Source organism: Desulfurivibrio dismutans, from assembly GCF_029210385.1.
Classification (GTDB): Bacteria; Desulfobacterota; Desulfobulbia; order Desulfobulbales; family Desulfurivibrionaceae; genus Desulfurivibrio; species Desulfurivibrio dismutans.
In genome coordinates, this window is sequence record NZ_JARGDQ010000006.1 from 1 (window position 1) to 57,671 (window position 57,671).

44 protein-coding genes (1 of these 44 running past the window's edge) are annotated in these 57,671 nt (G+C 60.9%); 13 read left to right on the top strand and 31 right to left on the bottom strand.

What is annotated here, in order from left to right; genetic code table 11:
* Positions 1 to 274 precede the first annotated feature (274 nt).
* The 13 genes from P0N66_RS08095 to secD all read right to left on the bottom strand — a co-directional run bounded on the left by P0N66_RS08095 (position 275) and on the right by secD (position 16,044).
* A complete protein-coding gene (locus tag P0N66_RS08095) occupies positions 275 to 1,687 on the bottom strand; it encodes an efflux transporter outer membrane subunit (RefSeq protein WP_275804164.1) in 1,413 nt (470 codons plus the stop codon).
* A gap of 27 nt (positions 1,688 to 1,714) precedes the next feature.
* Positions 1,715 to 4,879 (bottom strand): efflux RND transporter permease subunit, encoded by a 3,165-nt coding sequence (locus P0N66_RS08100; protein WP_275804165.1) that lies wholly within the window; start codon positions 4,877 to 4,879, stop codon positions 1,715 to 1,717.
* 2 nt (positions 4,880 to 4,881) lie between these two features.
* Positions 4,882 to 6,141: an efflux RND transporter periplasmic adaptor subunit gene (locus P0N66_RS08105; protein ID WP_275804166.1), complete on the bottom strand. Its 1,260-nt coding sequence runs from the start codon at positions 6,139 to 6,141 to the stop codon at positions 4,882 to 4,884.
* An 83-nt stretch (positions 6,142 to 6,224) separates the two neighbouring features.
* The gene (locus P0N66_RS08110) at positions 6,225 to 6,803 is read right to left on the bottom strand and encodes a TetR/AcrR family transcriptional regulator (protein ID WP_275804167.1); all 579 of its coding nucleotides are present in this window, start codon (positions 6,801 to 6,803) and stop codon (positions 6,225 to 6,227) included.
* Between the two features lie 96 nt (positions 6,804 to 6,899).
* Positions 6,900 to 7,415, bottom strand: a complete 516-nt coding sequence (locus P0N66_RS08115) for a nitroreductase family protein (protein ID WP_275804168.1) — start codon at positions 7,413 to 7,415, stop codon at positions 6,900 to 6,902.
* 2 nt (positions 7,416 to 7,417) lie between these two features.
* On the bottom strand, positions 7,418 to 7,618 hold the full coding sequence (locus tag P0N66_RS08120) for a hypothetical protein (RefSeq protein WP_275804169.1): 201 nt from the start codon (positions 7,616 to 7,618) through the stop codon (positions 7,418 to 7,420).
* Positions 7,615 to 9,048 carry a mechanosensitive ion channel family protein gene (locus P0N66_RS08125; RefSeq protein ID WP_275804170.1) on the bottom strand — a complete coding sequence of 478 codons (1,434 nt, stop codon included), beginning with the start codon at positions 9,046 to 9,048 and terminating at the stop codon, positions 7,615 to 7,617. Before P0N66_RS08125 ends, P0N66_RS08120 begins: the two co-directional genes overlap by 4 nt.
* A gap of 53 nt (positions 9,049 to 9,101) precedes the next feature.
* Complete coding sequence (locus tag P0N66_RS08130) at positions 9,102 to 10,739, bottom strand: cation:proton antiporter family protein (protein WP_275804171.1); 1,638 nt, start codon at positions 10,737 to 10,739, stop codon at positions 9,102 to 9,104.
* Between the two features lie 42 nt (positions 10,740 to 10,781).
* On the bottom strand, positions 10,782 to 11,087 hold the full coding sequence (locus tag P0N66_RS08135; protein WP_275804172.1) for an FtsB family cell division protein: 306 nt from the start codon (positions 11,085 to 11,087) through the stop codon (positions 10,782 to 10,784).
* A 25-nt stretch (positions 11,088 to 11,112) separates the two neighbouring features.
* Complete coding sequence (gene tatC / locus P0N66_RS08140; protein ID WP_275804173.1) at positions 11,113 to 11,814, bottom strand: twin-arginine translocase subunit TatC; 702 nt, start codon at positions 11,812 to 11,814, stop codon at positions 11,113 to 11,115.
* Between the two features lie 3 nt (positions 11,815 to 11,817).
* Positions 11,818 to 12,645 carry a phosphoribosylformylglycinamidine synthase subunit PurQ gene (locus tag P0N66_RS08145; protein WP_275804174.1) on the bottom strand — a complete coding sequence of 276 codons (828 nt, stop codon included), beginning with the start codon at positions 12,643 to 12,645 and terminating at the stop codon, positions 11,818 to 11,820.
* Between the two features lie 21 nt (positions 12,646 to 12,666).
* Positions 12,667 to 13,428: a YkgJ family cysteine cluster protein gene (locus P0N66_RS08150; protein ID WP_275804175.1), complete on the bottom strand. Its 762-nt coding sequence runs from the start codon at positions 13,426 to 13,428 to the stop codon at positions 12,667 to 12,669.
* A 3-nt stretch (positions 13,429 to 13,431) separates the two neighbouring features.
* Complete coding sequence (secD, locus tag P0N66_RS08155; protein WP_275804176.1) at positions 13,432 to 16,044, bottom strand: protein translocase subunit SecD; 2,613 nt, start codon at positions 16,042 to 16,044, stop codon at positions 13,432 to 13,434.
* A gap of 418 nt (positions 16,045 to 16,462) precedes the next feature.
* Between secD and rsfS the strand changes: the two genes are divergently transcribed.
* The 7 genes from rsfS to P0N66_RS08190 all read left to right on the top strand — a co-directional run bounded on the left by rsfS (position 16,463) and on the right by P0N66_RS08190 (position 25,858).
* Complete coding sequence (rsfS, locus tag P0N66_RS08160) at positions 16,463 to 16,891, top strand: ribosome silencing factor (RefSeq protein ID WP_275804177.1); 429 nt, start codon at positions 16,463 to 16,465, stop codon at positions 16,889 to 16,891.
* 3 nt (positions 16,892 to 16,894) lie between these two features.
* Positions 16,895 to 18,601: a 2,3-bisphosphoglycerate-independent phosphoglycerate mutase gene (locus tag P0N66_RS08165; protein WP_275804178.1), complete on the top strand. Its 1,707-nt coding sequence runs from the start codon at positions 16,895 to 16,897 to the stop codon at positions 18,599 to 18,601.
* Positions 18,602 to 18,832: 231 nt separating this feature from the next.
* The gene (thrC, locus tag P0N66_RS08170) at positions 18,833 to 20,224 is read left to right on the top strand and encodes a threonine synthase (RefSeq protein ID WP_275804180.1); all 1,392 of its coding nucleotides are present in this window, start codon (positions 18,833 to 18,835) and stop codon (positions 20,222 to 20,224) included.
* Between the two features lie 148 nt (positions 20,225 to 20,372).
* Positions 20,373 to 21,227, top strand: coding sequence for a purine-nucleoside phosphorylase (locus P0N66_RS08175; protein ID WP_275804181.1), 855 nt, complete (start codon positions 20,373 to 20,375; stop codon positions 21,225 to 21,227).
* 142 nt (positions 21,228 to 21,369) lie between these two features.
* The gene (locus P0N66_RS08180) at positions 21,370 to 22,695 is read left to right on the top strand and encodes an amidohydrolase family protein (RefSeq protein ID WP_275804182.1); all 1,326 of its coding nucleotides are present in this window, start codon (positions 21,370 to 21,372) and stop codon (positions 22,693 to 22,695) included.
* Positions 22,696 to 22,705: 10 nt separating this feature from the next.
* Positions 22,706 to 24,163, top strand: coding sequence for a sensor histidine kinase (locus tag P0N66_RS08185; protein WP_275804183.1), 1,458 nt, complete (start codon positions 22,706 to 22,708; stop codon positions 24,161 to 24,163).
* Positions 24,164 to 24,181: 18 nt separating this feature from the next.
* Positions 24,182 to 25,858 carry a LytS/YhcK type 5TM receptor domain-containing protein gene (locus tag P0N66_RS08190; RefSeq protein WP_275804184.1) on the top strand — a complete coding sequence of 559 codons (1,677 nt, stop codon included), beginning with the start codon at positions 24,182 to 24,184 and terminating at the stop codon, positions 25,856 to 25,858.
* Between the two features lie 10 nt (positions 25,859 to 25,868).
* Here the strand turns inward: P0N66_RS08190 and P0N66_RS08195 are convergent, their stop codons facing one another.
* The 8 genes from P0N66_RS08195 to P0N66_RS08230 all read right to left on the bottom strand — a co-directional run bounded on the left by P0N66_RS08195 (position 25,869) and on the right by P0N66_RS08230 (position 35,531).
* Positions 25,869 to 26,267, bottom strand: a complete 399-nt coding sequence (locus tag P0N66_RS08195; RefSeq protein WP_275804186.1) for a response regulator — start codon at positions 26,265 to 26,267, stop codon at positions 25,869 to 25,871.
* On the bottom strand, positions 26,260 to 26,802 hold the full coding sequence (locus P0N66_RS08200) for a chemotaxis protein CheX (protein ID WP_275804510.1): 543 nt from the start codon (positions 26,800 to 26,802) through the stop codon (positions 26,260 to 26,262). The genes P0N66_RS08195 and P0N66_RS08200 overlap by 8 nt, the downstream gene beginning before the upstream one ends.
* Positions 26,792 to 29,128, bottom strand: coding sequence for an ATP-binding protein (locus tag P0N66_RS08205; protein WP_275804188.1), 2,337 nt, complete (start codon positions 29,126 to 29,128; stop codon positions 26,792 to 26,794). The genes P0N66_RS08200 and P0N66_RS08205 overlap by 11 nt, the downstream gene beginning before the upstream one ends.
* Positions 29,125 to 30,105: an NADH-quinone oxidoreductase subunit B family protein gene (locus P0N66_RS08210; protein WP_275804191.1), complete on the bottom strand. Its 981-nt coding sequence runs from the start codon at positions 30,103 to 30,105 to the stop codon at positions 29,125 to 29,127. Before P0N66_RS08210 ends, P0N66_RS08205 begins: the two co-directional genes overlap by 4 nt.
* Positions 30,106 to 30,114: 9 nt before the next feature.
* The gene (locus P0N66_RS08215) at positions 30,115 to 31,656 is read right to left on the bottom strand and encodes a nickel-dependent hydrogenase large subunit (RefSeq protein ID WP_489667345.1); all 1,542 of its coding nucleotides are present in this window, start codon (positions 31,654 to 31,656) and stop codon (positions 30,115 to 30,117) included.
* Positions 31,657 to 31,839: 183 nt separating this feature from the next.
* Positions 31,840 to 33,276 (bottom strand): dihydrolipoyl dehydrogenase family protein, encoded by a 1,437-nt coding sequence (locus tag P0N66_RS08220; protein ID WP_275804196.1) that lies wholly within the window; start codon positions 33,274 to 33,276, stop codon positions 31,840 to 31,842.
* A gap of 33 nt (positions 33,277 to 33,309) precedes the next feature.
* Positions 33,310 to 34,008 carry a TVP38/TMEM64 family protein gene (locus P0N66_RS08225; RefSeq protein ID WP_275804199.1) on the bottom strand — a complete coding sequence of 233 codons (699 nt, stop codon included), beginning with the start codon at positions 34,006 to 34,008 and terminating at the stop codon, positions 33,310 to 33,312.
* On the bottom strand, positions 34,005 to 35,531 hold the full coding sequence (locus tag P0N66_RS08230) for an HD-GYP domain-containing protein (RefSeq protein ID WP_275804201.1): 1,527 nt from the start codon (positions 35,529 to 35,531) through the stop codon (positions 34,005 to 34,007). The genes P0N66_RS08225 and P0N66_RS08230 overlap by 4 nt, the downstream gene beginning before the upstream one ends.
* A 239-nt stretch (positions 35,532 to 35,770) precedes the next feature.
* Here P0N66_RS08230 and P0N66_RS08235 point away from each other — a divergent pair, with 239 nt between their 5' ends.
* Positions 35,771 to 36,238 (top strand): c-type cytochrome, encoded by a 468-nt coding sequence (locus tag P0N66_RS08235; RefSeq protein WP_275804203.1) that lies wholly within the window; start codon positions 35,771 to 35,773, stop codon positions 36,236 to 36,238.
* A 120-nt stretch (positions 36,239 to 36,358) separates the two neighbouring features.
* Positions 36,359 to 39,715 (top strand): DUF5714 domain-containing protein, encoded by a 3,357-nt coding sequence (locus tag P0N66_RS08240; protein ID WP_275804205.1) that lies wholly within the window; start codon positions 36,359 to 36,361, stop codon positions 39,713 to 39,715.
* Positions 39,716 to 39,895: 180 nt separating this feature from the next.
* Here the strand turns inward: P0N66_RS08240 and P0N66_RS08245 are convergent, their stop codons facing one another.
* Genes P0N66_RS08245 through P0N66_RS08255 form a run of 3 tightly spaced genes read right to left on the bottom strand, consistent with a single transcriptional unit; the run spans position 39,896 to position 42,460 of the window.
* A complete protein-coding gene (locus tag P0N66_RS08245; RefSeq protein WP_275804208.1) occupies positions 39,896 to 40,777 on the bottom strand; it encodes a metal ABC transporter permease in 882 nt (293 codons plus the stop codon).
* Complete coding sequence (locus tag P0N66_RS08250) at positions 40,722 to 41,525, bottom strand: metal ABC transporter ATP-binding protein (protein ID WP_275804212.1); 804 nt, start codon at positions 41,523 to 41,525, stop codon at positions 40,722 to 40,724. Before P0N66_RS08250 ends, P0N66_RS08245 begins: the two co-directional genes overlap by 56 nt.
* Positions 41,522 to 42,460: a metal ABC transporter solute-binding protein, Zn/Mn family gene (locus tag P0N66_RS08255; protein ID WP_275804214.1), complete on the bottom strand. Its 939-nt coding sequence runs from the start codon at positions 42,458 to 42,460 to the stop codon at positions 41,522 to 41,524. Before P0N66_RS08255 ends, P0N66_RS08250 begins: the two co-directional genes overlap by 4 nt.
* 246 nt (positions 42,461 to 42,706) lie before the next feature.
* On the opposite strand from P0N66_RS08255, the gene tatA reads away from it, so the two are divergent.
* On the top strand, positions 42,707 to 42,934 hold the full coding sequence (gene tatA / locus P0N66_RS08260; RefSeq protein ID WP_275804216.1) for a twin-arginine translocase TatA/TatE family subunit: 228 nt from the start codon (positions 42,707 to 42,709) through the stop codon (positions 42,932 to 42,934).
* A 100-nt stretch (positions 42,935 to 43,034) separates the two neighbouring features.
* Here the strand turns inward: tatA and P0N66_RS08265 are convergent, their stop codons facing one another.
* Together P0N66_RS08265 and P0N66_RS08270 are read right to left on the bottom strand one after the other, a co-directional pair.
* Positions 43,035 to 44,318: a class II fructose-bisphosphate aldolase gene (locus P0N66_RS08265; protein WP_275804219.1), complete on the bottom strand. Its 1,284-nt coding sequence runs from the start codon at positions 44,316 to 44,318 to the stop codon at positions 43,035 to 43,037.
* Between the two features lie 249 nt (positions 44,319 to 44,567).
* Positions 44,568 to 44,768, bottom strand: coding sequence for a cold-shock protein (locus tag P0N66_RS08270; RefSeq protein ID WP_275804222.1), 201 nt, complete (start codon positions 44,766 to 44,768; stop codon positions 44,568 to 44,570).
* A 420-nt stretch (positions 44,769 to 45,188) separates the two neighbouring features.
* Here P0N66_RS08270 and P0N66_RS08275 point away from each other — a divergent pair, with 420 nt between their 5' ends.
* The gene (locus tag P0N66_RS08275; protein WP_275804225.1) at positions 45,189 to 46,112 is read left to right on the top strand and encodes a manganese-dependent inorganic pyrophosphatase; all 924 of its coding nucleotides are present in this window, start codon (positions 45,189 to 45,191) and stop codon (positions 46,110 to 46,112) included.
* A gap of 341 nt (positions 46,113 to 46,453) precedes the next feature.
* Here P0N66_RS08275 and P0N66_RS08280 read toward each other — a convergent pair whose 3' ends face one another.
* From P0N66_RS08280 to P0N66_RS08300, 4 genes are read right to left on the bottom strand one after another with little or no spacing between them, the layout of a single operon-like run.
* Entirely contained in the window at positions 46,454 to 48,166 is a 1,713-nt protein-coding gene (locus tag P0N66_RS08280) for a UshA-like (seleno)protein (protein ID WP_338140551.1), read from the bottom strand.
* Positions 48,163 to 49,608, bottom strand: a complete 1,446-nt coding sequence (locus tag P0N66_RS08290; protein WP_275804229.1) for a replication-associated recombination protein A — start codon at positions 49,606 to 49,608, stop codon at positions 48,163 to 48,165. The genes P0N66_RS08280 and P0N66_RS08290 overlap by 4 nt, the downstream gene beginning before the upstream one ends.
* Positions 49,608 to 51,974 (bottom strand): protein kinase family protein, encoded by a 2,367-nt coding sequence (locus tag P0N66_RS08295; RefSeq protein WP_275804231.1) that lies wholly within the window; start codon positions 51,972 to 51,974, stop codon positions 49,608 to 49,610. Before P0N66_RS08295 ends, P0N66_RS08290 begins: the two co-directional genes overlap by 1 nt.
* 10 nt (positions 51,975 to 51,984) lie before the next feature.
* Entirely contained in the window at positions 51,985 to 53,421 is a 1,437-nt protein-coding gene (locus P0N66_RS08300) for a M48 family metalloprotease (RefSeq protein WP_275804233.1), read from the bottom strand.
* 141 nt (positions 53,422 to 53,562) lie between these two features.
* On the opposite strand from P0N66_RS08300, the gene recN reads away from it, so the two are divergent.
* Together recN and P0N66_RS08310 are read left to right on the top strand one after the other, a co-directional pair.
* Complete coding sequence (gene recN / locus P0N66_RS08305; protein ID WP_275804235.1) at positions 53,563 to 55,296, top strand: DNA repair protein RecN; 1,734 nt, start codon at positions 53,563 to 53,565, stop codon at positions 55,294 to 55,296.
* Entirely contained in the window at positions 55,293 to 56,372 is a 1,080-nt protein-coding gene (locus P0N66_RS08310) for a thiamine biosynthesis protein (protein ID WP_275804237.1), read from the top strand. The genes recN and P0N66_RS08310 overlap by 4 nt, the downstream gene beginning before the upstream one ends.
* A gap of 3 nt (positions 56,373 to 56,375) precedes the next feature.
* Here the strand turns inward: P0N66_RS08310 and P0N66_RS08315 are convergent, their stop codons facing one another.
* Positions 56,376 to 57,671, bottom strand: the 3' portion of a protein-coding gene (locus P0N66_RS08315) for a two-component system sensor histidine kinase NtrB (RefSeq protein ID WP_275804240.1). It continues 249 nt past the right edge of the window; 1,296 of the gene's 1,545 nt are visible here — the last part of the coding sequence; its start codon lies off the right edge, out of view; it ends in the stop codon at positions 56,376 to 56,378.

Sequence of the window (57,671 nt, forward strand, 5' to 3'; positions counted from 1 at the left end):
GGGGGGGTGCTTGAGGGCAAGCAGCATGGAACCTGGACGGGGGGCGCGAGGCCCGGTAGCGACGGGTTTGCCGGCGGGTCGGGCGCATGGACGCGCATGAGGCCGCCGGCACCTCGGAGGCCGCCCAGGATGCCGACCTCCGATAATTAGTCGCTAGCGGGCTTCGCGGCACCCACCCCGGTGCCAAAACCAATAACCTTGACGATGCCAGGCTACCAGGGCAGTAGGTCCTGGTAGCCTGCTGTTGTTGCGGCAGGGTCCGCCATGTCCCGGCTCAGGTTGTGTGGTCCCAGCCGCCGCCCAGGGCTTTGATCAGCGCGATGTTGGCCTGCAGTAACTGATTCCTGGTCTGCAGTACCGCCCGTTCATGCCCCAGGGCGGATCTTTCGCTTTCGATGACTTCCAGGTAGCTGACCAATCCGGCCCGATAGCGATGATGGGCCAATTCGACGGTCTCCCGGGCGTGTTTCAGGGCTCTTTGCTGGCTATGCTGCTGTTCGGTGAGCAGGGAAAGGGCTACCAGGGCGTCTTCCACTTCCTGCATGGCCTGCAGCAGGCTCTGCTGGTAATTGGCCAGGGCCTCTTCATGGGCTGCTTGGGCCTGGGCCAATTGCGCCCGGTTACGGCCGCCGTCAAAGATGGGCAGATTGATTTGCGGTCCGAAATTCCAGAAACGGTTGCCGCTGGTCAACAGGTTGGAAAGTTCGTTGCTGGCAAAACCCGCCGCCCCGGTCAGGCGAATGGCCGGAAAGAAGGCGGCCTGGGCGGCGCCGATCCGGGCGTTGGCGGCCATCAGTTTGCGTTCCGCCGCCGCTACATCGGGGCGCCGTTGCAGCAGTTCCGCCGGCAGCCCCGGTTTAACCGCCGGGATCTGGATCTCAGTCGGGGCAACCAGTGCTTGTTTGAAGCTGGAAGCCGGCTCACCCAGCAGCAGGGCCAGGGCATTCTCCACTTCGCTGCGCCGGTGCCGCAGCATGATCACTTCGGCCTCGGCGGCGGCCACTTCCGTTTCCGCCCGGCTTAAGTCTAGTTTGTCGCTTAAACCATGCTGGTAGCGGTTGGCCACCAGGCGCCGGTTTTCTCGCCGCAACTCGGCGGTCTTTTCCAGCAGGGCCGTTTCTCGGTCCAGGGTCAGCAGAGAAAAGTAGGTTCTGGCCACTTCGCTGTGAAGGGTTAAAAGAAAACTTTCCACTTCCGAGGCGCTGGCCTCCACCTCGGCCTCGGCGGCTTCGTTGAGCCGGCGCAATCTGCCGCGAATATCCAGTTCGTAACCAAGATCCAGGGGCAGGTTGAAGGTGGTAGTGGTTTGCCCTTCACCCAAAGGAGAAAGATCATCGGCGGTACGGCCCCGTTGCGCCGCCGGTTGTAAGTCCAGCCTGGGCAGCAGATCGGCCCGGCTGAGGCCGGCCGCGGCCCGGACTTGGTCCAGCCGTGCCACGGCCCCTTGCAGTTGGCGGTTATTGACCGCCGCTTTATCCTGCAGCTCATTGAGTACCGGGTCTTGGTAAATTTGCCACCACTGGCCCTTGGGCAGATCATCGGTGGGCATGGCCTGCTGCCAGATTTCTTCGTATCCTTCGGCGTAGCGGTACTCAACGGGCGGGTTGGTTTCGGGACGTTGATACTCCGGCCCCATGGTACAGCCGCTCAGCAGGACAACAATCAGGATTGGGCAGAACCTGCGCATCTATTCTCTCCATTTACTGAAAAGTGTTTAAGATTCGTGACTGGTCGACCTACCATTTGCCGTAGATCCCAATGTTATCGCTTTGTGTCGCCGGCTGGCCAGATTTTCCAGCAGGGCGTAGAACATCGGCACGAAAATCAGGGCTAAAGTACTGGCCGCCAGCATCCCGCCCAGCACCACTGTGCCGATTTCCTGGCGGCTGGCAGCACCAGCGCCGGAGGCGAAGACCAGGGGCAGGGTGCCGATGATAAAGGTCATGGCGGTCATGACGATGGCCCGGAAACGTTGGCGGGCAGCGGCCATGGCCGCTTCCGCCGGGCTCATCCCCTGGCGACGGTTCTGGGCCGCGAACTCGACAATCAGGATGGCGTTTTTGGCCGCCAGACCAATTAATACCAGCAAACCCACCTGAAAGTAAATATCATTGGGCAGTCCCCGCAGCAGAGCGGCCCCCGTCGCCCCGAAAACCGCCACCGGCACGGCGGAGGCCACCGCCAGCGGCAGGGTCCAGCGCTCGTACTGGGCGGCCAGGATCAGGAAGACCATCAGCATCCCCAGGCCGAAGGCCAGGCCGCCGGCCCCGGCGGCCACTTCCAGCTGGTAGGCCTCACCGATCCAGCCCAGCAGGGTATCGCTGCCGGATTCGCTTCGCCCCAGTTCGGCCACCACCGCCTCCAGGGCCTCTTTGGCCTGGCCGGAAGTGTAGCCCGGCGCCGGGTCGGCCATCAGCTTGGCGGCGGGATAAAGGTTGAAGCGGTTGATGATATCCGCCCCGCTGGTCCGCTCAAGTTTCAGCAGAGAACTCAGCGGCACCATCTCGCCGCCCTGGGAGCGGACGAAAACATGGCGCAGATCCTCGGGCTGGCTGCGAAATTCACCCTCGGCCTGCAGATTGACCTGCCACAGGCGCCCCAGGTAGCTGAAGTCGTTGACGTAATAAGAGCCGAAGGTGCTCTGCATGGCCTCGAAGATGGTGTTGACCGCAACCCCCAGCTCGCGGGCCTTTTCCCGATCCACCTCGGCCCGGTAGCGGGGGATACCGGCATCCAGGGTGGTGCGTACCTGGCCCAGCTCCGGGCGCTGGGTGGCCTGTTGCACCACTTGCCGGGCCAGGGCCTCGATCTCGGCCGGTGAGGTTGCCCCTCGCACCTGCAGGTAACCCTCCACCCCGCCGGTGAGCGACATGCCCATGATGGGCGGCGGGATAAAGGCGAAGATATTGGCCTCTTGGATGCCAAAACCCATGCCCATGGCCCGCTGGGCCACCGCCGCGGCGTGCTGCTCCGGAGCCCGCCGCTGCGACCAGTCGGTGAGGTTGGCAAAGCCGATCAGGGCGCTGGTGCGCAGGGAAGAGGCCAGCATATCGAAGCCGGCAAAGGCGGTGAACTCGGCGATCTCATCCTGGGCCTCCAGCATTTGGGAAAGGGTGTCGCGAACCTGGCTGGTGCGGGCCAGGGAGGAGGAAGGCGGCAGGTTGCCCACCACCAGGGCCACCCCCTGGTCTTCCTGGGGAAGCAGGCCGGTGGGCAGTCGCTCCAGCAGAGCCGCGGTCATTCCCAGCAGCCCGGCAAAAAGCAGCAGCCCCAGCATCCAGCGACGGACCAGGAAACCGGCACAGGCCACGAAAAAGTCGGTGGCGTACTCAAAAAGCCGGTTGAAGGGCTTGAAGGGGGCCATGACCGTGGTTTTTTGTCGGTCCAGTAGCTTGGCGCACATGGCCGGGGTCAGGGTCAGGGCTACTATCCCGGAGACCACCACCGACACCGCGATAGTAACGGCAAACTGGCGGTACAGCTCACCGCTCAAGCCGCCCAGAAAGGAGACCGGAGCAAACACCGCCACCAGCACCAGGGTGGAGGCCACCACCGCGCCGGCCACCTGGTCCATGGTGGCAAAGGCCGCTTCCTTGGCCTTCATCCCCTGTTCCTTCATCAGCCGTTCCACGTTTTCCATCACGATGATGGCGTTGTCCACCACAATACCGATGGAAAGCACCAGCCCGAAGAGGGTCAGCAGGTTGATGGAAAAACCGAAAAGCTGCATGCCGGCAAAGGTGCCGATCAGCGAGACGGGAATGGCCGCCACCGGAATCAGGGTGGCCCGGAAACGCTGCAAAAAAACAAAGGTGACCAAAATCACCAGCACCGCAGCGACCAAAATGGTCTTGATCACCTCCTGGATGGAAATCTGGACGAATTCGGTGGTGTCATAGGGCACCCGGTAGGCGATGTCGGCGGGAAAACGCTGTTCAATCTCGGCCAGGGTGTCATGCACCCGCTCGGCGGTGGCCAGGGCGTTGGCCCCGGGTTGCAGGTAAACCCCGATGGGCACCGTCGGTTGGCCGTTGTAGGTGGCCGAAAAGTCGTAACGCTGGGAGCCCAGTTCCACCCGGGCCACATCCCCCAGGCGCAGAATGGCGCCATCATCGCCGCTGCGCAGAATAACCTGTTCAAACTCCGCCGGGGTATTGAGTTGCCCCCGAGTGGTGACGGTATAGGTAAAGGCCTGGTCTTGGGGGGCCGGTTCGGCACCGATCTGGCCGGCGGCGAACTGGGCGTTCTGTTCCCGCAGGGCGGCGGCGATGTCGCCGGGGGTGAGTTGGTATTGGGCCAGCCGGTCCGGTTGCAGCCAGATGCGCATGGCGTAATCCTGACTGACAAACAGCGAGGCCGCACCAACCCCCGGCAGCCGGGCCAGTTCATCCACCACGTTGAGCAGGGCGTAGTTGCTCAAACTTAAAGTGTCGTGGCTGCCGTCCGGGGAAGTCAGCACCGCCACCAGCATCAGGTTGGTGGAACGGGCCTCCACCCGCACCCCCAGGTCCCGCACCCTTTGCGGCAGCCGGGGCAGGGCCGCCTGGACCCGGTTATTGACGTTGATCGCCGCCTGGTCCGGGTCGGTGCCCATGGCAAAGGAGACGGTGATCATCAGGGTGCCGGCGTCGGTGCTGGTGGATTCCTGGTAGAGCATGTTCTCCACCCCGTTGATCTCCTGCTCCAACGGGGCCGCCACGGACTCGGCCAGGGCCTCGGCATCGGCGCCGGGGTAGGCGGCCTGGACCACCACCTGGGGCGGTATCACGTCCGGGTACTGCTCCACCGGCAGGGTGTAGAGGGCCACCGCCCCGGCCAGCATGATGATGATGGAAATGACCGAGGCGAAAATGGGGCGTTCAATGAAAAAACGAAACATGCCTATTCCTCCGCCGGTGCCGTCTGCTCCGCCGGCTCGGAGGTTTGCAGCTGCACCGGCATGCCGTCTCGCAGGGCCGCCAGGCCGTTGATCACCAGCCGATCGCCCGCCGCCAGGCCGCTGATAATCACCTGCCGGTCTTCGATTATCGGCCCCAGTTCCACTTTCCGAGCCCGGGCGATATCGTCGCCATCCACCACAAAAACCTCAGCACCGTTACGGCTGCCGCCCACTGCCACCGCCGGAATCAGGAAAACCTCGGTGAGTTCGGCCAGGGCCAGCCTGATGCGCACAAACTGGCCGGGCACCAGTTGCTGGTCCGGGTTGGCGAAGATGGCCCGCCCGGTCACCGTGCCGGTGCGCGGGTCGATGGTGCCGGCGGTGAAATCGATCTTGCCGGCTTCATCATAACGGCGGCCGTCGGGCAGCAGCAGGGTGGCTTCCGGGTCCGCTGCCGGTTCCTGGTGATTGCCAACCAGTTGGCGGCCCAGTCGCCGGGCGGCGGCATCCTCTTCCGGCAGGGAAAAACGAACGTGCACCGGATCCAGGCTGGTGATGGTGGTAAGCAGGGTGCCCGGTTCAACCAGGCTGCCTTCGGTAAAGACTTCCAGCTCGGTAATCCCGGCAATGGGAGCGGTTACTTCGGTGTAGCGGCGGTTGCGGGCGGCATCGGCCAGCATGGCCTCGGCCAGCTCCAGGCGGGCCCGGGTCAGCTCCAGGTTGGCCAAGGCCTGGTCGCGCTCCCGTGCGCTAATTGCGGTATCCCGGAAAAGGGCCTCGGTGCGGCGCCACTCCCTTTGGGCCTGATTCAGGTTGGCCGTCGCCGCGGCCTGTTCCGCCTTGGCCTGGCGCCAGGCGATTTCAAAGGGTTCGGGGTCAATGAGAAAAAGCGGCTCATCTTTGGCCACCGTCGCTCCTTCCCGATAGAGTCGCTCTTCCAGGATGCCGCCCACCCGGGCCCGCACTTCCACCCGGCGGGAGCCGTGCACCCGGGCCGGGTATTCATTTTCGATCAGCACATCCTGAGGGCTGACGGTGGTAACGGTGACCGTGGGCGGCGGCATGCCGCCGCCAGCCGGGCCGTTTTGTTCATTTTCGGCGCAGGCGGTCAGAAAGATTAACGGCAGGATAAGCAGGCCAAGCAGTAACAGCCCCGGTTGACTTAACCCGGCACAGGTAAGCTTGGCAGAAGGCCAAAAGGGGCGGCGCTGTTGAGAATCCAACGGTGCTTTGGCCGGGTTGGCGGTGATCTTGGTGCGCATGAAAGTCTCCTTGCCGCAACCTGCGGCACCACGTGAACGCTTACTCTTGGTCGAACACTGTGATCAGTTACGGTTGGCCCGCTTCAAGTTTGCCGCACGGCGTCCCAAGCGGCCCGGGCGGTTTGGTCGATGATTTCCCGGTTGATGTCCAGGCGGCGGATGCTGTTTTCCTTGGCCAGGGCCACCAGCGGCCCCCAGGCCAGGGCCTCCAGCACCTTCATCGGCACCGCCTTGCACAGCCCCTGTGCCTGAGCTTCCCGCAGGACCTGGTAGATGATGCCTTGATCGTCGGGCAGGCGCGAGGAGGCGGCGGTGGCGTAGGGCGAATAGTAATAAAGCTCCATGAAACGAAATTCCGTCGGGTTACGGATAAACATCCGCAACAGTTCCCCAACCAGTTGCTGAAAACGCCGGGGCAGCGGGGCGGCGGCATCATAGCCGGCCAGCAGTTGTTGGTGGTAACGCTCTTGCAGGTCGTGGAAAAGCTCGTGGATCAGCGTTTCCTTGTCCTGGAAGTAACGATATATGGTGCCGACCCCGATCCCCGCCTCGCTGGCGATGGCGGAGGTGGGGGAACCATGCAGCCCCCGCTCGGCAAAAAGCCCCAGGGCGGCTTGCAGAATCAACTCCCGTTTGCCGGTTTTTGCTACGTCTGGTGTCATCGTTGGCTGGTCTCGTAAAAAGCGGCGGAGTGAACGTTCACTCCGCCGCAGGATAGGCCAATTGGTAAGCTTTGACAAGTCAAATTAACCATCAAATCAATAGAGTTCGCTAATGGCCTCGGCGGGGGAAACCCGGGGTGGAGCGGTGGGTACTTTGGCGGGATACCCCATCGGGGCCATGGCCACCGGGATCAGGTTGGGAGGCAGATCCAGCAGGCGGCTGATCTCGTCTTCGTGGAAGGCCCCCACCCAGACGCTGCCCAGCCCCTCGTCATGGGCCAGTAGCATCATCCCCATGAGGCTGGCGGCCACGTCCTGGACGGCATAAAGGTTGATCCCGCGGGCACCGTAGCGGGATTCAATGGCCCGGTCGGCGCAGGCCACGATTACCAGCGGGGCGGCGGCGACAAACCGCTGATTCAGGGCGGCGGCGGCCAACTCATTTTTTAGCTGCTCGTTATAGACAAAAAAGAATTTCCGGGCCTGCAGATTTCCGGCACTGGGCGCCCAGATCAGCGCTTGCTGCAACCTGTCCACCAGCTCGGCGGGCACCGGCTCGGGGCGGAATTTACGGATGCTGCGGCGATTTTTGATGGTCTCCAAAATACTCATGGTCACGACCTCCGTAGTTTTTTGCTTTTCCCGGCTCTTTGCCGCTGCTTTTTTTCCTCCAGCGCCGCCAGGCGTTTTTCTAGTTCCTCGCTGAGCTTGACCTTGCCTTCCAGGGCGCAGCCCCGGCGGCCGGGGATGCAGTCGTCGTGGAGCTTGCGACACTGATCCAGGTTGAGATCGTAGTTGCGGCAGGAAAAGGTCATGCGGCGGTCTCCCCGGTTTTGGAGCGGTTCTGGTGGACGGGGCTGGAACCGTGGTCGGTATCTACACCGGCACCTACACCGGCACCGGTACCGGCGGTGGCGGTGTATACCGGGTCGGCGGGAACCAAATCCGGCCGCAGGGCGCCGCTGGCGGCAGGCAGGCTTTTCAGATGCAGGTCGCGCTGCGGGTAGGGGATGGTGATCCCGGCCTCTTTGAAGGCTCGCCAGATGGCGATGTTGATCTCCGAGCGGACGTTGCCGCTGCCGGCCTCCGGGTCACCGATCCAGACCCGTAGCTCCAGGGCAATGCCGCTGTCGGCAAAAGCCAGCAGACGCACCGCCGGGACCGGGTCGGCAAGCACCCGCTCCGAGGCCGTCGCCGCCTGCACCATCAGGGCCATGGCCTCTTCGGGGTCGTCGTCGTAGCTGATCTGCACCGGGATCTTAAGGCGTACGTTGCGATCCCCATAGCTCCAGTTGATCACCTGGGTGGTGATCAGGGTCTCGTTGGGAATCAGGGTGTCGACCCCGTCCCGGTTGCGGACCACAATGTAGCGGGCCCGCATCTCCTCCACCCAACCGTACTTGTCGTCCACGGTGATTACATCGCCGGGCTTGACCGAATTGTCCATGATCAGGATAAAGCCGCTGATGAAGTTGGAGGCAATCCGCTGCAGGCCGAAGCCCAGGCCCACCCCCAAAGCGCCGCCGAAGACGGCAAAGGCGGTAAGGTCGATCCCCACCAGGTTCAGGGCCACCAGCAGGCCGATGGTAATCAGCAGGAATTTGGCAAATTTGGCCAGCCCCACCTGCATGGTGACGCTGAAATACTTGAAGGCATGCAACCGGCGTTCGATCAGGGCCGAAAGCCAGATGGCCACCACAATGGCCAGGCCTAGGAGCATGGTTATCTCAATGGCTGCCAGCAGGGAAATCCGGGTTTGCCCCACCCGCAGGGCCAAAGTGTCCAACCCGGCCCGCACCGCCGGTAGCCAGCCCACCAGGTGCAGCCCCACCACCAGCCAGATACCGGTGGCCAGAATATTTTCTCCGGCTTTCAGGGCCGGACTCGGAGCGAAACTCTTGCGCAGCATGTAAAGCAGGATGCGGATAATGGCCAAAGACAGCAGCAGGGGCATGGCCAGGTCCAGCAGCCCGTGGGGCAAATCGCGCGCCGCCATGACCTCCCGCCCCACCAGGACGAAAAAGAGCAGGCTCAGCGGCCAGACAATCCGCATGGCGCTGCGCAGGGTCAGGTGGCGCCAGCCCGTGCCGTCATCGGCGGTGTAAAGCTCCAGCCAGCGTTTAAGCCCGTGATGAACCGCCCAGGAGGCCAGCAGGGCCGGAATAATTATCGCCAGTTGCCACCAGTTGTCACTTTGCCGCCCCCAGGAGGCAATATTTTCGGCCAGAAAGTAAATGGCGTCCACGCTGATGTTCCTCCCTTGGTGGTCCGCTTAACAGCCCGTTTTTCAACGGGCTGTTAAGGCTCGTTGGTCCATTTTTGTCGGGGCAGGACACAGAGCATTTCCCCCAACAGGGGTTCCACCTCGGCGGCAAAACCGGCCCCGGCCTCTTCGTACAGGTTAAAGGCCACCTGCGCGCCGGCCTCTTCCAATTCCTTGGCGTCATCGGGGAACATGGCCAGGGCGGCGATGAAGCCGTTGAAGCCTGCTTCCTGCAGTTGTTTTAAGGCATAAAGGTTGGCATGGTGCTCGGGCATGGCCAGCAGCACCATCTTCAAATTGTCGTGCCGGGTGCGGTTCCAGAAACCGGGATCGGTGGCATCGCCGTGCACCACCCGCCGTCCCTTGCTCTGGTGTTCCTGCACCTTGTTGGCGTTGCTTTCCACTCCCACCACTATTTCGCCAAAATCATCGCGGATAAAATCATAGGCCCCGCTGCCGACCCGGCCCATCCCGAAGATGGCCACCACCGGCGCACTGAGGTCGATGGGCTCTTCCTCGGGATGACGGATTTCAGTCTCGTAGCGCTGCAGATAATGGTGGCTGATTTTATACAGCCAGTGGGACGCCTGGTTCAGGGGAGCGGCGACCATAAAGGAAATGGACAGGGCAATGGCGATGATCAGCATCCAGGAAGGATCCATCCAACCGTTGCTGACGCCCACGGCCCCGACGATCAAACCGAATTCGCTGTAGTTGGCCAAGCTCAGGGAGGCCAGCAGGGAGGAACGGGCCCGCAGCCGCAGCCGGGTGAGCAGCAGGAAAAAGAGCGCCACCTTGAGCGGCACCAGCAGCACCAGAAAGACGGCCAGGCCGATATCTTCCCAGCCGGGCAGGCCGCCCAGGCCGATCTGAACAAAAAAGCCCACCAGGAAAAGCTCTTTGAGGCTGAACAACCGGTCGGCAATTTCCGAGGCCCGCTTGTTGTTGGCCAGCAGCATCCCCAGGGCCAGAGCACCGAGGTCGGGTTTAAGCCCCACCAGGTCAAAGGAGGCCACCCCGATGGCCAGAGCCGCAAATAGTCCGAACATCGGCAGTAACTCGCCGTGGCCGCAGCGATTGAGGATATAATAGATGGCCGGTCGTACCAGCACCAGTCCCGCCAGCAATGGAATGGCCCACGGGGAGGGCAGTTTGCCGGTGGAGGCGGTGAGAAAGAGGACGGCAAAGACGTCCTGCATGATCAAAATACCCACTGCCGTGCGGCCGTGCAGGGAAAGGCTCTCTCCCTTTTCTTCCAGGATCTTGACGGCAAAGACGGTGGAGGAAAAACAGAGGGCGAAGCCCACCAGCAGGGCTTCGGTCAGTTCCAGGCCGGCAAAGGCCTGAATGCCCATAGCGCCGAACAGGGTGAAGGCCAGGCCGAAAACCATCACGGTGATCAGGGCATGCCCCGTGGCGCCGATCCAGACCTCCGGTCGGGCCAGGTTTTTAAGCTTAAGTTTGAGCCCGATGGTAAAAAGCAGCAGGGTGACGCCCAGGTCGGCGACGATTTCAATGGTGGGGTCGGGCTGGATCCCGAACCCATAAAATAAAAACCCGGCCAAAAGAAAACCCACCAGGGGCGGCAGCCCCACCTGGCGAGCAATAAAGCCCAGCAGAAAAGCCAGGGAGAGGGTAACCGGATAGGCCGTGATGACGGAGTATGGTTCCATGGGGCAGCTATGTCCTGAAATAGGAAAAAAAGGTGAAAAAAATCAGCGGCGATTGAAATCAAAGAGGATTTCGTTTTCCTTGAGCATGTCGTAGTGGCGCCGGGCCACTTCTTCGATGTATTGCGGGTCGTGCTGCAGGCGTTCGATCTCTTCCTGCAACTGCCGGTTTTCGGTTTCCAGCACCCGGTTTTCCTGCTGCAGGGCCGCCCGTTCCCGGGAAACCTGGCCGTACTGCCAGAGTCCGTAGGGGCTGAACAGCAACCACAGGGCCAGGGCCGCCAACACCAGCAGCACCAGTGGCCGGGAGGTTTTTTTTACGGGTTGTCTGTACTGATATGATCGAACCATGGTGATCTTAATATACCTTTGGCGCTTACTCTAATTTCATCATTCTGATGATGATTATTCCCGATTCGTAAAGCAGGTACATTGGCACCGCCATGAAGGAGAGGTTGACCACGTCCGGGGTGGGGGTGATCAGGGCGGCGACGATGGTCATGATCAGCACCGCGTATCCCCGGCCGCTTTCAAACTTGCGGCGCGGGCAGAGCCCGGTCTTGGCCCCGAAGATCATGAAGATCGGCAGCATGGCGATAAAGCCGAAGGCCAGCACGAAGACGGTGATAAAGGTGACGAACTTGCCCACCGCGATCACCGCCTGCAGCTGTTCGGACTGGTAACCCAAGAGAAAATTGACCCCTAAAGGCAGGGTGACAAAAAAACAGAACATGGTGCCGCCGTAAAAGAGCAGACAGCAAAAGATGACAAACCAGGCCCGGGTGGTGCGGGTCAGGCCGAAAGGCTCGGCCATGGCCTTCCAGAACCAGTAGACGAAAAAGGGCACCAGGGAAAACAGGGCCAGGGCCAGACCCAGCCGCACATGGGCCAGGAAGGGGTCGGTGACGGTGAAGTAGGCCAGTTCCTGGCTTAGGTGGTTCTGCAGAAAAATCAGCGCTCGGGGCGAGACCACGGTGAAAGCGGCGGTGGCCGCCACCAGGGTCAGGCCCAGGTAAAGGGAAGGCCCGCGCAGACTCCGGATGATCCGGGCCAGGGGATGACCTTGCCGGCGGGCCATAAATTAGAGCAGGTTGTCGCGGATAAAGTTGACGCCGTTTTTCAGCAGCAGCACGCCCTGGCCCTCTTCCGGCAACTCTTCCCTGGTCCAGCGGGGATGGTTGGTGCGGTGGAGGTAGGCCTCCGGATGGGGCATCAGGCCGAACAGCCGGCCGCTGGGGTCGCAGATGCCGGCAATGCCGCCGGGGGAGCCGTTGGGGTTGGCGGGGTAGGCCATGGTGGGCTCACCGGTTTCGCCATCGGCGTAACGCAGCACCACCTGTTTGTTTTCCTGCAGCAGACTGCAGACCCCCTCGCCGGCGCAGACGAACTTGCCCTCGCCGTGGCGGACCGGAAAGTAGAGTTTGTCCAATCCTTGGGTAAAGACGCAGGGGGTGTCCGGTTCGACCCTCAGGCGCACCCAGCGGTCTTCAAAGCGGCTGGAGTCGTTATGGGTGAGGCTGACCAGGCGATGGTCGTAGCGTCGTTCAAAACCCGGCAGCAGGCCCAGCTTGACCATCAGCTGAAAGCCGTTGCAGACCCCGAGGATCAGTTTGCCATCATTGATGAAGCGATAGAGCTGGTCCCGCAGCGGTTCTCCACCGGGTTTGACGGTGGCGTAGCGCCAGCGGTGGGCCCCGGCTTGGCCGGCGCCGAGGTCGTCGCCGTCGAGAAAGCCGCCGGCCAGGTTGAGCAGGTGGTAGTCATCCAGGCGGTACTCGCCGTGCAGCAGCTCGCTCATGTGGACGATATCCACTTGGTCGGCGCCGCCCAGCCGGCAGGCATGGGCCATTTCCATCTCGCAGTTGGTCCCGTAACCGGTAATCACCAAGGCCTTGACCTGTTTGCTCATTTCCGTGCCTCGTAAATTTTACTATTTATCCAGCCGACCGTCACTTTTGTGGCCGGGCCAGGTGGTAGGCAGCCACTTGATGGCGGCCAGCAGGAGTTGGTAATCGTCCAGCTCGGCCACGTTGTGGCGGTCAATCCCGGTTTGAGCCGGCGGGCTGATCTCGCCGCCGGCCACCCGCTGCCGGAAGTATTCCGGCTGATACAAGGTGTGCAGGTATTCCTGCTGCTGTTCCGGGGTGGGTTGCCACCCCTGCAGAATAATGGGATGGCGCAGCAGCGGCAGCATGGCCTCGCTGAATGTGTTGTAGGGTTCCAGCTCCTGGTCGGCCATCCATTTTTCCGGGGTGATCTCCCGAGGCTCGGCAAACCCCTGACAATGCTCTTCCCGCACCAGGACAAAAAGCTCCTGCAGGTGACTGCGGCAGGGGGTCATGCGCAGGCCGCGGCCGACGGGGTAGGCCCGACAGGCGGCGGGGCGGTCTTCATAAACCGCGCAGCCGTCAGCGCCGACAAAGGGGCAACGCTGGCGTTCATCTTCCAGCATGGACAGATAAACCAGGGGAAAGGCCTCGTCCGGCTGTCCCTCAATGGCCGCGTAGCGCTCCAAAAAGGTGGCGGAGTCCAGCCCCAGGCGGTGGCGCAGCCGCAGGGCGTCATAGGGGGTCAGGACCAGTTCCAGGGCCCGGCAGCATTCGGTGAAGCAGGGTACTTCCGGCCCGCAGTCGAAGGAAAATTTTTCGGTGGCCTGAATGGGCTGCACTTTCTCCGGTGGCTTGACACTCATAAATTACACCTGTTCGATTACCACTTTCTCCTCTTCGCTCTTGGCCATGTCCTCCTGACTGCCCGGCAGCATCATCAGCAGCGGACTGGCGACAAAGATCGAGGAAAAGGTGCCGACCACGATGCCAATCAGCAGCACCAGGGAGAAGTCGTGCAGCACTACGCCGCCATAAATCAGCAGCGAGATCAGCACCAGGGCGGTGGTCAGCGAGGTGATCACGGTACGGCTGATGATCTCGTTGACGCTGCGGTTGATCAGCTTCTTCAGATCATCCCCCGGCCGCTTCTTGATATTCTCCCGGATGCGGTCGAAGACCACCACCGAGTCGTTGAGGGAATAACCGGCGATGGTCAGCAGGGCGGTGACAATCAGCAGGGTAATTTCAATATTGAGCAGCCAGCAGATGCCCAGCACCACGATGACGTCGTGGAGGGTGGCGCCGGCCGCCGCCAGCCCGAAGCGCATCTGGAACCTCAGCGCCAGGTAGATCAATACCCCCAGCAGGGCGATGAGGATGGCCTGCAATGCCTTGTTGCGCAGGGTTTCGCTGATGGCCGAGCCGATTTCCGACTGGCTTTCCAGCCAAAACCCCTTGTCGCCCAATTGTTCGTTAAGGGCGGCGGTGATGGTGTTGGTAATCTGTCCCACCACTTCACGGTCCTCCTTGATGCGAACGATCAGCCGGTTTTCCCCCTCTACGTGCTGGGGCTGGGCGCCTTCCAGGCCGGCGGCGTTCAGCGCCTGGCGCACCTCGCCCAATTCGAAGGGCTGCTGGGCCTGGTACTGGGCCATGGTGCCGCCGGAAAAATCAACCCCCAGGTTGGCCGTGCCCCGGTAAATCCCGACAAAGGCCACCACGCCGACCAGCAGCATGATGCCGGAAATCCCGAAGGCGTAACGGCGCAGCCGCATGAAATCAATGCCGGGATTGGTCAGCAGGGTCAGGAAACGGATTTCTTTGAGTTTGCGCTTGCTGTGCAGCACATCGTAAACGATCTTGGTGCCGAACAGGGTGGTGATCAGGTTGAAGGTAACGCCCAGGGAGAGAGTGACGGCAAAACCCTGGATGGGACCGGTGCCGAAGAGAAACAGGGCCAGGGCGGTGATCAGGGTGGTCACCTGGGAGTCGATGATGGTGGAAAAGGCCTTGTTGTAGCCGCCTTCCACCCCGGACTTGACGGTCTTGCCCAGGGCGAACTCTTCCCGCATCCGTTCAAAGATCAGCACGTTGGCATCCACCGCCATGCCGATGGCCAGGATGATGCCGGCAATACCGGGCAGGGTCAGGGTGGCCTGGAGCATGGCCAGGCCGGTGAAGATAAAGAGCACGTTCAACAGCAGGGCGGCGTTGGCGATCACCCCGGACAACCGATAATAAATCACCATGAAGACGGCCACCATCAAGGCGCCGAAGAGACCGGCGATGATACCGCGCTGGATGGAGTCCTGCCCCAAAGAGGCGCCGACCGTGAGGTTCTGAATGATATCCACCGGGGCGGGCAGGGCACCCACCCGCAGCACGATGGCCAGGTCGGAGGCCTCGCCGTGGCTGAAGCCGCCGCTGATCTGGGCGCTGCCGCCTAAAATCCGTTCCCGGATCACCGGGGCCGAGCGCACCACCTCATCCAGCACAATGGCCAACTGCCGGCCCACGTTGCGTTCGGTGATCTGGCCAAAGAGTCGGCCGCCACGGGCGGTAAGGTCCAGGCTGACGTAAGGTTCGTTGAAGGTGCCGCCCACCCGCACCCGGGCGTCGCGGACCATTTCCCCGGTCATTAAAGAGGTGGTGTAGAGCAGGATCGGCTCCAGCCGTTCCTGGCCGGTATCGCGGTCCACCCGGCGGTGGAAATAAATCTCCCGCTCCTCCGGCAACTGGCCGCGCAGGGCCTGATTGAGCTGCTGCCGGTCGCCGCCCCGTTCCCATTGCCCGGCCTCGATGGCCTGGTTGATCAAGCGATCCAGATCCACGACGCCGGAATCATCCACCAGCTTGAACTCAAGCTGGGCGGTTTGGCCGATGAGGTCGATGGCCCGATCCGGGTCGCGCACCCCGGGCAACTGGACCACGATTTCATCGACCCCCTGGCGGACGATTACCGGCTCGGCCACCCCGAACTGATCGATGCGGTTACGGATAATCTCCAGCGACTGGCGCACCGCGTTTTTTTCAATGAAGTCGAGCTGTTCATCATCCAGGGAAAGAAAAACCCGGGGAAAGGTACCTTCCTCACTTTCCACCCGGATCTTGAGGTTGGGGAAATCATTGGCCACCGTCCGTTCCACGGTGTTGAGAGCCTCGACGTTGGGCAGGGTGAAGACGGCGGTGTGGGCGTCGTCGTGACGGGCTCGCACCAGGGTGATGCGCTCATCCCGCATGGTGGCCCGCAACTCTTCGGCGGCCAGGTCCAGGGAGTTGGCAATGGCCTGGTCGATATCCACCTTAAGCACCAGGTGCATGCCGCCCTGCAGGTCCAGTCCCAGACGCAGTCCTTCCGGGGCCAGGTTCTTTTTCCACCAGCCGGGCACCGACACCGACAACGAGGGCAGAACAGTGATCACGGAAAAGACGATCATGAAAAAGAGCAGGCCGATTTTCCATTTTAACGAGCTGGGCATGGATACTCCTGAATGTGGCGCCGCAAAAGCGGCGGTTGGAATTTTAATGGTATCGCAAAAAACCGCCAAACGTGCTGGTCGGTAATGCGAAAACAAGTAGTTACAAAACGTACCCCGTCAGTGTCATCGCTACCTTTGTGGCGCCGACAATAGTACCGATAAAAACGAGAGATTATACCCGAAACCGGGGGGAAATCAAAGGGCACTTTTGGCAGCCGGTAGAAATTTTTCAAACAAAGTCATTGGTTTTGGCGCCGAGTTTAGCGGTCCCCATCCTGGTGCGGCTTTGGCGTGACTTTTCCGCACCAGGTTTTCCAGGTTGCATGAAGGTTCGTGACGATATATTATACGTAGCTTTTTGTATGTGGTTTTTTTGTGTTGATGACCTAATTAACTGGCGTTATAACCGAGTGGAATTATGCGAATAAAAACAGTAAGCAGTGAACTGCAGGACCGTTCGGGCCTGGAACTGGCCCGAATCGCTGCCGCAGCAGCTTTGGATATGAAGGCAGAAAACCTGGTTATTTTGGATGTCCGGGGGCTGTCGTCGGTGACCGATTATTTTGTGCTGATGAACGGTCGCTCCACCCGCCACGTGCAGAGCCTGGCGCGGGCAGTGGAGGAGTCCCTGGCCAGTAAACGCCTGAAAAGCGGCGACACCGAGGGCCTGGCCGAGGGACTGTGGGTGCTGCTGGATTTCAACGATCTGGTGGTGCATATCTTTTACCGGGATCTGCGGGAGTTTTATGATCTTGATGGTTTGTGGCACGATGCCGAACGGATAATCCCCGAGGAAGAAGCTCCCGCCAAGAATTCGGCTGAAAAAACCAACCCCGGCAAAGGCTGAACCATGAGCAGGCAGATCCGGCCGGTGATGCTGGCTATTTTAGACGGCTGGGGCGAGGCGCCAGCGGGGCCGGGCAACGCCGTGCATTTGGCGCACACCCCCAACATGGACCAATGGCGGCGGGAATACTCCTTTACTACCCTGACCGCCCACAACGGGGCGGTGGGGTTGCCCGCGAGCCAGATGGGCAACTCCGAGGTGGGCCATCTCAATATCGGCGCCGGTCGCGTAGTCTACCAGGATTTCACCCGCATCGGGCTGGCGGTGCAAAACGGCGAGTTTTTCGCCAACCCAACCTTGAACGGGGTTATCGACCAGGTGCTGGCCGCCGATGGTACCCTGCACCTCATGGGGCTGGTCTCCGACGGCGGGGTGCACAGCCATTTGGACCACCTGGTGGCCCTGCTTGAACTGGCCGCCCGCCGCGGCCTGGCCAAAGTTCTGGTGCACGCCTTCATGGACGGCCGGGACACCCCGCCGGATGGCGGCCAAGGCTACATGCAAACCCTGCTGGCCGCCATGCAGCGGCTCGGGGTAGGGCGAGTGGCCACGGTCTGCGGCCGCTACTACGCCATGGACCGGGACAAACGCTGGGACCGGGTGCACCTGGCCTGGCAGGCGGTGGTGGACGGCCAAGGGCAATTTACCGCCGCCGACCCCCTGGCGGCGGTGACCGAGGCCTATGAACGTGGCGAAACCGACGAGTTTATTAAACCAACGGTAATCCGGCCCACGGAAAACCAGGAGGCGGTCGGCAAAAGCGGGGCCGCCAGCCACGGTACGCCAGCGGCGGATACCGCTGCCGCTGATGCCCCGTTGCTCAACGACGGCGACGGCGTGATCTTCTTCAACTTCCGCGCCGACCGGGCCCGCCAGTTGACCGCCGCCCTGACCATGGACGATTTCGACGGCTTCCCCCGCCCCCGCCGGCCCAAGCTGAGCGGCTTTGCCACCATGACCCGGTACGAAAAAGAGTTCAGCCTGCCGATGGCCTTCCCGCCCCAGGAACTGCACCGCATCTTGGGCGAAGAGGTCAGCCGCCACGGCCTGCGCCAACTCCGGATTGCCGAAACGGAAAAGTACGCCCACGTCACCTACTTCTTCAACGGCGGCCGGGAAGAACCCTTTGCCAACGAGGACCGGGCCCTGATTCCCTCCAACCGCGAGGTGGCCACCTACGACCTCAAACCGGAGATGAGCGCCCCGCAGGTCACCGAAGAACTGCTGCGCCGCCTGCACAGCGAAGAGAAAAAAGGCGATGACGCCACTTCCCCCGCCGCCGCTGTTGCCGCCCAGCCTGTTGCCGCCGACCTGCCTTATTCCCTGGTAATCCTCAACTTCGCCAACGGCGACATGGTGGGCCACAGCGGCGTGCTGCCGGCGGCCATCAAGGCCTGTGAAACGGTGGACCACTGCATCGGTCGAGTGGTGGATGCCTTTACCGGGGCCGGCGGCATCGTCCTGATCACCGCCGACCACGGCAGCGCCGAGGAGATGCTGGATAAAAACGGCGGCCCGATGACCGCCCACAGTTGCAACCCGGTACCGCTAATCCTGATCGACCGAGAGGCCGCCCCCGGCACCTACCGGCTGCGCCAGGATGGCTCCCTGCCCAACCTGGCCCCCACCATCCTGCAGTTGATGGGCCTGCCGGTACCAAATGAAATGGACAGCGAAAGTTTGCTTGAGAAGTTGGAGAAGAGAGATTGAGTTTGGCCAAAAGTTAACCGGGAAGGCCGAGTTGTGGCCAAAGAGAGTCAACCGGTGGTTCGGTCCTCTGTTTTCGCGGGTTTGGCCGCTGCCGGAGGACAGGACGTCCGGGAGGCGGCGGCCCCCTCGGAGGCGGGCAGGATGCCCGCCGAGAATGAGCGAAAACAGAGGGCCGAACCACCGCTAACGGGCATCAAGAGAAACCCCCAATAACGCCAACAAGGAACAAAAATGCGCTATATTTCAACCAGGGGCGGCATCACTCCCATCCCCTTCAGCGAAGCGGTAATGATGGGCCTGGCCAACGACGGCGGCCTGCTGCTGCCGGAAAAATTACCGCCGGCCACCAGCGACGAAATCGCCGCCTGGCGGCAGCTCGACTACCCGGACCTGGCGGTGGCGGTACTCAGCCGCTTCATCGACGACATCCCCCATGTTGACCTGGAACGACTGGTGAAAAAATCCTACGCCGGTTTTCAGCACCCCGAAGTCACGCCGATAGTAAAGCATGGCGAGTGCCACATCCTGGAACTCTTTCACGGCCCCACTCTGGCCTTCAAGGACGTGGCCCTGCAGTTGCTGGGCAACATCTTTGAATATCTGCTGGCCAAATCCGGCGGCCGCATGAACATCATCGGGGCCACCTCGGGGGATACCGGCAGCGCCGCCATTTACGGAGTGCGGGGCAAGGAGCGGATCAACATCTTCATCCTCCATCCCCAAGGGCGGGTCAGCCCCATCCAGGAACGGCAGATGACCACGGTGCTGGATGACAACGTGTACAACATCGCCGTCCAGGGCACCTTCGACGACGGCCAGGCCATCGTCAAAAAGCTCTTCGGCGACCTGACGTTCAAGGAAAAACACCAGCTTGGGGCCATCAACTCCATCAATTGGGCCCGTATCGTGGCCCAGGTGGTCTATTACGTTTACGCCGCCCTGAAGCTCACCGGCGAGGGTCGGCCCGGTCAGGTGGACTTTGCCGTGCCCACCGGCAACTTCGGTGATATTTTTGCCGGTTTTGTCGCCCGACGATTGATTCCCGAACAGATCGGCCAACTGATTCTGGCCACCAACGAAAACAACCTGCTCACCCGTTTCGTGCAGGCCGGCGATTATTCGGTGAGCAGCGTGCGGCCCACCTCCAGCCCCTCCATGGATATCCAGGTGGCCAGCAACTTCGAGCGTTATCTCTACTACCTCAACGATCAGGACGCCCGGCGAACCAGCCGGGATATGGAACAGTTCGCCGCCACCGGTAGCCTGCAGTTTGACCCCGCCCGGCTGGCGCGCATCCAGCAGGATTTTGTCTCCCGGAGCGCCGACGAGCCAGCCACCAAGGCCACCATCCGTGACTTTCACCAGGCCCATGACTACCTGCTGGACCCCCACACCGCCGTGGGCGTTTATGCCGGCCTGGCCTGCCGGCGGGCCGACATCCCACTGGTCTGCCTGGCCACCGCCCACCCCGCCAAGTTTGGCGAGGCGGTGGAAGCGGCCATCGGTCGGCCGCCGGAGTTGCCGCCGGCCCTGGCGGCCCTGGAAAACCTGGAAAGCCGCTGCCGGGTACTGCCGGCCGAAGAGTTGGTGATCAAGGATTTTGTGGCGCAGCATGCGCTGTAATTGATGACTTCGCAAGAAGTCATCAACGTGCTCATGGATGGACTTTTTGCGACTTCAGCCGTAATTGGGAGTTTATTGGTTCTGGGTAGGGCTTGCAAGTTGTTCCCGGAAATTCCTGCCTCAGTAAAGCAGCCAGGAGGTTTTGATTTTGTCGCTTGCCAGTCAAACCACAAACGCGCCGGAAGATTTTGTACAACGGGTGGAGGTCGCGCGGGATTTTTTGGCCGCCCGTTTAGCCGCTACCCCGGAGGTGGTGCTGATCCTGGGCACCGGCCTGGGCGGGGTGGCGGATTTGGTGGAAGAGCCTCGGATTTTGCCCTATGCCGAAATTCCCCACTTCCCCCGTGCCACCGTCCCCAGTCATGCCGGCAACCTGGTCTGCGGTCGGCTGGGGGGCAAACAGGTGGCGGTGCTGCAAGGCCGCTTTCACTATTATGAGGGCTACAGCACCCGGGAGTTGACCATGCCGCTGCGGGTATTCTCCCGCCTGGGCACCCGGACCCTGATCACCACCGGCTGTGCCGGCGGCCTCAACCCGCAGTACGCCCCCGGCACCCTGATGCTGCTTAGCGATCATCTCAATCTGATCCCCGACAACCCCCTGCGGGGGCCCAATAACCAGGACTGGGGAGAACGCTTTCCCGATCTCTCCCGGGCCTACGACCCGGAGTTGCGTCGCCTGGCCCGGGAATGCGCCGGCAGCCTGGGTATCGACCGGCTGCAGGAAGGGGTTTACGTGGCCATTGGCGGCCCCAGCCTGGAAACCCCGGCGGAGACCCGTTACCTGCGCCACTGCGGGGCCGACGCGGTGGGCATGTCGATGGCCCCGGAGGTCATCGTGGCCCGCCACGCCGGCCTGCGGGTGCTGGGGCTGGCGGTGGTGGCCAACGTCAACGACCCCGACAACCAGCAGCCCATTTTGCTGGATGAAATCATCCGGGAAACCGAGGCCTGCGCCCGGCGGGTCCATGATCTGGTACTGGAACTGTTGCGGCGACTGTAGGGGGAAGCATGGCTGCAAACAAATTGAGCGCGGCCGGCGATGATGGGCGGTGAAAAACCCCAGGGGTCGTTGATGTCTGGCCGAGGTCCGCAAGGTTGTGGACGAGTGGCCGGCAAAAGAGAAAAAATAAGCGGATACGCCCATGAGTGACGCACCTGTTGATTTACTGTTGACCGCCGGTAGGGTACTGACCCTGGATGACCGGAACCGTGAGTTCACCGACGGCGCGGTGGCGGTGCGGGGCAGCGAGATCGTCGCCGTCGGTCCTGCCGCCGACCTGGCCGCCCGTTGGCCCCGGGCCCCCCGGCTCGACACCCCCCACGGCCTGCTGCTGCCGGGGCTGATCAACTGCCACACCCATGTGGCCATGAGCTGTTTCCGGGGCCTGGCCGATGACCTGCCCCTGATGACCTGGCTCACCGAACACATCTTCCCCGCCGAGGCCAAACTCACCGCCGAGATGGTCTACCACTCCAGCCTGCTGACCATGGCCGAGATGATCCGCTCCGGCACCACCAGCTTCTGCGATATGTACCTTTTCACCGCCCAGGTGGCGGCGGCCGCCGCCGACAGCGGGATGCGGGCCTGGGTGGGGGAAGTGCTTTACGACTTCCCCTCGCCCTGCTACGGTGAACTCGCAAGTGGTTTTCGTTATCTTGAACGGTTGTTTGCCGATTACGCCGGGCATGAGCTGGTCACCATCACCGTCGATCCCCACGCCGTCTACACCTGCTCGCCCGATCTGTTGCAGCGGTTGCACGGAGTGGCCCAACGCCACGGCACCTTATATCATGTGCATCTGGCGGAAACCCGGGACGAGGTCAAAGGGTGCCTGGATAAATACGGTAAACGCCCGGTGGCCCATCTCGACGCCCTGGGGGTGCTGGACGAACGCACCGTGGCGGCCCACGGGGTCTGGCTGGAGCCCGATGAAATCGAGCTGCTGGCCCGGCGCGGCGTTAAAGTGGTTCATTGCCCGGAAAGCAACATGAAGCTGGCCTCCGGCATCTCGCCGGTGCCGGAGCTGCTGGCCGCCGGGGTTACCGTGGGGCTGGGCACCGACGGGGCGGCCAGCAACAACGATATCGACCTGTTCAGCGAAATGGACATGGCGGCCAAGTTGCACAAGGTCAATAAAATGGACCCCACCGTCCTGCCCGCCGTCGAGGTGCTTGCCATGGCCACCCGTCAAGGAGCGCAGGCGCTGGGGGCCGGGGCGACCATCGGCAGCCTGGAGCCGGGGAAAAAGGCCGACTGCATTGTCCTTGATCTGCGGCATCCCCATCTTACTCCCTTGTACCATGCCGCTTCACAACTGGTTTACGCCGCCCGCGGCGCTGATGTAATCCACTCCCTGATCAACGGCCGGCTGTTGATGCAGGATCGCCGTCTGCTGACCATCGATGAAGCGGCGCTGGGTCGACAAATGCGGGATATCCAGGCCCGCCTGGCCGAAAAAGCGGCCTGAGGAAAATGCCATGAATCTGACCCTGATGCACCGGCTGCTGCTGGTGGCCGCCCTGATTGGCTGGACCCTGACCGTGGGCGGTTTTTTCTTTTGGGACTTGCGCCTGGCCCGGGAGCACATGGAAGAGCTGGCCATCAAAGAGGCCCGCAGCAATTTTAATAAGGACCTTTCCTTTCGCCTGTGGGCCAGCCGTCATGGCGGAGTATATGTGCCGGTTGACGAACGCACTCAACCCAGCCCCGGGCTGGAGCACCTGCCGGAAAGGGATATCTTAACCCCCTCCGGCCGACAGTTAACTTTGATGAATCCGGCCTATATGCTGCACCAAATGATGGCCGAATACGGTGATTATTACGGGGTGCATGGGCGGATAGTTGGTTTCCGGCCGATCAACCCGATTAACGCCCCGGACTACTGGGAGAGATCGGCGTTGTCCCGCTTTCAGCAGGGCGCTGAAGAAGTGCTGGAGTTTTTTCCCGACGGAGATCTCCGTTTGCGCTTAATGCGACCGATCGAGGCCAGGGAAAGTTGTCTGAAGTGCCACACTGTACAAGGATACCAGGTCGGCGATGTTCTTGGTGGGATCGGTGTCAGTGTCTCGCTGCAACCATATCTGGAAACCCTGGTGAACACCCGCAAAAGCCGGACCACCTTTTTTGGTGTGATCTGGATCCTGGGGATGACGGTCATCTTGTTGCTGAACACGCAGATTCTGCGGCGGCTGCGAGCCCAAGATGAACACGAAAAGGAACTCAGGGCCCAGCGGCGAGCTCTGCGCCGGGCCAATACCGACCTGACCCGGCTGGCCGAGGTCTCCGCTCATCACCTGCAGGAGCCATCCCGGCGGTTACTCACCTTCAGTCAGTTGTTGCGCGATCGACTCAACGGCGCGCAGACGGACCCGGAAGTCGCCCGGGCCCTGGAGTTTGTCGAGCATAATGCCACCTATCTGCGCAATCTGGTGCGGGATATCAAGCAGTTTCTGGATGCCGACCAACCTCGCGCCACCATGACCGAAGTGCCGATGGAGCAGGTTGTCGAGCAGGTGTGGCAAAATTTGTCGCCCCTGGTCAGGGAAAGCCGGGCGGAAATCAATGTGCTGCCGTTGCCGCCGGCCTTTTTCGATCTGCCGCGCCTGCAGGATGTTATTTTTGTTTTGCTGGAAAACGCCATGCTGTACGGAGTATCGGAAAAACCGCCCAAGATCGAGATCAGCGGTGAAGCACTGGGGACCATGAACCGCTATCGGGTCAGTGATAATGGGCCGGGAGTACCGTCAAGCTATCGCCTGCGGGTCTTTGAGATTTTTGAACGGCTCAACGGCGGCAGCCGCGGTACCGGCATCGGTCTGCCCATTGCCCGCCGCATCGTGGAAAGCGCTGGCGGCGAAATTGCTCTGGAAACTTCCGAGAGCGGTGGCTTGTGCGTGGTGTTCACCCTACCTGCTCAGCCGCCGGCTGGATCTTAAATTGCTGGAGATGGCGTTTTGAGCCTGTTGTTGACGGAACTGATTTTTAACTTGGCCCTGCTGGTGGCCTTAAGCGTGTTCTCCGGTTTTCTTGATCAGCGCTGGCCGCGGGAGCATCGTTTGGGACCGGTGCTGCAGGGGCTGCTCTTTGGCTGCGCGGCCATCATCGGCATGCTTAACCCCTTGGTGCTGGAGCCGGGACTGATCTTTGACGGCCGTTCGGTGATGGTCAGTTTGGGCGCTCTGTTTTACGGCCCCTGGGCGGCCGTCCTGGCCGCCGCCATGACCATCGGCGCCCGGGTGGCCATGGGCGGGGTCGGAGTGGCCATGGGGGTGCTGTCGGTCCTCATCGCTGCCGGAGTCGGCCTGCTGGCTCACTACTACCTGCGTCCCCGGCGGACGGTGCTTACCGGCAAGGATCTTTACCTCTTTGGCCTGGTGGTGCACCTTGGCGTACTGGTCGGGATTTTGCTGTTACCCTGGGAGAGCGCGCTTAAAGTCATAGGCGAGATTGCTCTGCCCATCCTCCTTTTCTACCCCCTGGCCACCCTGCTGGCCGGCAAGATCCTGGCCAACCAGGAGGCCCTGCGGCTCAGCGAAAAAAATTACCGGCAGCTGTTCGACAGCCATGCCGCCGTCAAACTGCTGATTGATCCCGATGATGGTCGGATTATCGATGCCAACCTGGCGGCGGCGCATTATTACGGCTGGTCGCAGCCGGAACTCAAGCTAATGCGGATCTCCCAACTCAATATCCTGTCCGACGAGCAAATCAGGTCGGAGATGACAAAGGCCCGCCGCCAGCAACGTTACCACTTCGAGTTCAAACACCGTCTGGCCGATGGGACGGTGCGGGATGTGGCGGTGTTAAGCAGTCCCACCCTGGTTGATGGCCGGGCCTTGCTGCATTCCATCATTTTCGACATTACCGAGCAAAAAAAGGCCGAAGAGGAGCAGGAACGGCTCACCGACCAGCTTTTTCAGGCCCGCAAAATGGAGGCGGTGGGCCGCCTGGCTGGCGGCGTTGCCCATGAGTTCAATAACCTGATGACGGCGATTTTGGCCAACGTACACCTGGCAAAAAACAAGCAGGGGAAGGACAGTCAAGCCGCCGAGGAGTTGGCGGGAATCAAGGCCGCCGGTGAACGGGCCGCCGAGTTGACCCGGCAACTGCTGGCCTTTGCCCGCAAGCAGAACATCAAGCTCGAGGAGCTTGACCTTAACGGGGCAGTGGATGCTTTTTTACCCCTGTTGCTCCGGTTGATCGACCATGGTGTGGAGTTGCGCTGGCAACCGGGCAGCGATCTTCCCCAGGTCCGGCTCGACCCGGACCAGCTTGATCAGTTGCTGGTCACCCTGGTGCGCAACGCCAAAGAAGCGGTGGGCACCAAAGGGGTGATTACCATCGCCACCGCCACCGCCGAACTGGACCAGGCCTTTTGCGATGAGCACCCCGGCGCCCGGCCCGGCCGCTATATCGCCCTGACCGTCAGGGATGACGGTTGCGGCATGGACCAAGAAACCCTGGGTAAGGTGTTCGAGCCCTTTTTTACCACCAAGGAATTCGGCCAGGGGTCCGGCCTTGGCCTGGCCACGGCTTATGGCATTATCAAGCAGAACGAAGGTTTTATTGATGTGGTCAGCGCCCCCGGCCGAGGTACCACGGTGACGGTATACTTACCGGTGGCGGGGTGAGAACATCCTGTTACTCCTTTTTGTAGCGTGAAATCACCTGATTGATGCTCTCTTTGAGTTTTTCTATTTTGAACGGTTTAAGTACATAGCCTTTGGCGCCGGCTTCGATGGCTTCAACGACCATCTGCTCCTGGCCGTGGGAAGTTACCATGATGATCAGGACGTCGGGGTCCATGGCCAAGATGCGGCTGGTGGCGGCAATGCCGTCCATTTCCGGCATGGTGATATCCATGGTTACCAAATCAGGCCGGGGCAACCCTTTCTCTTTCAGGTACTTGAAGGTCTCCACCGCTTCCATCCCGCTTTTGCAGGTTTTGCTCACCTCGTGGCCAAGTTGCTCCAGCATGGCGCCCAGTTTTTTTATGGTCAAGGCCGAGTCGTCGACAACCATGATCTCGAGCTTATTCATTGATTCCCTCCGCATAGTCCAAGTTCATGGTGAAAAATTCTTTAGGGCCTACAAAATGAATACTCATCATGCCGGCGCCGGTTGTAACTTCGATGGTTCGGAAAGTCGCACCTTTATGACGGGTTATGGACTTTGCTTCATTGATCACCACCGGGGGAGTGATCGAAATGGTTTTCCCATTTACTTCATGGCCGGCAATGGCGTTGCCTGCAACGATGTTAATCATTTCCGCCACCGCTTCCCCCCGCATCTCATCTCTTTCGTCGTCGGCAATTTCCAGCCCTTCGGCGCTGGCGGTTAGAATCTGTTCGGCCAACCCGTGATCGAAGCTGAAAGCCACCAGCAATCGAATTTCTGCGTCCAGAGCCAAGATTGAGGTCAGCTCCCGTAACTGCATCCGCACCACATCGTCACCAGCTTGATGTGCCTTGCTTACCGGGATTGCCAGCTCCTCTTTCATGTACTCGATGGTCCGTTTGCCGATGGCCTGCATCAGGCGGCGCACCCGGCCGCTGTCCAGCTTGTCATTGCTCATCACTTTCCTCCGGTGTGATGTTGGTCGGTTTTTTCTCCAGATAAGGCAACCGGAAGCGGAAAGTGGTGCCCTGCCCGGGAGTTGATTCCACCTCTATTCGACCACCAAGCTTTTCCGTTTCCGCCTTCACCGCCGCCAGCCCTACACCACGGCCGGATAACTCGTTGGCCTGGTCCTTGGTGGAGAATTCGTCGTCGAAGATCAGCAGGTAGAGTTCTTCAGGCCGGGCGGCGGCGGCCTGGTCAGCGCTCAGTCGACCGAGGTCCACCGCTTTGAGACGAATGGCCTCGGCGTCCAGGCCGCGGCCGTCATCGGCGATTTCCAGGATAATGCCGTCGTCGCCTTCTCGAACCAGGCAGGTGAGATGTCCTGTCTCGTCCTTGTCCTGTTCCCAGCGCTCTTCCGGCGTTTCAATGCCGTGGTCCACTGCGTTGCGGAAAAGGTGGACCAGAGACTTGCTGAAAGATGCGTAAACTTCAGGTGCCACCTGCAGACCATGGTCATCAATCTCGATAGGGGCCAGCTCTTTTTCCAAGCGTTCGGCAAGCCTCTGGGCCGCTTTGGTATAGCCGGCCAGCAGGTTACGAAATGGAAGATAGCGCAGCCGTTTAAGCCGCAGCAGCATGGTTCTGGTTTCATCGCTGTTCAGGTTCGGACCATGGCCGTGCAGCAGACGTTCGGCCAGTTTTTCCAGCATCTCCACTTCCTCGGAGGCCAATGAGAGCTGGCCGCGGCGGGCGAAAAATGCCTCTCCCAAGGTTTCACGCAGGATAACCAGATCCTGCTCCAGGGCCGCAGTGGCCTGTTGCATTTTGTTTTGCAACTCTTCGGGGGCGGGCTGTTGCTCGGCGGTTTCTTTATATTGCCGCAGTTCTGATTCGAACTGGTGCAGGCTTTGAGGCAGGTGAATAAATTCCAGTTGGCCGAAAAGTCCTTTGAAAGTGTGGACCTGGCGATAGATCTCGCTTAAGGCCGATTCCCGGTCGGTTGCCGCATTGTGCAGGAGCCTGGGTAGTTCTTGTTGTTCGAAGTGATGGTAGTCGTCAAGAACCTCGAAAAGCTCCGCCGATTCTGTAGCGGCACTGACAATCAGCCGTAGCCGGGTCTGTTCCTCGGCGATCTGGGACTCCAGTCGCAATTTTTCGGTGATATCGGTGATGATCAGCATCATTAGCCCCTCACCGATGACCCGGTAGGCGATTTCCAGGTTACGGCCGTTCAACTGGAACGTGGCGGGCAGCAAGGAGAGCAGGGTGTCGCGCTTGAACTCATCAGGGGTTTCTAGAATCCGCCGGATATTGCTGCTGAAGCGGGTCGCTTCCGCCTCGTTATCGGGATAAAAAAGCTCGGTGATGGTTTTGCCGGTCAGGTCGGAGCCCATCAGGGTCTCACATTCTCGGCTGTATTCGGGGTCCACCCGCAGGTCGGGGCTGAAAGAGAGAAATCCCTGGCCAGAGTTGTTCAGCAGTCCGCCCAGGCGGTCGCTCTTCTCCGTCAGTTGTTGCCGAGTGATAAGGATCTGACGGTACATGGTGGCCACCAGGAAGGTCACCGCCAGCACCACGGCAGCGTTGATCAGCAGAAAGTAGATGAGCCTGCGGGTGTTTTCGTGGGCCTGGATCAGAAATGCATTTTTATCCATACTGACCCCCAATACTCCGGCCAACTCGCCGATTCGCCAGTTGGTGTGGCAGACCAGACACTGGCTGTCCACCGGGATTTGTTCATAAAAGTGAGCGGTGCGGTTGCCCAATGATTCAGCTCTGCCCTGGTCGTCGAAATGCAGACCTTCATCGAGCAGAAAATGGCAGTCAGCGCAAGGCGTTCCAGCCACCTGGGCCCGGTGTTGTCGGCCACGTGGCGAGTCAATGCGATCCACCAGATTCCAATCATCCCGCAGGAACATTCCTCTGGTTTGCCGGTAGAGCTCCTCGTTGGGGTTGATGAAATTGCCCTGGTCATCGTGGATAAAGGGGATGCCAACGGTAACCGTACCGGAGCGGTAGTTCATCAGGCCGTCGCGGTCGTAAAGGGTGGTGTCGACAACACCTTCCAGTTGGGCGATGTTGTCCATAACCAGGGCAAAGGATTTACGCTGACCTTTCTCGATGGAATCCCTGGTTTGGGTAATGTAGTTGGTAAGTACCCCGTAACCCTGGTCCCGGATCATCGCCTCGGAGGTCTGAAGTTGGTAATGATGGAAAAGCACCACCGCCGGCAGGGAGATAAGCAGCAGGCAGAAAAAAACGGTGCCCAGGAAACGGCAGCGCACTCGTTCCGGGTTGCTGATTCTGAACCATTGCCGCCATGCCTGTCCAGGATTCACTCACCGTCTCCCTGGGCCTTTCGGTTAAAAGTAATAGTTTCTCCCTGTAGCAGGCCTTCTCGCACCCGAGGATCATCGTAAAGATGGTATATTACCGGCCGCGGAAAAAGCTCGCTGGCGCAGCCAATACAAGGATGGCCGGCTCGGAGACAGTAGTTGCTGTTGCCATTGTAACCGGTACTGGGGCAGTCATTGTAGGTGACCGGTCCCTGGCAACCTAACTCAAGCAGACAGCCGTCTTCCCAGATGTGGCGGGCAAAGTTCTGTTCTTGGAAAAATGCGTAACGAGGACAGCGTTGGTGGATGGTGTAACTGAAAAAACGGCTGGGGCGCCGGCGGCCGTCCGTTTCCGGTAAATTCTGGTGACGCATAAAGTGCAGCAGAGTGTAAACCAGGTGCTCTGGTTTCATGGGGCAGGCGGGCAGGTTGATCAACGGGGTCTTGATCCCTTCTTTGGCAAGATGTTCGGCCAGGGAAATAACTCCGGTGAGGGTGCCGGGCATGGCTGCCACCCCGCCGGAGACGGCACAGGTGCCGGCGGCCAAACAGGCGCTGGCTCCCGCCGCCAGTCTGCTGACCCATTTACCGAGGGGTTGATGGTCAAGCATACAGGCATGGGGCATAGCGGCCGGGATCCCGCCTTCAAGGACAAGAATATAAGGTTCATCACCATCGGCCAAGGCCGAAAGCAATTCTCCCACCTGATCACCGGTGGCCTGTGCCAGGTTGGGGTGGTAAAGCAAGCGACTGAACTGAGTCAACAGGTCCAGCACGGTTATCTGTTCGATATTGAGCAGAGAGATGGAACATCCCGAACAGGAGGCCCCTTGCAGCCAGACCAGATTGGGACGCTGCCTGGGCCGCTCACCACTTTCGGCGGCCAGCAACTCATCAAAGGAGAGCAGTGGCGCCGCCCCGGCGGCCACCACCACCCGATAAATTTTTTTAAGGAACTCCCGGCGACTGAATGGAATCATAAAAATTACCTAGTGCACGGAACAGGCTATACAAGGATCCGCCGAGCGGGCAATCCGCGCCGCCTCCAGCGGTTGTTCCGGGTTGCTGATCCTGGTGCCCAGCAGCATCTTTTCCACCGCCCCGGGCTTGCCTTCGGCGTCTTTGGGGCCGAAGTTCCAAGTGGACGGCACCACCAATTCATAATTTTTGATCAGGCCGGCCTCGTCGGTTTCCAACCAGTGTCCCAAGGCGCCTCGGGAGGCCTCGGTTATGCCCACACCCCGGGCATTGCGCGGCACTTCCCGTTCTTCAAACCCCAGTACACCGTCTTCAACCATTTCAACCTGCTCTTTAAGCCGGCCGATGATCAGTGCCGCCGAGAGGTAACGGCTGAGGTGGCGACCCATAACCGAGTTGTAATCGGCCAGGGTTATTCCAAGCTCTCGGTTGGTGTGACCCACCAGTTCCCGCAGAACTTGGTTGCCGCCCTGATGGTAGGAGTTGACGATGCGGGCTGCAGCCCCAACTTCCATTACCTCCCCGTGATAACGGGGGGCTCGACTCCAGCTGTATTTGCCGCCTTTTTGCTGTTCTTCTCGCTGAAATTCCTGCCAGTTAAGGGGGGTAAGGCGCTTGGTGCCCAGGGGCGGCAGGGCAGCGCCGGATTCCTGGCGATAAAAGGCATAGGTGTGATCTTCGCTGATGGCTCCAAGATCCAGAGGTTGGTGTTCACCGTTCAGCAGGGCGCCGCCGGTAAAGAGATGATTGTCGCCGTCGGCTTCGGGCATAAAGGGGAAGGAGAGTAGGTTGCCGTATCCCCGGCCTTCCTGGAAATAGTGAGGAAAAGCCCGACAAACGCTGAAAATGTCTTCACGGTAAGGCCCCAGTACAAAAGCTTCCGCCCGGCGCAGCAGGGTGCGATATTGGGCCAGCATCCCCAGGGTGGGACGGGTGGTGACCCCGCCGGCTTCAATGGCCACCGGGTGCGGCGCTTTGCCGCCGAAAATGGCCACCATTTTTTGTAATTCGGCCAGGAGGGTGAAGTTGGAAAAATAATTGCGGACCAGCAGCAGGCTGTCGGCATCACCCTGCATTTGATCATCATTACGGTAGCGGGGCAGGAAGGGGGCGCCGGGGAAAATACGGGAAGAACCGAGCTCCTCCCGCACCCATTGGCGAACTGTGCCAAGTACGGGATCGGTGCCTTTATAGGCCAGCACCGCCTCAATGTCTATAAAGTCCAAGGCACTAAGTTGGTAGAAGTGCAGCAGAGAGTCATGTACCAGGTAGGCGCCGGTGATGAGATTACGCAGCAACTGGCCGTTGGTGTTGGGGCGGATGCCCATGGCGTCTTCCAGGGCCAGGGCGGCGGCTTCGGCATGAGAGTACGGGCAGACCCCGCAGACCCGCTGGGTTACCTGTTGGGCCACTCGGGCGTCGTACCCGATCAGGGCCTTCTCCAGGCCACGGAAGAGCAGGCCGGCAACTTGGGCTTGAGTGATTATCCCATCTTCCACCCGGGTTTCGATTTTAAGATGTCCTTCCACCCGGCTGAGAGGGTCTATGACAATTCTGGTACTTGTACCTTTTTATTCATGATAGTTAAGGGTTTAACCAAAACTTGATGTTCTGTCAATAAAATCATTTTTTGTTGTTGAATTAACAAAGAGAGGGGGTCAAATATTTGTTGTTTCGCAAAAAATGTGAACATTAGTTGTTGGTGCAGTGCGAGGAAGCAATACTTGCAGGTAAGCTTACCCCCGGTAACCGAAAAAGATTTTCAGTATTTTGCGGACCTTGGGGGAGAAGATTTTGGGGGCCAGCAGCGAGCCCGCCACCTTTTTGTTGATCTCGCTCAGGGTGGGGTAGGGATGGATGGCGGCGGCGATTTTGGCCAGGCCCACCTTGCCGTTCATGATCGCCACCCACTGGCTTAGGATGTCGCCGGCGCCGGGGCCGACAATTCGCACCCCCAGGGGGCGGTCCCGTGGCCCCAGCAGCAGCTTGAGCCGGCCACCGGTTTCGCCCTCGGCCTGGGCCCGGTCGTTGGCGGTGAATTCTTCGCTCAGCACCCGGTAGCTCAGGCCGGCGGCGGTGGCACTTTTTTCGTTGTGGCCCAGCCCGGCCAGCTCCGGCCGGGTGTAGGTGCAGTGGGGCACCCAGGTGTAGTCGGCCTTGCGCGGCAGCCGGAAAACGGCGTTGCTCAGGGCGATGCCGCCCTCATATCCGGCCACGTGGGTGAACTGGTAGCCGCCGATGACATCGCCGGCGGCGAAAAGATGCTTATGGCCGGCCCGCAGCCGCCGGTCCACCTTGATGCCCCGGCGGTCAAAGGGCACGGCGATTGCCTCCAGGCCCAGATCGGCGGTGTTGGGGTTTCTGCCCAGGGCCACCAGCAGGGCTTCGGCGGCAATGGTCCGTTCCCGGCCCGCCGCATCCGCAATCACCACCTCTCGCCGATCACCGGCATCGGCCACCCGCCGCACCGCCGTGTTAAGCAGAAAATTGACCCCTTCCCGTTCCAGTTCCCGCTGGACCAGGGCCGCCAGGTCGGGATCCTCCCGGCTGAGGATCTGGTCGCTGCGCTGCACCACCGTCACTTTGCTGCCCAGGCGGGCAAAGGCCTGGGCCATCTCGACGGCGATGGGGCCGGCCCCCAGGATCAGCAGCGAGGCGGGCAGGTGGTCCAGGTAGAAAATTTCCCGGTTGGTCAAATGCGGGGTCTTATCCAGGCCGGGGATGGCCGGGATTTGCGGCGAGGAGCCGGTGGCGATCACCCAGGCCCGGGCGCTGACGGTTTGGCCGTCGATCTCTACCTCGTGTTGGTCGCGAAAGCGGGCCGGTCCGAAGCGAATTTCCGCCCCCAGCCGCGAAAAGCGTTCCACCGAGTCATGCTGCTGGATCACCGCGACCACTTCCTTGATCCGGGCGGCCACGGCGGCAAAGTCCACCGGCGGCGGATCGACGGCCGGCAGCCCGAAGCGTGGCCCTTCCTTCATCTGCTGATAGACATGGGCCGACTTGAGCAGGGTCTTGCTGGGCACGCAGCCGTAATGCAGGCAATCCCCGCCCAGGGCCTTTTCTTTTTCCACCAGCAGGGTCTTGACCCCCAGTTGCGCCGCTCCCGAGGTCACGGTCAAGCCCGCCGCCCCGCCGCCGATAACACCGAGATCAAAGTCAAATTTGCTCATTTTCAACACCTTTTGCCGGCAGGCCGGCTCCGATCATTGCTGCTCTTCCACCGGTACCGCCTGTCGCAGCGCCTGGCGGGCCAGCCGAGTGACGTAAATGGTGACGGCCAGGGTGGCCAGCAGTCCCAGGCCCTGGAAGGCCAGTTCCCAGGGCCCGGTGGAGGGGGTTTCCGCCAGGGCCGCCCGGGCCACGTTACCGGCCAGTGAGCCGGTATAAACATAAAGCAGGGTGCCGGGCATCATGCCGATCCAGGAGGCCAGCACGTAATGGGGAAAGGGGATGCGAGTCAGGCCGTAGGCGTAGTTGATCAGGTTAAAGGGAAAAACGGGGCTCAGCCGGGTAAGAAAGACGATTTTCCAACCTTTTTGGGCCACGGCGGCATCAATGGCGGCAAATTTGTTGTTGCCCGCCACCTTGCGCTCAATGGCCCCACGGGCCAGAAATCGCCCCAGCAGAAAGGCCAGGGCGGCGCCCATGGTGCTGCCCAAAGATACCGCCACAAAACCGCCGACCAGTCCGAAGATGGCCCCGGCCCCAACGGTGAGAATAAACCCCGGCAGAAACAGCACGGTGAAAAAGGCGTACAGCAGGAAAAAAACCACGTAACCGCTAAAACCCAGGCCCTCCACCCACTGCATGGCCTCCACGGCCAGATCCCGGGCCGGCAGCAGGTACAAACTCACAGCAATAAGCACCAGCAGTAGGCCGGCAACGAGCAGACGATTTTTCATGCGGCTTTTCCCTCCGATGCGGGGGCGATGTTTTGCTGGTCGGCGTACTCCCGGGCGATGCGGATGAATGTTTTTTCCTCGGAAAGAAAGGCGTCCACCACGCGCGGGTCGAAATGGCCTCCCCGACCGGCCAGGATGATCTCTTTGGCCTGCGCATGGTTGAAAGCCGGCTTGTAGACGCGCTTGCTGATCAGGGCGTCGTAAACATCGGCCAGAGCCATCAGCCGACCGCTCAACGGTATTTCTTCGGCGCGCAGTCCCTGGGGGTAACCGGAGCCGTCCCACTTTTCATGGTGGGTCAGGGCGATCTCCCGGGCCAGTCTGAGAAAGGAATTTTCACCCAGCCGTTCCTCGGCCAGGGCCAGGGATTGGCTGCCGATCTCCGGGTGTTCCTTCATGATGGCGAACTCCTCATCGGTGAGTTTGCCGGGCTTGAGCAGGATCCGGTCGGGAATGCCCACCTTGCCGATATCGTGCAGCGGCGCCGACTTGAACAGCAGGTCGATGGTGTCGGCCGACAGCAGCGGGCGGTAGGGTTCATGTTCCGCCAGATGTTCGGACAACGCCCGGATGTAGCGCTGGGTACGCAGGATGTGCTGGCCGGTTTCGTTATCCCGGGTTTCCGCCAGGCTGGCCAGGGCGACGATGGTCACGTCTCGGGTCTGTTGCAACTCTTCGGTGCGCTGGCGCAACCCTTCGATCATGTTGTTGGTGTGCTTGGCGATCACCCCGAACTCGTTACGGCTGGTCACCGGCACATGCTGTTCCAGATGCCCCAGGCTGACCTCTTTCAGCACCTCGGTCTGGCGTTGAAAAAGCTGCTGCAGATTACGGCTGTAGCTGGTTGCAAGATTGATCGTAAGCCCCAGCAGCACCGCCAGCACGAAAAAGAATTCGATGGTCACGCTGCGGATGGCCGCATCCAACTGGCGGGCGGGATCGGCGGCCAGCCACTGCATGTCCTTGATTACCAGGAGCAGCAGAATCAAGGTTAGAAAGACCACGCCGATGACGGTGAGCAGCAGAAAACGGCGGGTCAGGGAAAAATAGCCGTGTTCCGGCAGCAACTCCTGGCCGCCGGCCTCCAGTTGCCGGGCCACTTGTCGGTCCCGTTCCAGGGCCAGGTCCAGGGCGGCGAAAAAGCCCAGGGTGGCGCAGCCCAGCACCAGTTTCAGGCCACTTTCCACCATCGGGAAATCATGTTTGAACCAGTGAAATATGGCCACAGCCAGGCTGGCGCCAAGAAACAGCCCGCCCACCAGCCAGCCCAGCAAACGGGCCTGTTGCTCCAGGGGGGCGGCGGCCAGCCACCGGCGGCCGGCCCAAAGGTAAAGCACCCAGGCCACGGCAAAGGCGGCCAGCAGGGTTAGAAACAACCGGGACCACGGCAGGGTTTCGATGAGCGGACAGACCTTGCCGCCGTAGATACTCAGCAGTAAAGGGGAGAGGATGAAATAGACCAGCGCCCGCGGGGTGGTGTCGACGGTGGTCGGCTTGTCCGTGTTGTCCGTGGTATTCATCATTGGGAAGATGGCCTCGCAGTCAAGCACGAAAGGTGCCTGGTGATGGTGCTGAAACAATGAGTTGTCGAGCAGGCCGGGCCGTTGTGGCCGATTTTGCAGCACCGGCAGTAACTAGCGTAGCATTATTTTACTTGCACAGCCAGTACTCTATGTGGAGAATGAAGTAGGCATTCCAAACTGGATAAACTGCTTGATGAAATCCAAGCAAGATGAAATCAAAGTAATAAGGAGGTAGCGGCATGAATGGAAAAGGTAAAAAGATGGCATTGGCGGCGGCACTGATGATGGGGTTGGCTATACCGGCGGCCCTGGTGGCACAGACCACGGCCGAGGAACGGGGCCGGGTTTTGTTTGAGAATCCGCAGGCCTTTGGCGGCCAGATGTCCTGCAACGCCTGTCATCCCGGCGGGCAGGGCCTGGAGCGGTCCGGTACCAAAAGTAACTTCCGGATCATGGGCCAGCGCCAGGCCAGCCTGGCCGAGGCGGTTAATTTTTGCATCATCAACGCCAACAAGGGTGAGGCCATCGCCGAGGACTCTCAGGAGATGCAGGATATGATCGCCTATATTAAATCCCTGGGTGAAAAGACGCCGGCCCCGGCATATGGCACGCCACCGCCGGCCCCGGGGCCGGGTTACGGGGCGCCGCCCAGGGCTCCCGGTTACGGCCCGCCGCCTCCGGCACCAGGGCCTGGCTACGGTCGTTAACGCGTTCGGCAATAACGTTTTCCGATGATTCGAGGCCTGCCGGATTAGCAAAATCTATTTGACCGTGCCCTGGCTATTGCTTAAGTTGCGCCGCTGGATTTCAAAACAAGGGGCGCAACCATGCTTGACGAGTGGCAACGGCTGACCTGCGACGGCCGGTCGATTTATGTGCATCCGGAAAAACCGGACTGGGTGGTGGTCAATGACCGGGCCGATGAACTGTTGCAGGCCCTGCAGGGCGTTGGCTCATCCGGCTCCCTGGGCGAGGCGGTTTGTGCCGTCAGCCGGGGAGCCGGGCTGAGCGAACAGAACCTGGCCGGCAACCTGCTGGCGGCCGAGCGTTTGCGGTCCCGGCTGGATGAGCCGGCCCCACCCTATCCGGGCCGGGCCGAGCTGCTGCGGGGAGGAACCTCGGCTCTCCCCACGCTCAAGGAGTGCTGGTTTCATCTCACCAACAACTGTAACCTTGCTTGCCGCCACTGTCTTTTTGCCTCCCGCCCCGGCCTGGCGGCGGAGAGCCTGCCCGCCGAGCTGTTGCGCCGTGGCCTGGCCGAGGCCCGCGAGTTGGGCTGCCGGCTCTTTTATTTCACCGGCGGCGAACCTTTTACCTACCCCGATTTCACCGCCGTCCTGGCCGAGTTGTTGGCCGACCCCGACCACCATGCGGTGGTGCTGACCAACGGCCTGCTGCTGGCCGATCACCTGCCCGCATTGCAAAAACTGCCTAGCCAGCGTCTGCACCTGCAGCTCAGCCTGGACGGCCTGGCCGAGCAGCATGATCAACTGCGCGGCCGGGGCAGTTTTGCCCGCCTGGTGGAAACCCTGCAACTGCTGCGCCGCCACGGCCCGGCGGTCACCCTGGCGGTGGCGGTGAACCGCGCCAACATCGAGCAACTGCCGGCCTTGGTGGATTTTGCCGCCGATCAGGGGGTGGGTAATCTGCATCTGCTCTGGCACTTTGTCCGGGGGCAGGGGAGCCGGGAGCAGTTTGTCCCCCCGGCCGAGATCCTGCCCCGGTTGCTGGCCGCCCAGGAGCGGGCGGAGGCGCGCGGGGTGTTGATCGACAACGTGGAAACCCTGCGCGGCCAGGTTTTCTCCTCACCGGGCACCCGTTATGACCTGGCCAACACCGCCTGGGAATCATTGACGGTAGGCCCCGACGGCCGTGTTTATCCCTCGCCGGCCCTGGTGGGCATTAACGAATTGGACTGTGGCCTCCTCACCGACGGCCTGGCCCGGGTCTGGCAACAAAGCCCGGTGTTGCGGCAAATCCGTGCCGCTTCCTTGCAGGACAGCGAAGTTTACCGGCAAAACCCGCTGAAATTCCTGGTCGGCGGCGGCGACTTGGACCACAGCTACCTGGCCGGCGGGGAGCTGATCGGCCATGATCCTTACCTGGAACTATACAACGGCCTGACCCTGTGGCTGATCGCCCGCCAGGCCGCCAGTTACCCCGAAAATATTAACCAACCGTTGGGCCAACAGGGGGGTGGCTCCGCTGAGGAGGGTGGCGCTGGTGAGGAGAGTAGCTCCGTTGGAAGGGAGCCTGGGCACCGTGGTCAACCACCGGCCCTGTTGCTGGCCATGGGCGAGGTGCGCCATGACTGCCCCGACGGCGGGGCGGCGGTAAGCTTCACCCATTGCAATTGCGTGATTTCCCTGGCCCAAGGGCAGGGCCACGGGCACGGGCCGGTGCGGGATTTTTACGCCGCCGCCGCCCGCTCCGCCCGGGATGATATCCTCAACCCGCTGGCCCCGGAACAGGCTCTGGCCACCTTCATTCCCGAAGAGTCCCGGCGGAAATCTTACGGTTGCGGCAGTCCGGTCCATGATGCCGCCCCGCAGCCCGGCGAGGTGCTGGTGGACCTGGGCAGCGGCAGCGGCGTGGAATGTTTTATCGCCGCCCGAGCAGTGGGGCCGACCGGCCGGGTCTACGGCATTGACATGACCGACGAGATGCTGGCCCTGGCCGAAAAGTCCAAGGCGGCGGTGGTGCGGGAGTTGGGCGGCGATAATGTGGAGTTCAAAAAGGGGCTGCTGGAGGCCATTCCCCTGCCGGATGATTGCGCCGACGTGGTGATCTCCAACTGCGTGATCAATCTCAGTCCGGACAAGCGGCGGGTTTTTTACGAGATTTTGCGGACTCTCAAGCCCGGCGGCCGGCTGGTGGTTTCCGATATCGTCACCGATCAGCCGGTGCCGGTGGCGATAAAAAACAACGTCCGGTTGCGGGGCGAATGCCTGGGTGGGGCCATGCGCCAGGAAGACCTGCTGGCCATGCTGCAATGCTGCGGTTTTGTCGGCGGCCGCCTGCTTAAACGCTTTCCCTACCGCCAGGAGGGCGACACCCGTTTTTATTCCCTGACCTTTGCCGCCGACAAGCCGGTGGAGCCACAAAGCCTGGAGGTCATCTACCGAGGCCCCTTTGCCGCCGTGCAGACCGCATCCGGGGTGCTGCTGCGCCAGGGGCAGCGGGTGCGGGCGGAGTTGAACGAGTCCGAGCGCCGCGACGAAACGATCTTTGTGGTGGACGACCGCGGTGCGTTTACCAATCTACCCATGGGTGACGGCTGTTGCTCGCCGGCCCCAAAGGGAGATCCAGCGCCAGGGAAAGCTCCGGCAATGGTGGCTGCAGCACCGGCCAGGAAAACCCTGCCGCTGTTGGCGCCCGGGGTGGGAGTTCCGGCCGCTGGGCCGGGGCCCGCCGCCGGCGCCTGTTGCCCGCCGTCGCCGATGGGAGCGGATGCGTCATCGGAGAAGTCGGCCGGCGCTCCCGCAACCGCCCGGCACCAGGCCGGCTGCCTGGTCTGCGGCGAGGAGATTCAATACTCCCGGCAAGATCGGGCCCATGGCTGTCATTACTGCGGCGGAAGCAAGAAAACCAACGCCGTCTGCCGGCAGGGTCATTATATCTGCGATGACTGCCATCAGCGCGACGGCCTGTCGGCCATCCGGTTGATCTGCAGCGAAACCACCGAGCAGGACATGCTGGCCCTGCTGGCCCAAATCCGCCGTCATCCCGCTATTCCCATGCACGGTCCGGAACACCACGCCCTGGTGCCGGGGGTGATTCTGGCCACCTACCGCAACCTGGGCGGCGAGTTAAGCAAGGAAGCGATTCTCACCGGGATAGAACGTGGCGCCAAGGTCCCCGGCGGGGTCTGCGGTTTTTGGGGCAACTGCGGGGCGGCCGCCGGGGCCGGTATCGCCTTCAGCGTCCTGCTGGAGGCCACTCCGTTGACCCCGGAACCCCGCCGCCAGGTCCAGGAGATCACCGCCCGCATCCTGAGCGCCATTGCCGGTATCACCGGCGCCCGTTGCTGCCAGCGGGAATCTTACACCGCCCTGCGCGAAGCGGCGGCGATCTCTCGAGAGCTGCTGCCCGTTTCTCTGCTGGCCGAGGCCGATTTTACCTGTGGCCAGGCCGCCGCCAATCCCCAGTGCATCCGTCGCCAGTGCCCGCTGACCCCTGCTTGATTGCCGATGCCGCTGGTGGTATCGGATGTTGTGTCTTGATCTTGAAAATGATAAAGGCTGAATTTCCATGGCATTGCTCTGCGCAAATAGCTGAACCTTTATCAGTGAATCGGGGATGATGAAATTCTTATCCGGTTAGTGTCGCCTGATGACCGCTTGGGGGCCGGGAGCTAGCCTGGCTTACTGCCGTTTGAGAGCCAGCGAGACCATAAAAGCGCCGGCGGCCACCAGGATAATGGTGGGGCCGCTGGGCAGGTCATGCAAAAAGCTGATCCCCAGGCCGAGACTGACAAAAAGCATGCAACAACCGATGGCACCCAGCATCATCTGCCCCAAAGTGCGGGCGAAAGTGCCTGCCACTGCCGCCGGCAGGGTCAGCAGGGCAATCACCATGATGATCCCCACCACTCGGACCAGCAGGACCACGGTCAGGGCGGTCAGGCAGAGCAGCAGCAGATGGTACAGATCGCTGTTAAGGCCCCGCAGCCGGGAAAACTCCTCGTCGAAACAGACGGCCAGCAGTTTGTGATAAAAAACCGCGCTGACCGTCACCACCACCAGATCCAAGGCCAGCACAAGCCAGATATCGGTTTGGGTGAGCAGCAGGATATTGCCGAAAAGATAACTCATGGGCTCGACATAGCCCGGGGTTTTGGCGATAAAAAGCAAACCGACGGCCATGCCCGTGGCCCACAGCGCGCCGATCACCGTATCTTCCCGCTGCTTGGCGTGCAGGCTGACCAGGCCGATGATCAAAGCCGCCAGCAGGGCGGCGATCAGGGCTCCGTACAGAGGATCAAACCAGCTGATGCCCATCTGGTGCTGGAGATAAAGCCCGGCGCCAACCCCCCCCAACACACAGTGGGCGATGGCCCCGGCCAGGTAGCTGATCCGTTTGGCCACCACGTAGGTGCCGACAATGCCGAAAGAAACACTGGCCAGCAGGCCAACCACAAAGGCGTAGCGGAAAAAGGGGATATCGGGATTGCGCAGGGCTTCGAAAAACTCAAGCACCGCAATTCTCCCCAGGGCGGCAACTTCGGCCGGCGCAGTTATGATCATGCCTGATCATTGCCACTTCTCCGCCGTAAAGTTCCTGAATCATCCGGCCGTCCAGCTCGGAGACCGGGTGGGTGACCACCTGGCGGTTGACACAGGCCACCCGCTGGAAAAAGCTGGAGGCAAAACCGATATCGTGGGTGACCACCACCACGGTGCGGGTGCGGTTCAACTCTTTGAGCAGGGCAAAGAGGCTTTGTTCCGATTCCAGGTCGATGTTGGCCGTCGGTTCGTCCAGCAGCAGGATCTCGGCGTCGCTGGCCAGGGCCCGGGCGATCAGGGCTCTCTGCCGCTGGCCGCCGGATATGGTGGCAAAACGGCGCTGGGCCAGGTGCTCCAGCTTCATCAGGGCCAGGGCCTTTTGAGCGGCCCGGCGGTCGGCAGCCCGATACCAGCCCAGGGGCTGGTGACCCAGGCGGCCCATGAGCACTACATCCATGACGGTGACCGGGAAGAGGGGATCGTAATGGGCATACTGGGGAACATAACCCAGACGCAAGCGTACTCCCGAGGGGGGGCGGCCTAAAACTCTGATCTTGCCCTTCTGCGGGGTCAACAACCCCAGGATCAGCTTGACCAGGGTGGTCTTGCCACCGCCGTTGGGACCCACCAGGCAGATGGAGTCCAGGCGGTTGATGCACAGGTTGACCTGCTCCAAAACCAAAGGTTGCCGGGGGCTGTAGGTGAAATCCAGCCCGTGGACCTCAATTACAGGTTCTGAAGCGGGTATTGGGCTGCTGGCCGGACTCACTGGTCACCGTCGTTGGTTAAGGCCGTCTTAATTGTGGTGGCCATCTGCTCAAGATTGGTCAGCAGGTCGGCGGCCAGCGGGTCCAAAGCGACCACCCGGCCGTCGATGGCCCGGGCCACGGCGACGGCGCTGCGCTGGTCGAATTGTGGTTGCACAAAAATAATCCGCACCCCGGCCTGGCGCGCTGCCTCAATAAGTGCGATCAGTTGACGCGGGGTGGGGGATTTGCCGGAGATCTCCACCGTCGTTTGCCGCAGATCGTAAGCGGCGGCGAAATAACCGAAGGCCGGATGATAGACAAAAAAGGTTTGGCCGGCCAGGGGGGCCAGTTTTTCCCGGTTGCGGGCATGCACTTCTTCAATGGTCCGCCGCAGCCGGTTATGTTTTTCCCGGTAAATCGAGGCATGGTCCGGGTCGGCGGTCACGAGTCCGTCCCGGATATGTTCGATGACGGTCAGCAGTTGTTCCGGCCCCAGCCAGATGTGGGGATCGAGTTCGCCGTGACGGTTATGGCTTTTACTCTCACCGTGATGATCATCATGGTCATCGTGATGATGGTGTTCCGGCATGGGCAGCTTGTCAATGCCCCGGGTTACATCGATGATCCTGGGGCCGCTTGCTCCTCGCCGGGGCAGTCTGGCCAGCAGGGTTCGTTCAAAAGGCATGTCCAAGGCAAAATAGAGGTCGGCCTGGCCCAGTTCGGTCACCTGGCCGGGGCGAGGTTCAAATGTGTGTGGGTCCTGGCCCGGTGGGATCAGGGTGCCGACCCGCACCCGTTCTCCGCCGATTTCAGAAACCAGGAATGAAAGCGGAGCGATACCGGTAACAACTTGCAGTTCGGCGGCCGGCAAGGTGATCGGACCAAATAGTAGCGCTCCGCAACCAAGCAGCAAAGAAAGTAAACGTTTAGGCAACAGGCAAATCATGTTATCCATGGTAAGACGTCCTGATCAGGTTGGGTTAACGGGTGACCCCGAAGGGGGATGCAGCCCGGAAAGCTTGTGGTTTTTATGTACCCGGTCGGTCAGGCTTTCGCAACATGGATTGCGAAAGATGGTTTTTTTTCGTGTAATATGAGTTAGTATGGGATGCGTAAGTGTTTGTTCGACAAAGGTGGTGACCAGCGCCACTGAGGGCTGTTTTGGTTACCATGTGCCAGCTGCAGAGCAAGGAGAATCGCCATGTTTGGTTTGGGAATGCCGGAGTTGATTGTCATCCTGATTATCGCCTTTCTGGTTTTCGGTGGCAAAAAGCTGCCCGAAATCGGCTCGGGCCTGGGCAAGGCCATTAGCTCGTTCAAGAAAGGGGTGAAGGAGGTTGAACAGGAAAGCGGAGTCAACGATATCAAATCCTTAAAGGAAGACCTCGAAGACGAGGTGAACAAGGTCAAGGACGTGGGCAGCAAGTAGCAAGCGGCCTGCTTCGCCGACTTTAGTTTTTCATCCTGTCAGGTAAAAAGCCGTTACCGCCATCCCTTATGGAGATGGTGATAACGGCTTTTGCCGTTTATTAATCGTCGAAATCTCCGGCTGGGCCCTTATCGCTGTCCAGGGTGGCGGCTTTGGCGGCGATTTTGTCGCCGGTCCACTGAGCTGGGTCTTCCAAACGTTCGGCCTTGGGGCCCAAGTCGTAGCTGCCCTGCTGGATAATCTCCGCCAGGGCGGCTTCGGCGGTATCTTCGGCGCTGAAGACATCGGTGAGCAGCTTGTAGACGAAGTCCTCCACTGCCTTGCACATTCTTTGCCGCACCGCCGCCGGCTGGCCCGTCAGGCGGTTGGCAAAGGGCAGGTTGAGGTTCTTGTAATTGCCTCCCTTCCAGCCTTGAGCCTCGGCATAGGCTACCATTTCCTCCCACAGGGATTCCGTGACACCTTCATTCTTGAGTTTAACGAAACGGCCGTCGGCATCCAGCCTGGCGTTGCCGTAATCGTTGACCTCGACCCCCCAGGAGACCATCTGCAGGGCGGTGGCGACGTTGGCCTTGGTGGTGCGGGTCTGTTCGGCAATGGCCCGCAGCCGCTCCGAGGAGTTACCCGAGGTGCCGTGCTGGGCGCCAGAAATCCGGTATGGAGAGAGCTGGTCATGGATTTTGCGGGTCAATTCCACGTCGATGCCGGTGTCGCAGGCCTCGATACCGTGAGTGGTGCCGTTGTTCAAGGCGATCCAGTCCGGAAAGATATTGTGGGCGTTGAGCCCCTGGATCAGAAACAGGGCCTCGTCGGCGGTGGACAGACCACTGGTGCCCTTGATTTCCCCCACCTCGGTTTCATAACCGGCCCAGGCGGGCACCAGCTGGCTTAAGGCCAGACTGGTCAGCAGGTTCTTGTCGTCGGGCAGGTGGGAGGCGTCGATGGCGATGGAGGTGATGCCGTGTTCGAACAGGGTGGGGATCTCCACCTTGGCGAAATCGATATCGCTCTCCTTCTTCAGCCCGTAATGGTCGGCGTGAATGGCCACCGGAATGGTGATCCCCATTTCGTTCATGAATGCATCCACCAAGGTGGCCATGTTCCAGTAGTTGACCGGACAGTATGCCTTGGCGCCGCCCTCGGAGCGGGCGATTTCGATGATCACGGCGGCCTTGGCCCGTTGGGCGGCGGCCAGGGTGCCGCGGATAACAAAAGGATTGCGGGCGTTGGCGGCGATGGTCATGCAGCGCCCTTTGGCCAGCAGGGCCCGGTCGATCACCTTGCCGCTGACGATCAGGGCTTTGGAGTTGGGAAACAGGGCGGTGATGTTGGGCGGGCGTCCCACCGCCAGTGCACGTTCGAAATCAGCCTGGTTAATGGCCATGGCAAAACCTCCTGTCTGGCAATCGCTGGAATTTTATTTAAGGCTTTATATAAACTGAAGAGTACTGCGACTGTAGCTATTCGCAAGAATAGCCAAGCGGGCTCAAGGGTGCAACCATTGAATGGTCCGACGGTGCCGTGGAGGCAAAACTTATCACTGCCCGAAGCTTTAACCGCCGTGGCCAGGGCGCAAAAAAAGCCCCGTACCAAATTAAGGCACGGGGCTTTGTGGGTTCAGAGCGAAAAAATCTTAGAGCTGGCGAACGTTGCTTGCCGCCGGACCCTTGGGACCATCAACGATTTCGAATTCGACCCGAGCTCCTTCCTGCAGGGATTTGAAACCCTGCCCCATAATGGCGGTGTGATGTACGAATACGTCACTGCCGCTGTCCTGGGCGATAAAGCCGAAACCTTTTGCATCGTTGAACCACTTTACTGTACCTTCTGCCATGATCTGCTACTCCTCATACTGGACGCGGTCATAATGACCACTTGATAAGTTCACCGAAAGTCAGCGGTTATTCCCCGATGATTCCCGGCTTGCCGCCTGCCTGCGCAAACAAAAAAACCGCACGGATAATCTTTGCCTGTGCGGTTTCCTTCTTTCTTCGTAATAATCTTGTTCCACAAATTAATCACAAAAGATACTGCGCAACGACGGCGTCTAAATAAAACGTAACATACCTATTACCATAGGGGTTGAACGGAAAGCAAGATAAAAAACGTATCCGGGAGCTGAAGGGCTATATTTTCCCTTGACGTCAGCCTGTCGCCCCACTATCTTTCCACAATTCTAAATGCTTGGTCGTCTTTGTTAACCATATCTTAACCATCAGCATTTTACTCGTAACTTTTGCAAGGAGGAACCCGTATGTCAGTCTATGTTGTAGGTCATTCAAGCCCCGACACCGATTCCGTGGCAGCCGCCATCGCGTTTGCCCATTACCTGAAAGCCACCGGCACCGACGCTGTGCCCGTGGCCCAGTCCGCCGACCTCAGCCCCGAGACCACCCTGGTGCTGGAGCGCTTCGGTCTGCCCAAGCCTGAGGTGTTAACCGACGCCGCCGACAAGGATATGGCCCTGGTGGACTTCAGCGACATCGGCCAGGCCCCGGATAACATCCAGAAAGCCAACGTGGTGGCCATTGTCGACCATCACAAAATCGGCGACATCACCACCGGCGGTCCCATCTTCTTCTACGCCAAGCCGGTGGGCTGCACTTGCACCGTACTCCACGAGATGTACAAGAACAATAACGTGGACCTGCCCAAGGAAATCGCCGGTGGCATGCTCAGCGCCATCCTGAGCGACACCGTCAACTTCAAGTCCCCCACCTGCACCGACGAAGACAAGGCCGCCGTCAAGGATCTGGCTGCCAAGGCCGGGGTTACCGATACCGATTCCCTGTTCATGGATATGCTCAAGGCCAAGTCGGCGGTGGACGGAGTGCCCATCAAAGACCTGATCTTCCGCGACTACAAAGATTTCGACATGGGCGGCAAGAAGGTCGGCATCTGCCAGCTGGAGCTGGCCACCCTGGACCAGGTAGCCGCCATCCGCGACGACCTGATCAAGGGGTTGCAGGAAGTTAAGGCCGAAGGCCGCCACACGGTGATTATGATGCTCACCGACGTGGTCAAGGAAGGTTCCGACCTGCTGGTCTTCTCCGATGAGCCGGCGGTTATCGAAACCGCCTTCGGCGGCAAGCTGAGCAACGACACCATGTGGATCGATGGCATGATGAGTCGCAAGAAGCAAACCGTACCGCCCCTGCAGAAGGCCTTCGGCGCCTAAGTGTAATCGTCCAGCAGCTCCGCATCTTTGGGCGATCAGCCAAGCTTGCGTACCTGGGGTACGCGGCGCTTGGCAGCTTGCCCGAATCTGCGGCACTGCTGAACGATTACGCCTCTTGCAGCGTACTTAAAGAAAGCGAGGACCGGGTGATTTTCACCTGGTCCTCGCTTTCTTTTTGACAGCCCAATGACAGAGTTGAAATCCTTAAACGATCACGAGGTCAAAGGGGTAAGCGGTCAAGGGGTGCCACAGGTTGCGGCAAGCGAGACGGCGATGCGTACACCAGTACGTGAGCCGGCTCGATCGCCGCAAGATGCGGCACCCCTTGACCGCTTACCTGCCTAGGGTGTTGGTCGGCACAGTTCCTCCAGGTAGTTCATGGCTTCCAGGTAATTAAAGTCCGGGCTTTGGTCGACGGTATGACAGCGTCGGCAGGTTTCTGCCGGTGGGCGTCGGGTGAGGGCAGTGGCGGCGCCCGCCTGATCGCGGCCGGCCACATGCTGGCGGCCGGGGCCGTGGCAGACCTCGCATCCCACCCCCCGCAAGGGGGCCGGCAGCGACAGGGCCAGTGACTCGTCGTCCTCGTAGGTGCCGGTAACATGGCACGAAATACAGGCCGGATCATACTGGCGCTGCCGCTGTTCCAGGGTTTCGTAAGCCTGGGCGTGGCGGCTCTGTTGCCAGTTGGCGGTTTGCGGCTGGTGGCACTGGGCACAAGCCGTCCAGCCCAGGTATGGGGAGGTCTCCCGCTCTTCCTGGTTTTGCCGGCGGACAGCGGCCTGTCCACGGCCGATTTCGTTGATCTCCTGATTGATTGTTGCAACCATCTGCAGCATTTCCGCATCTTCGGGGAAGTTGTGGTCCAGGTTGAAAAAGAGGTTGTTAAAACTGCCGGCCTGGCGCCGCCCGGCCACCTGTTCCAGTTCCGCCACGGCCTTTTGCAGGGCCTCGATTTCCTGTTGCAACTCATCCTGGTAGGCGGCCATGCGCTGCCGGTAGATCTTTTGGCTTTCCGTTTCCGCCGCCGGTGGCTCTGAACCCCCTGGCGACCGTTCCTCTTCCACCCACTGCAAGGAACGTTGCAGGCTGCGCCACTGCCAGTTCAGGCGATCCAGTTCCTGGCGTTTTTCCTCCAGTTGGGCCAGTTCCTGGTCGAACCAGATTCGGTCCCGGGTCCAGGTAATTTCCATCAGCCCCACCCGTTTGCCCTGGCGGCCGACGGCGGTGATGACGGTGTTGTTATGGCGCCGGGGGTGCAGGTTGGCCTCGGTGTTGCGACCCGCCACAATGATCAGGTGAACTTCGGGAAATTCAGCGGCGATGGCTTCATTGTCCGCCGCTTCCAGGCCGGAGAGCAACACCAGTAAATCGCTTTCGGGGCTGAAACGCGCCACCAGTTCCGGTAGTACCTGCCGCCAGGGCAACAGGGCCAGGCCGCTGGTGCCGGTGGGTGCCGATGGGCCGACTTCATCCTCCATCATGGCGGGCGGTAACGAGCCGGTGAGGGCGATAACCCCGATCTTGCTGTCGCCTTTGTCCAGGATTATTCCCGACGGAAACGGGGCCTCGTCGAGCTCCTGGTGGATCAAATCGGCACTGAGCCAGACCGGTGGTTGCCGGTCGGCGGTGATTTCCAGTAAGAAATCCAGGCCAGCGGCCAGGTCAAGGGCGTTGATCCCCACCGCGTCAAACTCCATGGCGTGATAGGCGGCGACAAGCCCACGGGCGACAGCCTGGTCTTGCAATTTCAGACCCGGGTTCAGCCGTTGTCGTTTAAAGAGCAGGCCGCCGGCGTCCAGGGCCAGCAGGGCCGGGTCCTGCTGGCGGGCCAGGTTCAGTTGCGCCGCTTTTCTGGGCAGACCGCCCAGTTGGTCGGAGACTCAGCCGCAGGGCTCAATCTCACCCCGCACGTCATTAGCGTAGAAGAGCAGCAACTCCGTTGGTGACTGGCCGGGGTTCTGCCGGTCGGCCGTGACCATGACCACGGCCGGGCCGGCGATCAGGGCCGCCACCGTGAGCATGCTTATTAACCATATCTTGCGGTAACCAATCATTTTTTATCTCCCGCCGAGGTTGGATTGCTTTTTCGTTGGGCCAGAATTTTACGCCATTTTTCCAGCCGTTCCTTAACCAGGGCCTCGTGCCCGCGGTTGGTGGGATGGTAAAACCTGGTGCCGACCAGTTGTTCCGGCAGGTGTTGCTGGTCCACCAGCCCCAACCGGTCGTCGTGGGCGTACTGGTAACCTTTGCCGTAGCTCAGATCCCGCATCAGTTTGGTGGGGGCGTTGCGCAGGGGCAGCGGCACCGGCAGGCTGCCGGTTTTTTTAATGGTGGCCATCACCTGATTGTAGGCGGCATAAACGGCATTGCTTTTGGGGGCGGTGGCCAAATAAACCACCGCCTGGGCCAGGGCCAGTTCACCTTCCGGGCTACCCAACAGATGGTAACTCTCCCGGGCCTGAATGGTCAGTCCCAGGGCCTGGGGGTCGGCATTGCCGATGTCTTCCGAGGCAAAACGGATCAGGCGACGGGCGATGTACAGCGGCTCCTCGCCGGCGGCCAGCATCCGGCCCAGCCAGTACAGAGCGCCGTCGGGGTCACTGTCCCGCAGACTTTTGTGCAGAGCCGAAATCAGGTTGTAATGCTCTTCGCCGTCGGCGTCGTAGCGCAGACTGTGGCGCTGGATGGCCTCTTCCACAGTGTCCAGCTCAATTTGTAAGCGGTCACGGGGCACCGCATCTTGCGGCACCTCGTGATCGCTCACGGGGGAATCCATGTTGTCTGGAGCTGCCCGGTCCAGGGCCAGGGCGGCGGCGATTTCCAGGCTGTTGAGCAGGCTGCGGGCGTCGCCGTCGGCGATGTTGACCAGGTGAGTGGCGGCTTCATCACTGATGGTGAGCTTCAATTCCCCCAATCCTCGCTCTTCATCGGCCAGGGCCCGATCCAGGATGCTGCGCAAATCGTCCGGTTCCAGGGGATTGAGGACAATCACCCGGCAACGGGAGAGCAGCGGGGCAATGACATGAAAAGAAGGGTTTTCGGTGGTGGCCCCGATCAGGGTGATCAGGCCGGCCTCGACGTGGGGTAGAAAGGCATCCTGCTGGCCCTTATTGAAACGGTGAATCTCATCGACAAAGAGCACGCTGCCCCGACCGCTCTCCTCCCGCAGTTTGCGGCTGCGCTCGACAATTTCCCGGATCTCCTTGACCCCGGAGAGCACCGCCGAGAAGAAGACAAAATCCGCTCCGCTGCCACCGGCCAGAATGCGGGCCAGGGTGGTCTTGCCGCTGCCCGGCGGCCCCCAAAGCAACATCGAAGGCAGGTAACCGTGGCGGTTCAGGCCGGAGAGCAGCTTGTCGTCGGCCAGCAGGTGGCGTTGACCGACAAAGTCCTCCAGGCGCGCGGGGCGCATCCGTTCGGCCAGGGGGGTGACCGAGGCGCCCCGGCCGCTGCCGTCAAAACCGGTTTTTTCAGATGATGGTTGACGTTTGCTCATCAGATAAGGTCGAAATCCAGTTGATAAATCAGTTGCCAGACGTTGATGCTGCCGTCGGCCCGGCCGGCCAGCAGCGTGTGCGGCCGGGGGCCGGTGGCCAGGCTGCAGATGCCGCCGCCTCGGCCATCGAGGCTGAAAAGTTTTTCGCCGCGGTCCAGGTTGATAATATTGATCAGGTCGTCATCGCCGGCAGAGGCCAGGCAGCGGCCGTCGGCCAACCCCAGCACCGATCGGATGCGTTCATGGTGAGGCTTGATGCTGTAACGTGGTTCTTCGCCGTGGCGGGGCCAGATCTTTAGCCGGCGGTCGCCTCCAATGGAAACGAAATGCTGGCCGTCGGCCGTGGCGCTCAACTCATACACGGCGCCGGCATGCGCCGACACGGTGGCGGTACAGTCCCGCAGGCGGCTTTTCCATTGGCGCAGCAGACCGTCTTCGCTGCCTGAAATCAGCTCCAACTCCTGATCCGGGTAGCAAAGGGCGGTAATAGCGCCGCTTTCCGCCAACGAAACCCCATCCTCCCGGCCGGTGGCCAGCCGGCGGACAATGATGCTGCCGTCGGCCCCGCCGGAGGCCAACAGTTTGCCGTCGCGGCTGAAAGTCAGGGCCGTGACTGGCGCCCGGTGGCTTTGTTCCTGACCCAAAAATTTGCCGCTGCGCGGCGAGACCAGTTGCACACTTCCCTCCCTGGTGCCGACGGCCAGGTGTTTACCGCCGGGGGACACCACCAGGGTGGTAATGGGCTGTTCATCATTCTCCACCATTTCCGGCTGGCTGCCGCTGCCCAAGTGGAAAATAAGCAACCGGCCGTCCCGTCCCACCGAGGCAATACGCCGACTGTTAGGGATACAGGCCAGGGCCATTACCGGCTCGCGATGACCGGTAAGGGTAAGAAAACGCTGGCCGTGGAGGGGCAGCAGCTTTTCCCGAACCAGCAGCAGTTCCTCGTAAATACGATTGAAAAAACGATCTTTGCGGAAACCTTCCGGCTGCCAGGCTTTGATCAGGGTCTCAAAACAGGCCTGGTAGCGGCGGTTGACCAGATGATCGTGAATCTTTTCTTCCACCTGCCGCCGCTGGGCGCCCCGGCGATAAATGGCCAGGTGGGTGGGCGGAGGAACCAGGCGAAATTCCGGCCCGGTCTCGTGGTCTTCGGCAAAGTCGCTTTTAAGACCGGTGATGTTCAGCTTGGCGGCTTTTTCCAGTTCCTGCAGCAGGTCGTCCTGGCCCGGCGGCCGGCCGTACTGGCGGTTGGCCTCGATACGACGGAGAATCCGGGTCGGGTTTGTACCTTCCAGACGCCAGCGCAGCAGCAGTTCGTTGTGAACCCCCTCGGGGAGGGTGTCGTGAAACTCCAGGCAGCGGACCAGCTTGCCGGTCGCCTCCCGGTGGCGGCCTTCTTCCAGTAAAAAAACCGCCTGGTTGTTGAGTACCTCCGCTCGCTGATCCTGCATCGGTGGTTCATAATAGGGGCAGGACATTTTATAAAGCTCCCGGTAGGCCCGGTTCAGGTCATGCCGCAGGCCGGCAAAGGCGGTATAACCCTGGCTGGCCCCGGCCGCCTGACAGCGGTGTAAAGCTTTCTGCAGGCCAAGAGGCAGTTTGGAAACCGACCCTGGTTGGTAGGCAAGGGCATCCAACATCCGCTGCAAACATTGGCCAAAAGCGGCCAGATCGGTGGCTACAGAAGGTTGGTTTGCTCCGGTGGCCAAACCGAACCCGGTGATCTTCAGCAGCGAACCGGGAGTGATACAAATATTTTCCGGCCGCAGATCGCTGTGAATCAGCCCCAAGGCGTGGCAGTACTCCATGCCGTGGCAAAACTGAATGGCCAGAGAAAGGGCGATGCGGGGGTTGTGGCAGCGTTTGTCGACCAGCCAGGCCGCCAGGGTGTCGCCTTCCACCAGTTCGCTGATCATCACCGGCAGATTTTTAATGAAACGAAGATTGTATGAAGTGGCGATATTGGGGTGCAGCCCGGTTTTAACCCGCAGTTCGGCGCGGCTGAGGCATTTTTTTAGCCCGGCCGGGCTTTGCAGCAGTTCCTCGGGCGGGGTTTCCAGCCGCAACGGTATTTGCCGGACCAGATGAAAACAGCGCCAGGCTCGGCTGCAGGTGGCGCCGACGGGCAACGGTTCGTCAACCCGGTAATGCTCCAGCACCCTGTCGTCTTTTTGCCAGTCAGGCAGCCGGGGGGGGACGAAAGGAGCTGGTTTTGGGGCGGGGCGGGCGACCGGTGGGGTCGGCTGCGGTTTGGCGGGGGCGGTTTCCGCCACCGCCGGTCCGGGTGCCGACCGGTCCGGCGGTCCGGCCGTTTCCCGGCCGGGGATCTTATTGCCTATCTTCTGCAGCCAGCGATTGAGCATCCGGGGGGCCTTATTTATTGCCCAAGCGGGCGATGGTGGCCAGCTGTTCCTTGGCTTGGCGCTGGATGGCGCCGTCATCTTCATCATGGCGAACGGCTTCATTAAGATGATGCCGGGCCATGCGGGCCTCCCCCAGGTACCAGTGGTAAAGACCCAGGTGATAATGGCCGGCGGCCCGGTCTCCCTGGTCGGAACGGACCTGGCCGTAACGAAAATGCAGCCGGGCATGATCCGGAGTTTTGCTCAGCAGTGTTTCATAAATGGGCCGGGCCTCGGCCAGGCGGTCCAGTTGCTGCAGGGTTCTGGCCAGGTTGAAAAGGATATAGGGATCATTCGGATCACGCTTTCGGGCTTCGTTCAAATTTTCCAGAGCTTCTTCGCCATGGCCGGCTTCAAACAGGATGATCGCCAGGTCCGCCAGTAAAATCGGGCGGTCGGGAAAACGGGCGATGACCTTGCGGATCTCTTCCAGGGCTTTTTTGTACTGCCGGTCCGCCAGGTAGACCTGGGAGAGGCCGTAACGGGCCATGAAATTGGCCGGATTTTCCTCACCCTCCCGCAGACGGTGCCGCAACGCCGGCAGGAGATCCTGGGGGGTACGGGTCAGAGCGAAAATTCGTTGTCTTACCCGGTGAAATTCAAACTCGAAATCTTCGTCTCCTTGCCGGGGCTCAATCCGGGCGGGCAGCCGGTCGATGTATAGTCGGTCTTCAATGTAGGCAATGCGCCGCTCCGGCTCCGGGTGGGTCAACAGGTAGGCCGGCAGCTGGGCCCGGCGAAAACGGCTGATGTTGCGCATGGTGCGCAGCATGCCCAGCATCTCCGCCGGGTCGCGGCCCATTTCCCGCATCCAACGCAGGGCTAGCAGGTCGGCCTCCTCTTCGTCCTGGCGGCTGAACTGCAGGCTCATGGTGGCGCTGCCGGCCAGGGAGCCGGCCACCACGGCCTCGGCCAAGGGGCCGGCGCCTAAAATCAGCCCGGCCAAGGCCAGGGCGGTGGCCCCCAGGTTGACCCGCTGGGTTTTATCCAGGCGGTCGGCGTAATGGCGGCTGGCGGCATGTCCCACTTCATGGGCCAGAACACTGACCAACTGGCCCTCGCTTTCGGCCGATTCAATCAAGCCGGAATGAATGACGATGATTCCGCCGGGGGCGGCAAAGGCGTTGAACTCCCGGTTATCGACCACAAAAAAATGGTAGTCGAAGGGCTGGGGACCGGCCACATCCAAAATCTCCCGGCCAAGGCCTCGGATATAGGTGGTGATATCCGGGGCGTCGAGAAATTTGAATTCCTTGCGGACCAAGGTCAGCAGGTGCTCACCCAGCTCTTTTTCTTCCTGGATGGACAGAGCACTGGCGGGCGCCGGTTGGACCAGGCTGACGGCCAGCATCAGCAAAACCGCCAGCCAGGTCGCTAATTTTTTGGGGATTTGGGCAGAAAAAATCATGGTGTTAAGACACCTTCCATGTTGAAAAAGTTGCAGTACCATGCGTCATGATAACTTTGCGCCATTAAAAACGCCATAACTTATCGCTGGCAACTTATCTCATTGTCTTGCAATTCCGGAAGGATACGGTATTTTGGCAGAATGCTCAAGGAACTGTGGATCAAAAACCTGGCGCTGGTGGAAGAACTGCGGCTGGATCCGGGGAAAGGGCTGGTGGTGCTCACCGGCGAGACCGGGGCCGGCAAGTCGATCATCCTCCAGGCCATTCATTTGCTGGCCGGCGGCCGGGCTTCGGCGGAGTGGGTCAGAAGCGGGGCGGAGCAGGCCACGGTGGAAGCCTTTTTTGAATTCGACCCGGCCCACGCGGAACTGCTGCAACTTTTGCATGACGCCGGGGTGGAATCGCCGGCCGATGACGCCGCCGCTGAACTCCCCGGGGAGCTGATCGTCAAACGCATTATCAGCGCCAAGGGCAAGAGCCGTTTTTACCTGAACGGATCCATGGCCACCGCCGCCACCGTCGGCGGCCTGGTTGAACACCTGGTCAGCGTGGCCAGTCAGCACGATCATCAGCAACTGCTGCAGCCCCGCTATCATCTGGAGTGTATCGATGCCGCCGGCAATCTGCTGCAACAGCGGCAGGACTTTGCCGCCCTTTACGATCAGTGGCAGGAGGTAAAAAAACGTCTGCAGCAATTGCGCGCACAAGAGCAGGACAAGGAGCAGCGCCGCGATTTTCTTTCCTTTCAGTGCCGGGAAATCGAAGAGATCGCCCCGGAAGCGGGCGAGGATGAACGCCTGGCAGAGCAGCGGGACCGGCTGAAATACGCCGACAAGCTCATCGACCTGGGGCGGAAAAGCTATGCCGCCCTGGCTGAGAAGATCAGCCCCCCCCTGGCCATGGTGCGCAAAAACCTGCAGGAGATGGCGGCCCGGGATGAAGGGGTCAACAAACTGGCCGAGGACGTGGCTGGCGCCTCTTTCGTGCTGGAAGACGCTCAGATGGAAATCATTCGCTATCTCGACATGTTGCCCAACGACGCCACCGCCTTGGACCAGGTGACGGCCCGCATCGATCAGCTCCAAAAGCTCAAGCGCAAATACGGCCCCACCCTGGAGGAGGTGCTGGCCTTTGCCCGACAGGCCCGAGTGGAGCTGGATACCCTGGAAAACATGGAAGCCGCCCTGGCGGAACTGGAAGCCGAAGCGGCCCGCCTGGAAGCCGAAGTAACGGCCGCCGCCGCCGAACTGTCGGCAGCCCGCCGTCGGGTGGCCGATGATTTTGCCGCCCGGGCAGGCGCGGAGTTGAGTTCGCTGGCCCTGGAACAGTCCCGCTTTGCGGTTGATCTGCCCGCCGGCGAACTGTCCCGCTTAACTCGTCTGGGCTGGGACAAACCGGAGTTTGTCTTTTCCGCCAACCCCGGTGAGGAGTTGCGCCCCCTGGCCAAGGTAGCCTCCGGTGGTGAGCTGTCCCGCCTGATGCTGGCCTTGAAATGTGTGCTGGCACGGCAGGATAAGGTGGAAAGCGTGGTTTTCGATGAAGTTGATGCCGGCATCAGTGGCCAGGCCGCCGAATCGGTGGCCCGGAAGATCCGCCAGTTGGCCGGGCATCACCAGGTGGTCTGCATCACCCATCTGCCGCAGATCGCCGCCGGCGCCGATGATCATTACCTGGTGGCCAAGCGCCAGCGCGACGGCCGGACCATCACCGAAATCGACCAGCTGCCGGCCCCGCAACGGCCGGCGGAACTGGCCAGGATGCTGGCCGGGGCGGCGGTTACCGATAAAACCATGGCCTATGCCACGGAACTGATCAGCCGGGCGGAGGAAGACAAGAAACAATTGGCCGTCGGCCAAAAGAGAGAGCAACAATGACCACCGCGCTGGCACTCTACTCCGGTGGGCTGGACAGTACCCTGGCCTGCCGGGTGATCATGGAACAGAACATCCGGGTGGTGGCGGTCAAGTTCGTCACCCCATTTTTCGGTGCCGACCTGCTGAAAGATCCAGAAAAATACCAGCAGACGGTGCACCGCAAGTACGGCATCGAAGTAATCCTGCGGGATCTCACCGAGCCCTACCTGCGCATGCTGGCCCGGCCGGCCCATGGTTACGGCAAAAACTTCAACCCCTGCGTGGACTGTAAGATCATGCTCATGGGCGAGGCCAAGCGGATGCTGGCCGAACTGGGGGCGGACTTTCTGATCTCCGGCGAGGTGCTGGGCCAGCGCCCCATGAGCCAACGGCGGGACACCCTGCGGGTGATAGAACGGGACAGCGGTTGCGCCGATCTGCTGTTGCGCCCCCTGTGCGCCCGCAATTTGCCGCCCACCAAGCCGGAACGGGAAGGGCTGGTGGACCGGGGAAAAATGTACGATTTCAAGGGCCGCAGCCGCACCCCGCAGATGAAGCTGGCGGAGTATTTCGGGATCAGCGACTACGAATCCCCCGGCGGCGGCTGCGTGCTCACCGACCCCAACCTGGCCCAAAGGATTCGGGATCATTATGTGGCGGCCGCCGCAGAAGAAAAAGCGGTGCAGGCTGATGATATCCTGCTGTTGCTCAGCGGCCGGATTTTTCAACTGCCCGGTGGTTCGATTTTGGCCCTGGGCCGGACCGAGGCGGGCAACCAGCGGGTGCTGTCCCGCCGTCGGCCCGGTGACTGGCTGCTGAACCTGCGCGACGACCCCGGCCCGCTGGCGGTTTTGCGGCCGCCTGCCAACCTGTGGGCGGCAGGATATCCCGCACCGGGACAGGCTCCCGATCAGCCGGCGGCAGCCGATCTGGCGGCGGATTTGCAGCGGGCCGCGGCCCTGGTGCTGCGCTATGCCGGCAAGGCGGTGCGGCAGCGGGGTCGGGCGGCGGTGGAAGTCAGCCGCGATGAGGGGGAGAGCCACGCCATCGAAGCCGCCCCGGCCCGGGATGAGGAGTTTATCCCCTGGCGCCGCTGACCGTTACAGCTCCTTGTCGATCACCACTTTCCGGTAGAACTCGCACTCTTCACAATCCCCCAGTTTCTGGGCAATGGACCCGCTGATCTTTTTGCCGCAGAAAGTGCCGGCCACCGCCCAGCAGATGCGGCCGTAATGGGGGTAGGCGGCGCAACGGAACTGAGCGGCCCCTTCGGTTTTTTTCACCCCGCACTGATGAAACTCCCAGCACGGCATTTTGTCCGCTTCCGCCGGAGGCTGGTAGGGGAAGTAGAGCTTGAAGGTGGAGCCCTGCCCCAAAGCGCTTTCCGCCAGAATCAGGCCGTTGTGTTCCTCCATAATTTTCTTGCAAATGGACAGCCCCAGCCCGGTACCCACCCCGATTTTCTTGGTGGAATAAAAGGCCTCGAAGATCATCTCCAGCTTGTCCGCCGGAATCCCGTGGCCGCTGTCGCTGACCATGATCACCACGTAATCGACTTGGTAAAGCCGCTCCATGCCGGTGCTTAAGCGTAGCTCACCGCCTTCGGGCATGGCGGCAAGGGCATTGTTGATCAGGTTGTCCACCGCCTGTCGAACCTGGTCTCGGTCACACAACACCCGGGGGATGTCCGAGTCCAGGTCTTCACGGATTTTCACCCCTTGCTGATCACAGGGCTCCAGCCAGAGGGTAATCGCCTTGCGGACGGCATTGTTGACCCGCCGCAGTTCCAGGTTGAATCGAGTTTCCCGGGAAAAGGTCAGCAGATCCTTGAGGATGCTTTCCAGCCGATCAACCTCCGCCACGATCACCCCGGCACTTTCCTTTTCGGCGGAATCATCGGCCAATTGTTTGTGCAAACGGCGGGCAAATCCGCCGATGGAGGTCAGCGGGTTGCGGATCTCGTGGGCCACGTCGGCGGTCAGTCGGCCGATTGCAGCCAATTTCTCCGCCTCCACCAGCCGATCCTGCAAGGCCTTGATGCTGGCCAGGGAATCCTCCAAGTCCCGGTTGATCTTGCTGATGGTTTCTTTATCCCGCTGCAGCTTCTGGGAAAACATCCCGATGGGAACGGCCAGCAGGAAGAGGAAGGCGGCCCGGACGGAAAAATCGGTCCAGTGCAGGATGGAAAAGTCGATCCCCTCGCTGACGAAGTAAAGCAGGGTGGAAAGCAGGGCCACGCCCAGGCCGATGAGCACCCCGTAATAAAAGGAGTACAGGGCGGTCATCAGATAAAAACCGTTGGTGAAAGGGCTTTGGTAGCCGCCGGAGATATGCACCAGCAAGGAAACGAAGGCCAGGTCAAGAAACAGGGAAATCAGGTAGAAAACCCTTTTGCG

What these genes read in the sequence shown, in the direction of transcription:
- P0N66_RS08095 (WP_275804164.1), bottom strand. Translation starts at nt 1,687, where the DNA reads ATGCGCAGGTTCTGCCCAATCCTGATTGTTGTCCTGCTGAGCGGCTGT.
- P0N66_RS08100 (WP_275804165.1), bottom strand. Translation starts at nt 4,879, where the DNA reads ATGTTTCGTTTTTTCATTGAACGCCCCATTTTCGCCTCGGTCATTTCC.
- P0N66_RS08105 (WP_275804166.1), bottom strand. Translation starts at nt 6,141, where the DNA reads ATGCGCACCAAGATCACCGCCAACCCGGCCAAAGCACCGTTGGATTCT.
- P0N66_RS08110 (WP_275804167.1), bottom strand. Translation starts at nt 6,803, where the DNA reads ATGACACCAGACGTAGCAAAAACCGGCAAACGGGAGTTGATTCTGCAA.
- P0N66_RS08115 (WP_275804168.1), bottom strand. Translation starts at nt 7,415, where the DNA reads ATGAGTATTTTGGAGACCATCAAAAATCGCCGCAGCATCCGTAAATTC.
- P0N66_RS08120 (WP_275804169.1), bottom strand. Translation starts at nt 7,618, where the DNA reads ATGACCTTTTCCTGCCGCAACTACGATCTCAACCTGGATCAGTGTCGC.
- P0N66_RS08130 (WP_275804171.1), bottom strand. Translation starts at nt 10,739, where the DNA reads ATGGAACCATACTCCGTCATCACGGCCTATCCGGTTACCCTCTCCCTG.
- P0N66_RS08135 (WP_275804172.1), bottom strand. Translation starts at nt 11,087, where the DNA reads ATGGTTCGATCATATCAGTACAGACAACCCGTAAAAAAAACCTCCCGG.
- tatC (WP_275804173.1), bottom strand. Translation starts at nt 11,814, where the DNA reads ATGGCCCGCCGGCAAGGTCATCCCCTGGCCCGGATCATCCGGAGTCTG.
- P0N66_RS08145 (WP_275804174.1), bottom strand. Translation starts at nt 12,645, where the DNA reads ATGAGCAAACAGGTCAAGGCCTTGGTGATTACCGGTTACGGGACCAAC.
- P0N66_RS08150 (WP_275804175.1), bottom strand. Translation starts at nt 13,428, where the DNA reads ATGAGTGTCAAGCCACCGGAGAAAGTGCAGCCCATTCAGGCCACCGAA.
- secD (WP_275804176.1), bottom strand. Translation starts at nt 16,044, where the DNA reads ATGCCCAGCTCGTTAAAATGGAAAATCGGCCTGCTCTTTTTCATGATC.
- rsfS (WP_275804177.1), top strand. Translation starts at nt 16,463, where the DNA reads ATGCGAATAAAAACAGTAAGCAGTGAACTGCAGGACCGTTCGGGCCTG.
- P0N66_RS08165 (WP_275804178.1), top strand. Translation starts at nt 16,895, where the DNA reads ATGAGCAGGCAGATCCGGCCGGTGATGCTGGCTATTTTAGACGGCTGG.
- thrC (WP_275804180.1), top strand. Translation starts at nt 18,833, where the DNA reads ATGCGCTATATTTCAACCAGGGGCGGCATCACTCCCATCCCCTTCAGC.
- P0N66_RS08180 (WP_275804182.1), top strand. Translation starts at nt 21,370, where the DNA reads ATGAGTGACGCACCTGTTGATTTACTGTTGACCGCCGGTAGGGTACTG.
- P0N66_RS08185 (WP_275804183.1), top strand. Translation starts at nt 22,706, where the DNA reads ATGAATCTGACCCTGATGCACCGGCTGCTGCTGGTGGCCGCCCTGATT.
- P0N66_RS08195 (WP_275804186.1), bottom strand. Translation starts at nt 26,267, where the DNA reads ATGAATAAGCTCGAGATCATGGTTGTCGACGACTCGGCCTTGACCATA.
- P0N66_RS08200 (WP_275804510.1), bottom strand. Translation starts at nt 26,802, where the DNA reads ATGAGCAATGACAAGCTGGACAGCGGCCGGGTGCGCCGCCTGATGCAG.
- P0N66_RS08210 (WP_275804191.1), bottom strand. Translation starts at nt 30,105, where the DNA reads ATGATTCCATTCAGTCGCCGGGAGTTCCTTAAAAAAATTTATCGGGTG.
- P0N66_RS08220 (WP_275804196.1), bottom strand. Translation starts at nt 33,276, where the DNA reads ATGAGCAAATTTGACTTTGATCTCGGTGTTATCGGCGGCGGGGCGGCG.
- P0N66_RS08225 (WP_275804199.1), bottom strand. Translation starts at nt 34,008, where the DNA reads ATGAAAAATCGTCTGCTCGTTGCCGGCCTACTGCTGGTGCTTATTGCT.
- P0N66_RS08230 (WP_275804201.1), bottom strand. Translation starts at nt 35,531, where the DNA reads ATGATGAATACCACGGACAACACGGACAAGCCGACCACCGTCGACACC.
- P0N66_RS08235 (WP_275804203.1), top strand. Translation starts at nt 35,771, where the DNA reads ATGAATGGAAAAGGTAAAAAGATGGCATTGGCGGCGGCACTGATGATG.
- P0N66_RS08240 (WP_275804205.1), top strand. Translation starts at nt 36,359, where the DNA reads ATGCTTGACGAGTGGCAACGGCTGACCTGCGACGGCCGGTCGATTTAT.
- P0N66_RS08245 (WP_275804208.1), bottom strand. Translation starts at nt 40,777, where the DNA reads ATGATCATAACTGCGCCGGCCGAAGTTGCCGCCCTGGGGAGAATTGCG.
- P0N66_RS08255 (WP_275804214.1), bottom strand. Translation starts at nt 42,460, where the DNA reads ATGGATAACATGATTTGCCTGTTGCCTAAACGTTTACTTTCTTTGCTG.
- tatA (WP_275804216.1), top strand. Translation starts at nt 42,707, where the DNA reads ATGTTTGGTTTGGGAATGCCGGAGTTGATTGTCATCCTGATTATCGCC.
- P0N66_RS08265 (WP_275804219.1), bottom strand. Translation starts at nt 44,318, where the DNA reads ATGGCCATTAACCAGGCTGATTTCGAACGTGCACTGGCGGTGGGACGC.
- P0N66_RS08270 (WP_275804222.1), bottom strand. Translation starts at nt 44,768, where the DNA reads ATGGCAGAAGGTACAGTAAAGTGGTTCAACGATGCAAAAGGTTTCGGC.
- P0N66_RS08275 (WP_275804225.1), top strand. Translation starts at nt 45,189, where the DNA reads ATGTCAGTCTATGTTGTAGGTCATTCAAGCCCCGACACCGATTCCGTG.
- P0N66_RS08290 (WP_275804229.1), bottom strand. Translation starts at nt 49,608, where the DNA reads ATGAGCAAACGTCAACCATCATCTGAAAAAACCGGTTTTGACGGCAGC.
- P0N66_RS08295 (WP_275804231.1), bottom strand. Translation starts at nt 51,974, where the DNA reads ATGCTCAATCGCTGGCTGCAGAAGATAGGCAATAAGATCCCCGGCCGG.
- P0N66_RS08300 (WP_275804233.1), bottom strand. Translation starts at nt 53,421, where the DNA reads ATGATTTTTTCTGCCCAAATCCCCAAAAAATTAGCGACCTGGCTGGCG.
- recN (WP_275804235.1), top strand. Translation starts at nt 53,563, where the DNA reads ATGCTCAAGGAACTGTGGATCAAAAACCTGGCGCTGGTGGAAGAACTG.
- P0N66_RS08310 (WP_275804237.1), top strand. Translation starts at nt 55,293, where the DNA reads ATGACCACCGCGCTGGCACTCTACTCCGGTGGGCTGGACAGTACCCTG.